The 57671-nt window shown below is 43.6% G+C and carries 47 protein-coding genes, 3 rRNA genes and 2 pseudogenes (2 of these 52 cut by a window edge); 42 read left to right on the top strand and 10 right to left on the bottom strand.

The window, feature by feature from the left end:
* The 3 genes from ACYQ3Q_RS19575 to ACYQ3Q_RS19565 all read left to right on the top strand — a co-directional run.
* Positions 1 to 1681, top strand: the 3' portion of a protein-coding gene (locus tag ACYQ3Q_RS19575; protein ID WP_459930185.1) for a heavy metal translocating P-type ATPase. It extends 1079 nt beyond the left edge of the window; the window shows 1681 of its 2760 coding nt (coding positions 1080–2760); the start codon falls outside the window, past its left edge; its stop codon occupies positions 1679 to 1681.
* Between the two features lie 221 nt (positions 1682 to 1902).
* Positions 1903 to 2103 (top strand): CopZ family metallochaperone, encoded by a 201-nt coding sequence (locus ACYQ3Q_RS19570; protein ID WP_034143565.1) that lies wholly within the window; start codon positions 1903 to 1905, stop codon positions 2101 to 2103.
* Positions 2104 to 2157: 54 nt separating this feature from the next.
* A complete protein-coding gene (locus ACYQ3Q_RS19565) occupies positions 2158 to 2355 on the top strand; it encodes a hypothetical protein (RefSeq protein ID WP_459930184.1) in 198 nt (65 codons plus the stop codon).
* 131 nt (positions 2356 to 2486) lie between these two features.
* Here the strand turns inward: ACYQ3Q_RS19565 and ACYQ3Q_RS19560 are convergent, their stop codons facing one another.
* On the bottom strand, positions 2487 to 2693 hold the full coding sequence (locus ACYQ3Q_RS19560; protein WP_459930183.1) for an alpha/beta-type small acid-soluble spore protein: 207 nt from the start codon (positions 2691 to 2693) through the stop codon (positions 2487 to 2489).
* A gap of 274 nt (positions 2694 to 2967) precedes the next feature.
* Here ACYQ3Q_RS19560 and trhA point away from each other — a divergent pair, with 274 nt between their 5' ends.
* On the top strand, positions 2968 to 3615 hold the full coding sequence (gene trhA, locus ACYQ3Q_RS19555) for a PAQR family membrane homeostasis protein TrhA (RefSeq protein ID WP_459930182.1): 648 nt from the start codon (positions 2968 to 2970) through the stop codon (positions 3613 to 3615).
* Between the two features lie 27 nt (positions 3616 to 3642).
* On the opposite strand, the gene ACYQ3Q_RS19550 is transcribed toward trhA, so the two are convergent.
* Complete coding sequence (locus ACYQ3Q_RS19550) at positions 3643 to 4098, bottom strand: YbjN domain-containing protein (RefSeq protein WP_459930181.1); 456 nt, start codon at positions 4096 to 4098, stop codon at positions 3643 to 3645.
* A gap of 218 nt (positions 4099 to 4316) precedes the next feature.
* Here ACYQ3Q_RS19550 and ACYQ3Q_RS19545 point away from each other — a divergent pair, with 218 nt between their 5' ends.
* From ACYQ3Q_RS19545 to ACYQ3Q_RS19520, 6 genes are all read left to right on the top strand, one after another.
* Positions 4317 to 5432: a cache domain-containing protein gene (locus ACYQ3Q_RS19545; RefSeq protein WP_459930243.1), complete on the top strand. Its 1116-nt coding sequence runs from the start codon at positions 4317 to 4319 to the stop codon at positions 5430 to 5432.
* Between the two features lie 270 nt (positions 5433 to 5702).
* Positions 5703 to 8738 (top strand): formate dehydrogenase-N subunit alpha, encoded by a 3036-nt coding sequence (gene fdnG, locus ACYQ3Q_RS19540; RefSeq protein WP_459930180.1) that lies wholly within the window; start codon positions 5703 to 5705, stop codon positions 8736 to 8738.
* Positions 8738 to 9556 (top strand): 4Fe-4S dicluster domain-containing protein, encoded by an 819-nt coding sequence (locus ACYQ3Q_RS19535; RefSeq protein WP_459930179.1) that lies wholly within the window; start codon positions 8738 to 8740, stop codon positions 9554 to 9556. Before fdnG ends, ACYQ3Q_RS19535 begins: the two co-directional genes overlap by 1 nt.
* A gap of 2 nt (positions 9557 to 9558) precedes the next feature.
* On the top strand, positions 9559 to 10275 hold the full coding sequence (locus tag ACYQ3Q_RS19530) for a formate dehydrogenase subunit gamma (protein ID WP_459930178.1): 717 nt from the start codon (positions 9559 to 9561) through the stop codon (positions 10273 to 10275).
* Positions 10276 to 10349: 74 nt separating this feature from the next.
* The gene (locus ACYQ3Q_RS19525; protein WP_459930177.1) at positions 10350 to 11132 is read left to right on the top strand and encodes a formate dehydrogenase accessory protein FdhE; all 783 of its coding nucleotides are present in this window, start codon (positions 10350 to 10352) and stop codon (positions 11130 to 11132) included.
* Between the two features lie 281 nt (positions 11133 to 11413).
* Complete coding sequence (locus ACYQ3Q_RS19520; protein WP_459930176.1) at positions 11414 to 13021, top strand: peptide chain release factor 3; 1608 nt, start codon at positions 11414 to 11416, stop codon at positions 13019 to 13021.
* A gap of 92 nt (positions 13022 to 13113) precedes the next feature.
* Here ACYQ3Q_RS19520 and ACYQ3Q_RS19515 read toward each other — a convergent pair whose 3' ends face one another.
* Complete coding sequence (locus tag ACYQ3Q_RS19515) at positions 13114 to 14298, bottom strand: N-acetylmuramoyl-L-alanine amidase (RefSeq protein ID WP_459930175.1); 1185 nt, start codon at positions 14296 to 14298, stop codon at positions 13114 to 13116.
* A 951-nt stretch (positions 14299 to 15249) separates the two neighbouring features.
* Here ACYQ3Q_RS19515 and ACYQ3Q_RS19510 point away from each other — a divergent pair.
* From ACYQ3Q_RS19510 to ACYQ3Q_RS19455, 12 genes are all read left to right on the top strand, one after another.
* Positions 15250 to 17011, top strand: a 16S ribosomal RNA gene (locus ACYQ3Q_RS19510).
* A gap of 497 nt (positions 17012 to 17508) precedes the next feature.
* Positions 17509 to 21063: ribosomal RNA gene (locus ACYQ3Q_RS19505) — 23S ribosomal RNA — on the top strand.
* A gap of 238 nt (positions 21064 to 21301) precedes the next feature.
* Positions 21302 to 21417, top strand: a 5S ribosomal RNA gene (gene rrf / locus ACYQ3Q_RS19500).
* The 16S, 23S and 5S rRNA genes sit together here, the layout of an rRNA operon.
* 182 nt (positions 21418 to 21599) lie before the next feature.
* Positions 21600 to 21911, top strand: coding sequence for a hypothetical protein (locus tag ACYQ3Q_RS19495; protein WP_459930174.1), 312 nt, complete (start codon positions 21600 to 21602; stop codon positions 21909 to 21911).
* A 659-nt stretch (positions 21912 to 22570) separates the two neighbouring features.
* On the top strand, positions 22571 to 24385 hold the full coding sequence (locus ACYQ3Q_RS19490) for an acyl-CoA dehydrogenase family protein (RefSeq protein ID WP_459930173.1): 1815 nt from the start codon (positions 22571 to 22573) through the stop codon (positions 24383 to 24385).
* Between the two features lie 115 nt (positions 24386 to 24500).
* A complete protein-coding gene (locus ACYQ3Q_RS19485; protein WP_459930172.1) occupies positions 24501 to 25463 on the top strand; it encodes a thiolase family protein in 963 nt (320 codons plus the stop codon).
* A gap of 95 nt (positions 25464 to 25558) precedes the next feature.
* A complete protein-coding gene (locus ACYQ3Q_RS19480; RefSeq protein WP_459930171.1) occupies positions 25559 to 25984 on the top strand; it encodes an FAS1-like dehydratase domain-containing protein in 426 nt (141 codons plus the stop codon).
* An 85-nt stretch (positions 25985 to 26069) separates the two neighbouring features.
* Positions 26070 to 26936: a 3-hydroxyacyl-CoA dehydrogenase family protein gene (locus ACYQ3Q_RS19475; protein ID WP_459930170.1), complete on the top strand. Its 867-nt coding sequence runs from the start codon at positions 26070 to 26072 to the stop codon at positions 26934 to 26936.
* A gap of 95 nt (positions 26937 to 27031) precedes the next feature.
* A complete protein-coding gene (locus ACYQ3Q_RS19470; protein WP_459930169.1) occupies positions 27032 to 27811 on the top strand; it encodes an enoyl-CoA hydratase/isomerase family protein in 780 nt (259 codons plus the stop codon).
* An 85-nt stretch (positions 27812 to 27896) separates the two neighbouring features.
* Positions 27897 to 28310: a MaoC family dehydratase gene (locus ACYQ3Q_RS19465; RefSeq protein ID WP_459930168.1), complete on the top strand. Its 414-nt coding sequence runs from the start codon at positions 27897 to 27899 to the stop codon at positions 28308 to 28310.
* A 28-nt stretch (positions 28311 to 28338) separates the two neighbouring features.
* The gene (locus tag ACYQ3Q_RS19460) at positions 28339 to 28575 is read left to right on the top strand and encodes a nitroreductase family protein (RefSeq protein ID WP_459930167.1); all 237 of its coding nucleotides are present in this window, start codon (positions 28339 to 28341) and stop codon (positions 28573 to 28575) included.
* Between the two features lie 9 nt (positions 28576 to 28584).
* A complete protein-coding gene (locus tag ACYQ3Q_RS19455) occupies positions 28585 to 28953 on the top strand; it encodes a nitroreductase family protein (RefSeq protein ID WP_459930166.1) in 369 nt (122 codons plus the stop codon).
* Positions 28954 to 29133: 180 nt separating this feature from the next.
* On the opposite strand, the gene ACYQ3Q_RS19450 is transcribed toward ACYQ3Q_RS19455, so the two are convergent.
* Positions 29134 to 30999 (bottom strand): sigma-54-dependent Fis family transcriptional regulator, encoded by a 1866-nt coding sequence (locus ACYQ3Q_RS19450; protein ID WP_459930165.1) that lies wholly within the window; start codon positions 30997 to 30999, stop codon positions 29134 to 29136.
* A gap of 363 nt (positions 31000 to 31362) precedes the next feature.
* On the opposite strand from ACYQ3Q_RS19450, the gene ACYQ3Q_RS19445 reads away from it, so the two are divergent.
* On the top strand, positions 31363 to 31578 hold the full coding sequence (locus tag ACYQ3Q_RS19445) for a hypothetical protein (protein WP_459930164.1): 216 nt from the start codon (positions 31363 to 31365) through the stop codon (positions 31576 to 31578).
* A gap of 415 nt (positions 31579 to 31993) precedes the next feature.
* Here the strand turns inward: ACYQ3Q_RS19445 and ACYQ3Q_RS19440 are convergent, their stop codons facing one another.
* Together ACYQ3Q_RS19440 and ACYQ3Q_RS19435 are read right to left on the bottom strand one after the other, a co-directional pair.
* Positions 31994 to 32179: a transposase domain-containing protein gene (locus tag ACYQ3Q_RS19440; RefSeq protein ID WP_459930242.1), complete on the bottom strand. Its 186-nt coding sequence runs from the start codon at positions 32177 to 32179 to the stop codon at positions 31994 to 31996.
* A 592-nt stretch (positions 32180 to 32771) separates the two neighbouring features.
* Positions 32772 to 34016 carry an IS110 family RNA-guided transposase gene (locus tag ACYQ3Q_RS19435; RefSeq protein ID WP_459928991.1) on the bottom strand — a complete coding sequence of 415 codons (1245 nt, stop codon included), beginning with the start codon at positions 34014 to 34016 and terminating at the stop codon, positions 32772 to 32774.
* A 797-nt stretch (positions 34017 to 34813) separates the two neighbouring features.
* Between ACYQ3Q_RS19435 and ACYQ3Q_RS19430 the strand changes: the two genes are divergently transcribed.
* Positions 34814 to 34939, top strand: coding sequence for a hypothetical protein (locus ACYQ3Q_RS19430; protein ID WP_459930163.1), 126 nt, complete (start codon positions 34814 to 34816; stop codon positions 34937 to 34939).
* Between the two features lie 117 nt (positions 34940 to 35056).
* A complete protein-coding gene (locus tag ACYQ3Q_RS19425) occupies positions 35057 to 36244 on the top strand; it encodes an MFS transporter (protein WP_459930162.1) in 1188 nt (395 codons plus the stop codon).
* 90 nt (positions 36245 to 36334) lie between these two features.
* Here the strand turns inward: ACYQ3Q_RS19425 and ACYQ3Q_RS19420 are convergent, their stop codons facing one another.
* The gene (locus ACYQ3Q_RS19420) at positions 36335 to 36631 is read right to left on the bottom strand and encodes a hypothetical protein (protein WP_459930161.1); all 297 of its coding nucleotides are present in this window, start codon (positions 36629 to 36631) and stop codon (positions 36335 to 36337) included.
* 312 nt (positions 36632 to 36943) lie between these two features.
* Between ACYQ3Q_RS19420 and ACYQ3Q_RS19415 the strand changes: the two are divergent.
* Positions 36944 to 37102: pseudogene (locus ACYQ3Q_RS19415) on the top strand (DUF362 domain-containing protein); the annotation flags it as partial.
* A gap of 94 nt (positions 37103 to 37196) precedes the next feature.
* Here the strand turns inward: ACYQ3Q_RS19415 and ACYQ3Q_RS19410 are convergent.
* Both ACYQ3Q_RS19410 and ACYQ3Q_RS19405 read right to left on the bottom strand, forming a co-directional pair.
* A complete protein-coding gene (locus ACYQ3Q_RS19410; RefSeq protein WP_459928991.1) occupies positions 37197 to 38441 on the bottom strand; it encodes an IS110 family RNA-guided transposase in 1245 nt (414 codons plus the stop codon).
* A 240-nt stretch (positions 38442 to 38681) separates the two neighbouring features.
* A pseudogene (locus tag ACYQ3Q_RS19405) lies at positions 38682 to 39256 on the bottom strand (spore germination protein).
* Between ACYQ3Q_RS19405 and ACYQ3Q_RS19400 the strand changes: the two are divergent.
* The 10 genes from ACYQ3Q_RS19400 to ACYQ3Q_RS19355 all read left to right on the top strand — a co-directional run bounded on the left by ACYQ3Q_RS19400 (position 39216) and on the right by ACYQ3Q_RS19355 (position 48329).
* Positions 39216 to 39353 (top strand): hypothetical protein, encoded by a 138-nt coding sequence (locus tag ACYQ3Q_RS19400; RefSeq protein ID WP_459930250.1) that lies wholly within the window; start codon positions 39216 to 39218, stop codon positions 39351 to 39353. The pseudogene ACYQ3Q_RS19405 and the gene ACYQ3Q_RS19400 sit on opposite strands and share 41 nt — an antisense overlap.
* A gap of 392 nt (positions 39354 to 39745) precedes the next feature.
* On the top strand, positions 39746 to 41320 hold the full coding sequence (locus ACYQ3Q_RS19395; RefSeq protein WP_459930160.1) for an AMP-binding protein: 1575 nt from the start codon (positions 39746 to 39748) through the stop codon (positions 41318 to 41320).
* A gap of 38 nt (positions 41321 to 41358) precedes the next feature.
* Positions 41359 to 42042 carry a nitroreductase family protein gene (locus tag ACYQ3Q_RS19390; protein WP_459930159.1) on the top strand — a complete coding sequence of 228 codons (684 nt, stop codon included), beginning with the start codon at positions 41359 to 41361 and terminating at the stop codon, positions 42040 to 42042.
* 15 nt (positions 42043 to 42057) lie between these two features.
* Complete coding sequence (locus ACYQ3Q_RS19385; RefSeq protein ID WP_459930158.1) at positions 42058 to 42363, top strand: 4Fe-4S dicluster domain-containing protein; 306 nt, start codon at positions 42058 to 42060, stop codon at positions 42361 to 42363.
* Between the two features lie 198 nt (positions 42364 to 42561).
* Entirely contained in the window at positions 42562 to 43617 is a 1056-nt protein-coding gene (locus tag ACYQ3Q_RS19380; RefSeq protein WP_459930157.1) for a zinc-dependent alcohol dehydrogenase, read from the top strand.
* A 352-nt stretch (positions 43618 to 43969) separates the two neighbouring features.
* Positions 43970 to 45214: a thiolase family protein gene (locus ACYQ3Q_RS19375; protein ID WP_459930156.1), complete on the top strand. Its 1245-nt coding sequence runs from the start codon at positions 43970 to 43972 to the stop codon at positions 45212 to 45214.
* 104 nt (positions 45215 to 45318) lie between these two features.
* Complete coding sequence (locus ACYQ3Q_RS19370; protein WP_459930155.1) at positions 45319 to 46566, top strand: acyl-CoA dehydrogenase family protein; 1248 nt, start codon at positions 45319 to 45321, stop codon at positions 46564 to 46566.
* Positions 46567 to 46902: 336 nt separating this feature from the next.
* The gene (locus ACYQ3Q_RS19365; protein WP_459930154.1) at positions 46903 to 47229 is read left to right on the top strand and encodes a molybdopterin-binding domain-containing protein; all 327 of its coding nucleotides are present in this window, start codon (positions 46903 to 46905) and stop codon (positions 47227 to 47229) included.
* A gap of 26 nt (positions 47230 to 47255) precedes the next feature.
* On the top strand, positions 47256 to 47714 hold the full coding sequence (locus ACYQ3Q_RS19360) for a molybdopterin-binding domain-containing protein (RefSeq protein WP_459930153.1): 459 nt from the start codon (positions 47256 to 47258) through the stop codon (positions 47712 to 47714).
* Positions 47715 to 48110: 396 nt separating this feature from the next.
* Positions 48111 to 48329 carry a hypothetical protein gene (locus tag ACYQ3Q_RS19355; RefSeq protein WP_045691452.1) on the top strand — a complete coding sequence of 73 codons (219 nt, stop codon included), beginning with the start codon at positions 48111 to 48113 and terminating at the stop codon, positions 48327 to 48329.
* A 301-nt stretch (positions 48330 to 48630) separates the two neighbouring features.
* Here the strand turns inward: ACYQ3Q_RS19355 and ACYQ3Q_RS19350 are convergent, their stop codons facing one another.
* On the bottom strand, positions 48631 to 50568 hold the full coding sequence (locus ACYQ3Q_RS19350; protein ID WP_459930152.1) for a XylR N-terminal domain-containing protein: 1938 nt from the start codon (positions 50566 to 50568) through the stop codon (positions 48631 to 48633).
* Between the two features lie 444 nt (positions 50569 to 51012).
* Between ACYQ3Q_RS19350 and ACYQ3Q_RS19345 the strand changes: the two genes are divergently transcribed.
* The 6 genes from ACYQ3Q_RS19345 to ACYQ3Q_RS19320 form a co-directional block, all read left to right on the top strand.
* Positions 51013 to 52116 (top strand): TRAP transporter substrate-binding protein, encoded by a 1104-nt coding sequence (locus tag ACYQ3Q_RS19345; protein ID WP_459930151.1) that lies wholly within the window; start codon positions 51013 to 51015, stop codon positions 52114 to 52116.
* 144 nt (positions 52117 to 52260) lie between these two features.
* Complete coding sequence (locus ACYQ3Q_RS19340) at positions 52261 to 52746, top strand: TRAP transporter small permease (RefSeq protein ID WP_459930150.1); 486 nt, start codon at positions 52261 to 52263, stop codon at positions 52744 to 52746.
* Positions 52743 to 54056, top strand: coding sequence for a TRAP transporter large permease (locus ACYQ3Q_RS19335; RefSeq protein ID WP_459930149.1), 1314 nt, complete (start codon positions 52743 to 52745; stop codon positions 54054 to 54056). The genes ACYQ3Q_RS19340 and ACYQ3Q_RS19335 overlap by 4 nt, the downstream gene beginning before the upstream one ends.
* A gap of 119 nt (positions 54057 to 54175) precedes the next feature.
* Positions 54176 to 55468, top strand: coding sequence for an acetyl-CoA hydrolase/transferase family protein (locus tag ACYQ3Q_RS19330; RefSeq protein ID WP_459930148.1), 1293 nt, complete (start codon positions 54176 to 54178; stop codon positions 55466 to 55468).
* A 169-nt stretch (positions 55469 to 55637) separates the two neighbouring features.
* The gene (locus ACYQ3Q_RS19325; protein WP_459930147.1) at positions 55638 to 56078 is read left to right on the top strand and encodes a TIGR03915 family putative DNA repair protein; all 441 of its coding nucleotides are present in this window, start codon (positions 55638 to 55640) and stop codon (positions 56076 to 56078) included.
* Positions 56079 to 56163: 85 nt separating this feature from the next.
* A protein-coding gene (locus ACYQ3Q_RS19320; protein ID WP_459930146.1) for a spore germination protein crosses the window boundary here: on the top strand, positions 56164 to 57671 show its 5' portion. It continues 130 nt past the right edge of the window; 1508 of the gene's 1638 nt are visible here — the first part of the coding sequence; it begins with the start codon at positions 56164 to 56166; the stop codon falls past the right edge of the window.

The raw sequence follows: 57671 nt of genomic DNA, 5'->3' as shown, positions 1-57671 counted from the left end.
CTTTGAAGGCCCCAATTTCTTTGATACCTCCGCTTTGTTGATTACCTTTGTGCGTTTTGGGAAATATCTAGAGGCTAAAGCTAAGGGACGGGCGGGTCAAGCCTTAAAAAAGCTCTTAGAGTTACAGGCAGATAAAGCGCATTTGTTAGTCGATGGTCAGGTCAAAGAAGTGTCAGCTTCGGACCTGAAAATCGGAGATATTACCCTCGTTAAGTCCGGAGAAAGAATTCCGGTTGATGGGGAGATTATTGAGGGACAAGCCAGTATTGATGAGGCGATGCTGACAGGGGAATCCATACCCGTTGACAAGAGTGTCGGGGACCCTGTGATCGGAGCTACGATTAATCGTTCAGGAAGTATTAAAGTTAAAACCACTAAAACAGGTAAGGACACTGTTTTGGCTGGAATTATTAAATTGGTGGAAGATGCTCAGGGGGTTAAACCGCCGATTCAGAGGCTGGCCGATATGATTTCTAATTACTTTGTCCCAGCAGTGGTTTTAATTTCGCTCCTTACGTTTGCAATTTGGTATTTTCTCTTGCATAGTACGTTTGTATTTGCCTTTACGGCGGCTATTGCTGTCTTGGTCATTGCTTGTCCCTGTGCCTTGGGGCTAGCTACCCCGACGGCGATTATGGTGGGTAGCGGGGTAGGCTTAAATCGGGGTATTTTATTCAAATCTGCGGCCGTACTTGAAGGGATTGCTCACTTGCAAGCGATTGGTTTTGATAAAACAGGGACATTGACTAAAGGAACTCCCGAAGTGACGGATATTGTTCCCTATGGAGATTTTACAAAACAGGATGTCCTTAAAATTGCAATTGCTGGAGAAAACCTCTCGATTCACCCACTTGCCCAAGCGGTTGTGGCTGAGGGCAAGAAAGAGCAGCTCAGAATTCAAGAGGTGGAGAATTATAAGGAAGAGGCTGGGTATGGAGTCACATGCACTTATGAAGGGCAAGTGTTACTGATTGGAAACATTAAGCTGATGCACTTGCACAACGTAGAAGTTGTTGAGCAGTCAGAACAGGATTTCCAACGCTTAGCCGAATCCGGTAGAACGACTAGTTTTATTGCCCTTGGGGGCCGAGTGATTGGGCTCATCGCTTTGGCGGATGTCGTTAAAGATAGTACCAAAGAGGCCATTCAACGCTTGCACAAATTAGGTTTAAAGACGTTTATGATTACTGGGGATAATAAAAAGGTCGCCAATGTTGTGGGCGAGCAAGTCGGTATCGATGAAGTTATCGCCGAAATTTTACCGCAAGATAAGATAAGTATTATCAAGAAGTATCAAGAGCAGGGGTATAAGGTGGCTATGGTGGGAGATGGGATTAATGACGCTCCTGCGCTAGCTCAAGCTGATATCGGGATCGCCATCGGTTCCGGAACTGACGTGGCTAAGGAAACCGGGGACGTTGTGTTAGTCCGCAATGACCTGCTAGATGTAGAGCGAGCAATTCGTTTAGGGCGGAAAACCTTGAGTAAGATCAAACAAAACCTTTTCTGGGCTTTGATATACAATGTCATCGGTATCCCGATAGCTGCTGGTGTCCTGTATCCGATCACCGGTGAACTTTTACCACCCGAATGGGCTGGACTGGCTATGGCTTTCTCTTCGGTTTCCGTAGTGACCAGTTCTATTCTGTTGAGAGGGTATGATAAACAGCTAGTGGGTTAGTCTTAAGGAGATCTGTAGGAGTATAAAAGTTTTCCTCTCTTGGTGATATATGAAGTTGCAGCTATCAAAACAAGCGAGTAGGCTCTGTTGGCAAAGTTTCCTCTGTCGGCAATTAATAGCCGCCCTGGAGAGGATATAGATATTCTTTAATATTTACTGAGGTTATCGTCATCTGGCCTTCGGCCTCTGACCTCTGACCTCCGAAAAGTGAGGTGAAAAAAATGAGCCAAACTATTCTTAAAGTTGAAGGTATGACTTGTAATCATTGTAAAATGAGGGCTGAAAAAGCCTTGCAAGCGGTAAGTGGTGTGGAAAGCGTCAAAGTTGATCTTGCAGCCAAAGAAGCGGTCGTAACCGGAGAGGCTGAGCGCGCGAGTCTTGTTAAAGCCGTTGTTGATGCCGGTTATTCGGTAGTAGAGTAAGCATGAATACATCATCTTTGGATAAACTAAATGAGTCTGGAGGTGATGATGATCATGCCAAGAAATGATGGCAATAAAGACAAGAATGAAGATCTGAAGAAAATAGAGTTAACACTCCGCAATATCCACAAAAATGAAGAGTTTTTAGTGGAGAATGCTGGAGAGCTTACTCCTCACCAAATCAAGGATGTCAAAGCGCATTTGTCTTCTAAGAAAAAGCACCTTGAAGAAACAGATGGTACGATTAAATAGGAGCGAGCGAATCGCTCCTATTATTTTATGATTTAACGAATACTACTATTATTTTTTTGCTTTGAACGAATACTAAGGGAGATATCTTTCGATATCCCCCTTAGTGTAATCCTTGTTACCCTTTTGGAATGTTAGATTTTGCTTCCACCTTTAAGGTGCTCTTCTGCAAATTGAATCATACGTTTGGTCATTTGACCACCAACGGAACCGTTCTCACGACTTGTGCGGTCTCCACCTAATTGAAGGCCCATTTCATTTGCTACTTCATACTTAAATTGATCTAATTGTTGTGAAGCTCCCTGTGCTGCTGGGGTATTACTGTTTCTTTCTCCTGCCATGATTAGGTACCCTCCTTTTATTTGTGTTTGTATAGTGGAACATTCTTATTATGGCTTCTGTAAGTTTTCTTACTCAGGTAATTATTGCTACAATATAAAGAGCTTTCCTTTTTTCTGATTAAAAGCAAGAGTACTAATTAAAGTGTTCAGGGCTTTTGTGAATTTGCGATTTACAGGTGAGTTAAAAAAAGGTATGGTTGAATTTACCTGAAATAAGGTTTAAAATGGGATTAAAGAATTTATCTTTGGTCAAGGGATTTGTGGAGGGTGAAAAATGACATTAAAAATGAAGGAACCGGTTAACACTTGGACTCATTTTATTTTGTTCATGGCGGCTATTGTTGGACTCGTCTTCTTAATTGTTTTGAGCAAAAATAATATTTCCAAACTTATTACGATGACTATTTATGGGCTGAGTATGATCGTGCTTTATGGGGCTAGTTCGCTCTATCATTGGGTAAAAACCACACCTCAGAAAGAGCTTATCCTAAAAAAGGTAGACCATATTGCTATTTACTTTTTAATTGCTGGTTCATATACCCCGGTTTTTTACTATGGACTGGATGGGGCATGGCGTTGGGCGATGCTCACAGCAGTTTGGGTCTTAGCAATAACTGGCATGGCACTGAAAATCTGGTTTATCCATGCACCTCGCTATGTATCGTCTGCTTTTTACGTCTCGCTAGGCTGGATCGCCTTGGTACCTTTTCTACAACTCATCAAGAATTTACCGATGGGTTCGATCATCCTCATGGCGGTAGGCGGAGTGGTATATACCATGGGTGCAATAATCTATGCGACCAAAATCTTTGACTTTTATCCTAAACGTTTTGGTTTTCATGAAGTTTTCCATTTGTTTATTGCAGCCGGAAGTATTGTTCATTATCTCATGGTTCTTATTTATATTGTACCAATGACATAGTAAAGGAGTGGCAACATACCACTCCTTTCAAATGTCTTCAGTACAATAGGCAGCTGCCTCTTCCGCACTTAAATCTCCGTAAACGAGTTTCATTAATCCAGGATAGTAAGTGTCAAACCCTAGCACTCCGTTCCAAACAATGTTTAGGACCTGATCTTGAGAAGGCTCGGCATCAGCCAAATCAAGGAACGTGCGATAGCGGATTTCGCCGTTATCCATATCCATTTCAAAATTTCCGTTGACGAGTTCGTAATTAACACGGCTCATGAAATCGCATACTTCAAGGCGTTTGGAGTAGGGGATTTTTTGATCGATATGCGTATTGCAAAGTAAGGATTCTTGCTCTTCGTCTACAAGCAGGAAAGCATGGAAACTCGTGTTAATACCACGAATCTCAAGCTTAATAATCCCATTCTTGTTGTCAAAATCAAATTCCCAACCGTTTTGGCTTAGAATCTCATAGAGCACCCGAAACAAGGACATTAGATCATCCTCCTTTATCTGCGCTTAATATATAGAAATTCCACATGAGTTGAACAATTCCTTCCCATTCTTGAATGTAAACCGAAAAAATACTTTTATAGAAATAAAGGTTTTATATTGGTAGATGACGAATTTGAATTTACTGAAGATTAAATAAATTTCTCCGAGGAGGAGTACAATTGAGTCCACGTTCACTTAAATATCAAATTCTCTTGCTGATGATTGGATCGCTTGTTTTTTTAGCAGCGATTTTTATGCTTGTATTCGGTTGGTATACGCGACAACAGGCGGTAGATGCTTCAATTGTTAAAGCCAAATCCGACTTGGCGACGTGTATGGAGATTATTGATCTAACTTACGCTGGCCCTTGGAATATACGGGAAGGAATGTTATATAAAGGAGAAAATCAGGTATCCCATAAAACAGAACTGGTAGATCATTTAGCCGAGCTAACGGGTAACACAGTTACTTTATTTCTCAATGATACTCGTATTGCTACAACTGTGCGCAGTGCTAATGGAGAAAGGGCTATTGGTACAAAAGTTTCTGATACTGTGGCTCAGAGCGTCTTGAAAAATGGTCAGATTTACCTTGGCGAAGCAAATGTCGTGGGGGAACTCTATCAAACGGCCTACCAGCCAATCCGAGATATTAATGAAGATATTATTGGGATTTTTTACGTCGGGATTTCCAAAAGCTATGCCCAGGTTTTCTTCGTGAATTCATTGATACGATTGACAGTTTTCGGTTTGGGATTGACCCTGGTCGTCGTAATAGCGACGTGGTTTTTTATTCAAAAAGTAATTATTCGACCCCTCCATGAAATTACGCTGGGAACTCGTGATGTCGCCACAGGTCATGCGACGGAAAAGATCCAGGTTACTGGACCTAAGGAAATTGGAGAGCTGGCGTTTGCTTTTAACCAAATGGTTGAACGTTTAGTGGGTATCGCTGACGAAATGAGCAAATCTTCCTGTCCTAGAGATACGAAAGTTCAAAACCAGTCTTTAGAAAACAGTAAAATCGAAGAGCTTGATCTAATTTCAATTAACATGACAAAACTACAACGGAACAATGAACAAATGGTCCTGCCAAAAGGGCTGAATCAGCTTACGTTGAAGCAAATCATCTCTTTCTTGCGCTCGACAAACGAACCGGTCTCAGCTGATAATGTGGCAGAGGGAGTCAACCTAACTCGTGTAACAGTGCGTAGATATCTAGAATTTTTAGAACAATGTGGAGTGTTAGCTGTGGAATTAAAATATGGAACCGTAGGAAGACCCGTTAAACTGTTTCAGCCAGTCATGGATTTAAATTCAATAGATATCGGATGATCCAGTTTTCAAAGCGTTATAACCAAACATCTCTTTATACCTCCTAATGGAGGTATTTTTTTATGTTTTTAATCATTCTTTTCTACTATATAGTTTCTTTATTTACTAAATGAACAGAATCGTGACTATGTGGGAAAAGAGAGTTAAGCTATAGAAGGTATATTTAGAATATTCATAACAATTAGACGGTGTATTCCAGACGCAAACGGTTTAACCAAGATTGGTCCAGGTCAAATGGTAGTTCAGAGAACATTAAAGGGAGGAAAAAAGATGGATGTTTCTCGTCGTGGTTTCCTTAAACTTTCAGGACTTTCCATCGCCGCTTTTGCTGCAGGCTTGGGATTTGATCCGGCCGTAGCGGAAGCCAAAGGGTATGCCTTGAAACTTGAAGGAACCAAAAAGATCCCGAGCATCTGCCACTTCTGTTCCGGTGGGTGTGGAATGCTATTGTATGTGAAAGAGGGCAAGCTGATTCACTTAGAAGGTGATCCAGACCATCCGACCAATGAGGGGACTCTTTGCCCCAAGGCAGCAAGCTTATTGAGTGTCGCTAACTCACCAGATCGTGTTACTAAGCCGAGACGGCGAGCTCCTGGGGCTAATACGTGGGAAGATATTTCTTGGGAAGAGGCACTGGACATCGTTGCTAAGAAAACTAAAGAAGTCAGGGATGCTAGTTGGAAAGCCGCCGACCAGATTGTCAATGCGAAAACCGGACTACCTGAAAGCTTGTCTGTGAACCGTGTAGAAGGAATCGCCTTCTTGGGTTCTGCTGAAGTTGACAATGAAGAGTCTTATCTTATTAAGAAGTTCTGTCAGCTCATTGGAACCCCTTACAATGAACACCAGGCTCGGATATGACACGCTCCCACGGTGGCAAGTTTGTCACCTTCATTTGGTCGTGGTGCGATGACGAATTCCTGGTCTGATTTAAAAAATGCCGAGGTTTTTCTAATTGCAGGAAGTAATTGTGCCGAGAACCATCCGATTGCCATGAAGTGGATTAATCGGGCTAAAGAAAAAGGTGCAAAAATTATCGTTGTCGATCCACGCTTTACGAGAACAGCTTCTAAAGCAGACATCTTCGCTCAAATCCGTCCCGGAACGGATATTGCCTATCTCGGTGCAATTATAAATTATATTCTTGAACAGAAATTGTACGATCAGAACTATGTTTTGAACTTCACCAATGCCCTCACTAAGGTCAGCAAAGATTATAAATTTGAAGATGGTCTCTTCTCTGGTTATGATCCCAAAACTAGGAAGTATGCCATGGCGAGCTGGGGTTACCAACTTGGGCCGGATAAAAAGCCCTTGAAAGCTGAAACTATTGAGGACCAAGATAGCGTATTCTCTAAGCTTAAAGCTCATTATGCTAGATATACGTTTGAAACAGCCGAAAAAATCTCAGGCATTCCTGCTGCGAAGATTAAAGAAATTGCGGACGTCTTCTGTAAAGGAAAACCGGGAAGCATACTCTATGCCCTAGGAATGACTCAACATACCACGGGAGTTCAAGGGATTCGTGCCTATGCCATCATTCAATTGTTGTTGGGCAACATTGGAAAAGCCGGAGGTGGCATCAATGCCCTGCGTGGAGAACCCAATGTTCAAGGTTCAACGGATATGGCGAACCTTGTTAGTAACCTACCGGGCTATTTACCACATCCGATTAATACTGATAAGACCATACGCGATTATTTAGTACGTAGTGGGTCATTTTTTGAGAAACATCTGGTTGCCCAACTAAAAGCATGGTTTGGCGAAAATGCCACCAAAGAAAATGACTATGGATTTAGCTACTTACCAAAGACCAATCCCGCAGTGAATGCGACAATTGTGAAACTGTTTGGAATGATGGAGTCGGGACAGATTAAGCTGCTCTTTAACGTTGGCTCTAACTCCTCGGTTTCCATTCCAGACCTGCAGCTTGTTCGTACTGCTTTAGCCAAACTTGATATGTTGGTCGTATCTGACCTTTTCGAGATTGAAACTGCTCAGTTCTGGCGTGCCCCAGGCGTAAAACCAGCTGATATTAAGACCGAGGTTATCATGTTCCCTGCAGCTTTCGTCTATGAGAAAGCTGGTAGTATGTCAAATTCTTCACGCTGGATTCAGTGGAAAGAGGCTGCGCTCAAGCCACTCGGAGAATCGTTACCGGACCTCGATATGTTGGACCGCCTCTTCAAGAAGGTCCGTAAGTTATATGCTGGGAGCACAGATGTTAAGGATGCCCCGATTCTGAAGGCTCGTTGGGACTATGGAGAACATACAAGCGCACTGAAAGTACTTCAGGAACTGAGTGGGTATGACGAAACGACTGGTAAGCTCTTTCCGACCATTGGGGATTATCTTAAAGCACCGATTGGTACGGCTTCGACAGGCTGTTGGATATATGCTGGCGTGACGGGAAATGGAAATCTTGCGGCTCGGCGTAACAATGCTGACCCCTCAGGACTGGGACTATTTAAAGAATGGAGCTTTGCTTGGCCGGGAAATACTCGTATTCTCTATAACCGTGCCTCCTGCGATGAAGCGGGTCAGCCAGTTGATGCTAAACGCAAACTTATTTGGTGGGATGCTGCTGCTAAGGTTTGGGCAGGAAATGACGGTGGAGACCTTGTCGATAAGACCAAGGGACCTGAGACGCCTGAAGGAAAGTTAAGTTTCCGTATGAATCCTGAGGGTGTGGGTCGGTTGTTTACAGCTCCATATATGAGCGGAATGCCTGCAGAACCACCTGCTGATGGTCTTCCAGCCGTCGGGATTCGTGCTGCAGGAACGTGTGTAGATGGACCGTTTCCGGAATTCTACGAACCGACGGAAAGCCCAACCACCAACATCTTGCATCCTAAGGTTTCAATCAGTCCATGTGCACTGGTTGTATCGACCAAGATCGGCAAGTCGGGAGAGTTCCCGCATGTTCTGACTACGTATGGAGTGGTCGAGCATTTCTGTGCCGGAGGAATTACGCGTAATATTCCATGGCTGAATGAAATTATGCCGGAACCCTTTGCGGAGATCAGTAAAAACTTAGCGGCAAAAATTCTGGTCAAAGAAGGGGATATGGTCGAAGTCTCTTCTGCTCGTGGCAAAATCACCGTACGAGCCTTAGTAACTGATCGTCTACAGACGTACAAAGTCAATGGAAAAGATACTGAAACCATCGGTATGCCTTGGAGCTGGGGCTTTGCTAGCTTAAGTCCTGGTCCGAGTACCAATGATTTAACCATTGCTGCACTGGATCCTGGAGCCGGTACTCCAGAGTATAAAGTTTGCCTAGTCAATATAAGGAGGGCAAATTGATGACAAGGAAAACGGTTTTAATTGATACTTCATTATGTACAGGATGTAAAGCGTGCTCTGTGGCATGCAAGGCTTGGAACGAGCTTTCAGCGGAGAAAACTCAGTTGATCACGAGTTATCAGACTCAGAATGCTTTTACCACGAAGACTTGGACCTATATGACCTTCATTGAAAAATATGAAGATCAAAAAATGAATTGGCTAATGCGCAAAGCACAATGCTTTCACTGTGCTGATCCTTCTTGCGCGAAGGCTTGCTCTTCGAATGCAATTACTCAGACGGAGTCTGGGTACGTCGTGATCGATCAGGATAAGTGCATTGGCTGCGGTTATTGTGTTGAAAACTGCCCGTTCGGGGTTCCGAAAGTCGATCAAGTCAAGAAGAAATCCTCCAAATGTACGGGGTGTATTGATCGGGTCGAGAATAACTTACTTCCAGCTTGTGTTCATACCTGTCAACCGGGTGCTTTAAGTTTTGGAGAACGTGACGCCATGCTGGCGAAAGCGAAGAAACGTCTTGCTGAGGTTCAGAAAACTCATCCTAAAGCGCAGCTCTATGGAGAAAAGGAAATGGGTGGCACGACGTATCTCTATTTGTTATTGGATAAACCAGAAGTCTATGGACTACCAGTTAATCCAACGATTCCGCTCTCTCTAACTTTATGGAAAGATGTAATTCGGCCTGTGGGTGGACTTGCGGTCGGTGGAGCAGCTGCAGCCGTGGTTGTAGGGGTTTTCGCCAATCTCTTAAGAGGAAATTACCGGTCTAGTGGGGATGACTCTACCAATCATGCAGATAGCAAGAAAGGGGGTAAATAGTAATGGCGGTCAAAATAAATACCAATAATCCAACCCAAAAGACGATTGGACCAAATAAGGTTTTGCGTTTTACTAAAGGAGAACGCATTAGTCACTGGGTTCATGCCATTGCCTTCTTTGTATTGCTCTTTACTGGACTGGGAGTGCTCAGCGCCTTTTTCCAACCTGCAATGGGTATCGTCGGTGGGATTCAAGCTGCTCGAGTGATTCACCGTGTTGTAGCAGTTGTGTTTGTGGTAGTTGTAGGTTTGATGTTCATTGTTGGAAATACCCGCCATCACTGGGAGTGGTTAAGGTCAGTCTTTAAGTTTACAAAATCAGATCTGCAACACGTCATGGCATTTCCTAAGGAGTTCTTCGGGGGACACGGTACTTATCCACCTCAAGATAAGTATAATGGGGGGGAAAAAATCAACTCGATGATTACCATCTTCGGTACTGTCTTCATCACGCTCAGTGGGATTGTGCTGTGGTTCGCTCCATCTTTCCCCCCTGGTTTAGTCCGTTGGGCATATCCAGTACACGATCTCTCTATGTTTATGATGACAGCAGCTGTCATTGGGCATATGTATTTAGGACTATTACACCCGGATTCAAACCCTTCCATTTCAGGCATGATCAATGGTTATGTACCCACAAAGTTCGCTCGTTCGCACCATGCCAAATGGTATGACAGAGTGAAAGATGAACAAGATTGTACCGAAACAGTAGCGAAATAATCGGAAATAGAGATAAGTCTAGTCCGGATTACTCACAGTTGGCTAAATAATGAATGTAAGGGGAGCTCCTACAAATGAACAAAAATATGCATAAAATGGATGTAGCTGAAGATATAACTATGGAGCAAGCTTATCAGACCTATAGCCTTCTTAAGAACGAAGTCAGAAGCTGGCAAGACGAGCGGGGTAACTTTTGGTGGGAGAGATTGATTCCTACGGAGACTCCCCCTTACTATCCCCTGGTGGATTTACCGGAAGAGGCGGTTTTAGAACTTTGGCAAAGGTTGAATCGGGTCGAGGGAGTAGTAGTTTCAGAGGCGGACTTAAGGGAACGGTGGAATGAATTTAAAGCGGTTCGACCCGCAACTGACACAAAAATGTTAAGTCGCTTGTATATCGCCTTAAGCGGCGTAGCACAACTTTCTCGCGAAACGATCGCGGAACCGAAAAAGGATACTGTAAATAATCAAGCTGAAGATCATTCCAAAAAAGTTTCGTGCAAAAGCAGGGCCTGCCCAGTCTGTGGTGAGGCAGCAGGGCTTTCAGTACTCACTCCGCCAAACGGTAATCGTTACTTGCACTGTATACTGTGCGGGCATGAATGGCCAGCGGAGCGTGTCGGATGTATTTGCTGTGGGAGTGAAGAAGCCTCTGAACAGACTTACCTTCATTCGGAGGATTTTCCAGGTGTTGATATAGTGGCTTGCCAGGCTTGTGGTCAGTATTTCAAAGAGGTGGACTTGCGCGTGTTGTCCGTCGAAGACTTTGTTTGGGAAGATTTGAGGACCCTGTCCTTAAATTACGCAGCGGAACAATGGTTTGCAGAACAAGCAAAACTAGCTGGAGACGTCCAGTAGGATTGATGTTCGATAAACCCTTAACCAACTACAAAAAGAAGCGCTCGAAATTTTGAGCGCTTCTTTATTATTTGTCTGAAGTTCAGCTTAATTAGATGGTTTATCAAAAAACGGTTATTCTGTGTGTTTTACGTTTTATACTACAAAATAATAGATTTGAGGAAATGGACCAGGGCGTGTTATAATTAATCTTTATAAATTTAAAAGTCAAGTGTTCATGGACTAAGAGATAAATTGTGAATAAGGTGTATTAACAAACGATAATTAAGGAGTTAAAGAAATTGAACCAAACGGATTTAGAATTAGAAATTAATGCTCGTAAAACCTTTGCCATCATTTCCCATCCAGATGCGGGAAAGACGACATTAACAGAAAAGCTGCTGCTTTTCGGAGGCGCGATTCACGAAGCCGGGTCAGTCAAAGCCAGAAAAGCAGAACGATATGCCACGTCAGATTGGATGGATCTCGAACGGCAACGGGGGATTTCTATTACATCAAGTGCCCTCCAATTTAAGTATCAAGGGTATGTTATCAATATTCTTGATACTCCAGGACATCAAGATTTCAGTGAAGACACCTACAGGACGTTGACAGCTGCGGATAGTGCGGTAATGCTAATTGACGCAGCCAAAGGGGTTGAGACTCAGACCAAGAAACTGTTTCAGGTCTGTCGTCAACGGGGAATTCCAATCTTTACCTTTATTAATAAATGTGATCGTAATGCGAAAGATCCTCTTGATCTAATGGATGAAGTAGAAAAGGTCTTAGGGGTCGAATCCTATGCGATGAATTGGCCTATTGGTATGGGCCCTGATTTTAAAGGAATTTATGATCGCCAAACAGAGCAGGTTGAGCGGTTTGTGGAAGGTAGTAGTAAATTCAGTGCTAAGCCACCGGTATCTGGTGCTCTCAGCGATCCAAAAGTACAGGAAGGGATCGGAGATATTCTACTCACTCAACTTTACGAGGAAATTGAACTTCTGGATATGGCAGGAAATGCTTTTTCCCAGGAACGAGTTGATCGGGGAGAAGTGACACCAGTGTTTTTTGGAAGTGCGCTCAATAACTTTGGTGTACCTAATTTCTTGAATAGTTTTTTAGAACTAGCCCCTGCCCCACAACCGCGCAGCACAAATCTAGGTCATTTAAACCCCGAAACTCCCAGTTTTTCAGGGTATATTTTTAAAATTCAAGCTAACATGAATGCACAACACCGCGACCGTATCGCCTTTATCCGGATTTGCACGGGCCGATATGAACGAGGTATGAATGTGATTCATACTCGTTCCCATCGCCGACTTCGTCTTGCTCAGCCTCAGCAGTTGTTTGCACAGGAACGAACAATTCTTGATGAAGCCTTTGCGGGGGATATAATAGGGGTTCATGATAGTGGACTTTTGCGAATCGGAGATGTTCTCACAGAAAAGGATGGACTTCAGTTTGAGGCAATGCCTTTCTTCAGCCCTGAAAATTTTGCGCGCATCAATATTGCAAATGCCTTAAAACGAAAACAATTCATTAAGGGGATTCAGGAATTACAGGAAGAAGGGGCCATTCACGTCTTTCGAGATCTTAACGTTGGAGTTGAGGCTCCGATTATCGGAGTGGTAGGGCAATTACAATTTGAAGTGTTAGAGTACCGCTTGCGTGAAGAATATGGAGTCCAGGTGGATATTCAACACCTACCCTTTGAAATCGTACGTTGGGTAAAAAGCGATCCTAAGACGGTTAAGTTGCTGACAGAATCGAGTATGAGTACCGTCGTGATAGATAAAGACGAAAACTATGCAGTTTTGTTATTGGATGAATGGAAGGCAAAATGGTTAAGTGATCGTTATGAGATCGAGTTTTTCATGCAACCGGAGGGTAAAGGTATAGATGTAAATTAAAAACCATGGTCTAGGATTAAGATTATCCTAGACCATTTGTCTTCGCTAGGATAACATTAACCTTTTTACTTGAGCGTGACATATTCTGGACTTCAAGGTTGTGCGGTAAACGTATGGTCTAGGAAGATATGCCCTCCTATGGATTCACCACGTTCACCATTAATAAGAATACAAACTCCGTTAATTCCGGGGATTTGCATCACAGACCAAACGATCGATCTTATAGTAATATCCTCCTCTAAGGCCCCACCGGGAAAATCATCCCGGATCTCTTTACTAAAGTTAATTGTAGCTAGGCCATTTTGAACAGTTAAGGAAAGTATCTTGGTTGTTGAGGCAAGTGTAGGTACGAGTTTGTCGGACTGAGGGCCTCGAATGAGTTGAATTAGGATAAGATTTGCTTTTTGCGCAAGATTTAGTGTTGACCATGATGATCTATCAATTAAACGATCTTCAGAAACAAGGGTTTCTAAGTTGTCGTTTGAAAAGTAGAGTTTATAGGCATCACCGCGAGTTAAGGGAGGACCTTCTTGGTGTGCTAATGTTGTTGAGCTTTCTCGAACACCTAGTGGAAAGGCATTAAAGTAATGCTCAACGCCAGTACCTATCGCGTGGGCGATTGAGTCACGGTAATTGTCCGACAGCAAGAGTTTTCTTTCTCGAGGATTAGACATAAATCCTACTTCTACAATGACTGAGGGCATTTCGGATTGATTAATAATATAATAATCTCCTGCCTTAGCTTTACGCTTGTTATCGGGTTGAAGCTGCGTAAGCTGTGCTTGGATTATTTCCGCCAATACTTTTCCTGACGGAGAATTTTGATGGTAATAGGTTTCCATCCCGTAGGAATTTCGTTGGGGGAAACTGTTGGCATGAATGCTAACAAATACGTCGGCATTACTTTCAGTAGCTATCTGAATTCTGTTGTTTAACTCTACTCGTTTAGCCATACGCCCTAGGACAAACCCTGGGAGAAAAAAATCTTTATCAACTTCGCGTGTTAGTATTACTATACAGCCCATTGAATCTAAAACCTTTCCTAAGCGTAAAGAAATATCTAAATTAATGTCTTTTTCTTTGAGCTCAGAATTTTGAGCCCCTGGGTCAGCACCTCCGTGTCCAGGGTCTATAACAATAACTTTATCTTTTAGACTGGAAGACACTGTAGAGGTCAATTGCAATGATTCAGCTCCGATAATTAAAATGATCACCGCAATCATGACACCTAAAACCGAGATCTTTCGAATAATAAATACGATCGACTTCTCAAACATACATTTGCACACTCCTCTCGAGAGAGTAATCTGTTTATGTATATTGCAAGAAGGTGTTTCGTAAACATTAATTTAGAAAAGATAATCGTTGAAAAGATTTCTGAGAAATTGGGGGATGGGACACTTGATTTGGGTAAGCGTTTCAATCGTAGTGTTGTTGTTAAATATCCCCTTTGGGTATTGGAGAGGGAATGTTAAGAAGTTTACATGGCAATGGTTTTTATCGGTCCATTTACCGGTTCCCGTGATTATGTTGCTTCGTATACGATTCGATCTTGGGTGGGAATGGACGACCTCTCCCATATTATTCGGGGCTTATTTTTTAGGGCAATTTTTAGGCGCAAAGTGGCATCATCATTGGAAGAAGAGAATGCGTGTCAGTAATTGTTTATTTTATGATATTGTACGGACTCGGTGGATTATTATTATAGTTCGCTAGGGAGTAGCGGTTAGCATTCAGGAATAATTGCTAGTGAACTGGATAAGTTCACTAATAATTCTAGAGAACCTGCATAAAAAAAGTATATTGTGAAATAATAATTGACATCATCTTGTCAAAGATGGTATTATAACCGAGCGTCACAAAAGGAGCATAGTGATCGAATAGTAAAGCTTAACAATTGATCTGTTCGATCATAACTGAGCGAAATTAGTTATTGACAACAAGACTTAGAAGTGCTAAAATACACATCCGGCCCAAATGACCAAAGACGCACGGTGATCGAAAATGCAAGGAGCCAAGGCTTCACGCAACTTGATCAGAACTGAGAAAAATAGTTATTGACAACGAGAGTTGGAAATGCTAAGATGTAAATCCGGCCGCAAAACGGCTAAAGAGTCATGGTCTTTGAAAACTAAACAACAAGGACAGCCAATGAGAGAAACTCGCAAGAGTTTCAAAATAAATCATGAGCGAATCATCTTCTTCAATAATAGAAGTTTGAATAACTTTTTTTGGAGAGTTTGATCCTGGCTCAGGACGAACGCTGGCGGCGTGCCTAACACATGCAAGTCGAACGCCGGAAGTCAGATGACAGAGGCCAGAAGCCAGAAGGGAAAAACCCTAATCTGGCATCCGGTTTCTGACATCTGACAACCGGAGTGGCGGACGGGTGAGTAACGCGTGGGTAACCTACCCATAAAGCCGGGACAACCCTTGGAAACGAGGGCTAATACCGGATAATCTTAGAAGCTGGCATCAGCGTTTAAGGAAAGGTGGCCTCTGAGTATGCTACCGATTATGGATGGACCCGCGTCTGATTAGCTAGTTGGTGGGGTAAAGGCCTACCAAGGCGACGATCAGTAGCCGGCCTGAGAGGGTGAACGGCCACACTGGGACTGAGACACGGCCCAGACTCCTACGGGAGGCAGCAGTGGGGAATCTTCCGCAATGGACGAAAGTCTGACGGAGCAACGCCGCGTGTATGATGAAGGTCTTCGGATTGTAAAGTACTGTCTTTGGGGAAGAATGACTGATTTGAAAATATTGAGTCAGTATGACGGTACCCAAGGAGGAAGCCCCGGCTAACTACGTGCCAGCAGCCGCGGTAATACGTAGGGGGCAAGCGTTGTCCGGAATTATTGGGCGTAAAGGGCGCGTAGGCGGATCGTTAAGTCTGGTGTGAAAGATCAGGGCTCAACCCTGAGAGTGCATCGGAAACTGGGGATCTTGAGGACAGGAGAGGAAAGTGGAATTCCACGTGTAGCGGTGAAATGCGTAGATATGTGGAGGAACACCAGTGGCGAAGGCGACTTTCTGGACTGTAACTGACGCTGAGGCGCGAAAGCGTGGGGAGCAAACAGGATTAGATACCCTGGTAGTCCACGCCGTAAACGATGAGTGCTAGGTGTAGAGGGTATCGACCCCTTCTGTGCCGCAGTTAACACAATAAGCACTCCGCCTGGGGAGTACGGCCGCAAGGTTGAAACTCAAAGGAATTGACGGGGGCCCGCACAAGCGGTGGAGCATGTGGTTTAATTCGACGCAACGCGAAGAACCTTACCAGGGCTTGACATCCTACGAATCTCTAGGAAACTAGGGAGTGCCCTTCGGGGAGCGTAGAGACAGGTGGTGCATGGTTGTCGTCAGCTCGTGTCGTGAGATGTTGGGTTAAGTCCCGCAACGAGCGCAACCCCTGTGTTTAGTTGCTAACGCGTGAAGGCGAGCACTCTAGACAGACTGCCGGTGATAAACCGGAGGAAGGTGGGGATGACGTCAAATCATCATGCCCCTTATGTCCTGGGCTACACACGTGCTACAATGGCCGGTACAGACGGAAGCAAAGCCGTGAGGTGGAGCAAATCCGAGAAAGCCGGTCTCAGTTCGGATTGCAGGCTGCAACTCGCCTGCATGAAGTCGGAATCGCTAGTAATCGCAGGTCAGCATACTGCGGTGAATACGTTCCCGGGCCTTGTACACACCGCCCGTCACACCACGAAAGTCTGCAACACCCGAAGCCGGTGAGGTAACCGGTCCAGAGGACAGAGGGCAGAAGCCAAGACGGAAGTCAGTGGTCAGAAGCCAGAGGTCAGAGTAGAGTTAGTCTAAATAGACTACATGCATCTGACATCTGGCCTCTGATAACCGATCTCTGAAAAGGCATCTGAGTTCTGACCTCTGGATTGGAGCTAGCCGTCGAAGGTGGGGCCGATGATTGGGGTGAAGTCGTAACAAGGTAGCCGTATCGGAAGGTGCGGCTGGATCACCTCCTTTCTAAGGAGAACTGTTTAGAGCTTAGGCTTTAAACGACAATCCTAAGGGTCGATTCTTTTAAAGGACGCGAGTCTGGCGAGAGATCATTAGAGTCGCAAGACTCATGCCGAGGGATCGGCAACTCATTGGTAAGAGCTGTTGTTTAGTTTTGAGAGACCAGATGATCGAGGTCCGAAGTCCGATGTCCGAGATCCGAAAGGATAACGGGAGTTGGACGAAGGGTTTTGTGAAATGGAAACTCAGTCAGACGGGATTGAAGTTAAAGCAGAAATGCTTGACTACCGATCCTATATTTTTCAGCGAACGTGAATATAGAAGTAAGATAACGATCTTGTTTTAGCCCAAAGGCTAAAACTTCGATTCGAACATCGCGCCTCGAACTTCGCGCATCGCGTAATGTTCTTTGAAAACTGCATAGAGGAAATAATCTAGTAAAAAGTCGAAAGAATTCACTTTGAAACGTAAGTTTCAAATAAACCTAGAAGTAGCGATCAATAGGTCAAGCTACTAAGGGCGTACGGTGGATGCCTAGGCGCTAAGAGTCGATGAAGGGCGCGGTTAACAGCGAAATGCCACGGGGAGTCGTAAGCAGGCTTTGATCCGTGGATACCCGAATGGGGCAACCCAACTGGAGTCATATCCGGTTATCGTTAACTGAATACATAGGTTAACGAAGGCAACCCGGGGAACTGAAACATCTAAGTACCCGGAGGAAGAGAAAGAATAATCGATTCCCTGAGTAGCGGCGAGCGAAACGGGAACAGCCCAAACCCTACTCGAGATCCGAGGTCCGAAGTCAGAAGTCCGAGCTTAAGCTGAATCTCAAGAGGAATGCTTATATCGGACATCGGACATCGGAATTCTGATCTCGGGTAGGGGGTTGTAGGACCCTCTATTAGGAATGATTCCCTAGCTGAACAGAACTGGAAAGTTCGGGCAGAGAAGGTAACACCCCTGTAAACGAAAGGGAATCAAACTGTGAGGGAATCCTGAGTACCGCGGGACACGTGAAACCCCGTGGGAAACAGGGAGGACCACCTCCCAAGGCTAAATACTTCTTAGCGACCGATAGCGAACAAGTACCGTGAGGGAAAGGTGAAAAGCACCTCGGAAGAGGAGTGAAAGAGAACCTGAAACCGTGCGCTTACAAGCAGTTGTAGGTCGAGGTCCGAGGTCCGAAATCCGAAGTCCGATCCAGGTATTCTTAAAAGGAGTACATGCATCGGACATCGGACATCTGACCTCGGACTTCGGCTGGCAGCGTGCCTTTTGTAGAATGAACCGGCGAGTTATGGTATGTAGCGAGGTTAAGGCGAGAAGCTGGAGCCGAAGCGAAAGCGAGTCTGAAAAGGGCGAATAGTTACATGCTGTAGACCCGAAACCGTGTGATCTACCCATGGCCAGGGTGAAGGTGGGGTAAAACCCACTGGAGGCCCGAACTCACTGTCGTTGAAAAGGCAGGGGATGAGCTGTGGGTAGGGGTGAAATGCCAATCGAACACGGAGATAGCTGGTTCTCCCCGAAATAGCTTTAGGGCTAGCCTCAATTGATGACGTATGGCGGTAGAGCACTGAATAGGCTAGGGGCCTTACCAGGTTACCGAACCTTATCAAACTCCGAATGCCATACGATTTAGATTGGGAGTCAGACTGTGGGGGATAAGCTTCATAGTCGAAAGGGAAACAGCCCAGACCATCAGCTAAGGTCCCTAAGTATACACTAAGTGGGAAAGGATGTGGAATTGCACAGACAACCAGGATGTTGGCTTAGAAGCAGCCACCATTTAAAGAGTGCGTAATAGCTCACTGGTCGAGTGGTTCTGCGCCGAAAATGTAACGGGGCTCAAGTGTATCACCGAAGCTATGGCTTCAGAGGTCAGTTGACAGAGGCCAGAAGTCGGAAAATGAGGGTAGTATGATAGAAAGTTATCGTGATCTAAGAGTGTATCAAATATCTTATGAATTGGCACTTGAAGTCCACAAACTAACCTTAAAATTCCCCGACTTTGAAAAGTACGAACTTGGAATTCCAGAATACAGAGGGCAGAAGCCAGAGGTCAGAACAAGTATCTGATATCTGGTATCCGACATCTGATTACTGAATTGCAATGGCACAAGGGTCGAAAGACGAAACCAAGGTGTTGTTAGAACTAGCAAAAGATCTAGGTTATATCCAAGAAGTTGTATTTGCAAAATTGTTTGAACGATATGATGAACTGGGCAAACAGTTATATACTCTTCACCAAAAATGGAAATAATCTGGCTTCTGGATTCTGACAACTGACCTCTGAGGGGTAGGGGAGCGTTCTATTATCAGCGAAGTTCAACCGTAAGGTTGGGTGGAGAGAATAGAAGTGAGAATGCCGGTATGAGTATGCGAAAAGACAAGTGAGAATCTTGTCCGCCGAAAATCTAAGGTTTCCTGGGGAAGGCTCGTCCGCCCAGGGTAAGTCGGGACCTAAGCCGAGGCGTGATAGCGTAGGTGATGGACAACTGGTTGACATTCCAGTACCACCGAGAAGCGTTTGAGCAATGGGGTGACACAGAAGGATAGGTTAAGCCAACCGTTGGTTGAGTTGGCCCAAGCGAGTAGGATGTAGGGTAGGCAAATCCGCCCTGCGAGAAGTCTGAGACGTGACGGGGAGCGAAAATGAGTAGCGAAGTAACCGACTCCAAGCTGTCAAGAAAAACCTCTAGTGAGCAACCCGGTGCCCGTACCGTAAACCGACACAGGTAGATGGGGTGAGAATCCTAAGGCGCGCGAGAAAACCCTCGTTAAGGAACTCGGCAAAATAGCCCCGTAACTTCGGGAGAAGGGGCGCTCTTCGCAAGAAGAGCCGCAGAGAAATGGTCCAGGCGACTGTTTAACAAAAACACAGGTCCCTGCTAATCCGAAAGGAGATGTATAGGGGCTGACACCTGCCCGGTGCTGGAAGGTTAAGAGGAGAGGTTAGTCTCGAGGTTCGAGGCTCGAAGTTCGAGGTTCGAAAAGAACCGAACGAAGAATCGGGTTTGGAACCTCGGGGCGAAGCTTTGAATTGAAGCCCCAGTAAACGGCGGCCGTAACTATAACGGTCCTAAGGTAGCGAAATTCCTTGTCAGGTAAGTTCTGACCCGCACGAAAGGTGTAACGATCTGGACACTGTCTCAACGAGGGACTCGGCGAAATTGTAATACCCGTGAAGATGCGGGTTACCTGCGACAGGACAGAAAGACCCCATGGAGCTTTACTGTAGCTTGACATTGGATTTTGGTATAAAATGTACAGGATAGGTGGGAGACAGAGAAGCTAGGGCGCCAGCCTTGGTGGAGTCAACGGTGGGATACCACTCTTTTTGTACTGAAGTTCTAACTAGGTCCCCTGAATCGGGGATTAGGACAGTATCAGGTGGGCAGTTTGACTGGGGCGGTCGCCTCCTAAAGAGTAACGGAGGCGCCCAAAGGTTCCCTCAGCGCGGTTGGAAATCGCGCGCAGAGTGTAAAGGCATAAGGGAGCTTGACTGCGAGACCAACAAGTCGAGCAGGGACGAAAGTCGGGCTTAGTGATCCGGTGGTACCGAGTGGAAGGGCCATCGCTCAACGGATAAAAGCTACCCTGGGGATAACAGGCTTATCTCCCCCAAGAGTCCATATCGACGGGGAGGTTTGGCACCTCGATGTCGGCTCATCGCATCCTGGGGCTGTAGTAGGTCCCAAGGGTTGGGCTGTTCGCCCATTAAAGCGGTACGTGAGCTGGGTTCAGAACGTCGTGAGACAGTTCGGTCCCTATCCGTCGCAGGCGCAGGAAATTTGAGAGGATCTGTCCCTAGTACGAGAGGACCGGGATGGACGAATCCCTGGTGTACCAGTTGTCTCGCCAGAGGCACAGCTGGGTAGCTATATTCGGAGCGGATAAGCGCTGAAAGCATCTAAGCGCGAAACCGACCTCAAGATGAGATTTCCCACAGCGTAAGCTGGTAAGACCCCTGAAAGATGATCAGGTTGATAGGCCAGGTGTGGAAGCGCGGTGACGTGTGGAGCTGACTGGTACTAATAGGTCGAGGGCTTGACCTAATAATCGAGGTCCGAGGTCAGAAGTCCGAGGTCCGAAAGGACGGACGGTTGAGGACGGAGGACTTCGAGATTGCTAACAAAACTAGGTAAGTGGCTCAAATTCTAACGACAATTACTAGATAATAGACTCTGTGCAGTTTTGAGAGAACAGCGGTTAAGGATAATTCCTTATCCTGTTTTCTTTAGAAAACATACAAATTCGGACTTCGGATTTCGGACATCGGACTTCGATTCCGCATCTGGTGATCATGCCGGAGGGGTTCCACCCGTTCCCATATCGAACACGGAAGTTAAGACCTCCAGGGCCGATGATACTTGGGGCATAGCCCCTGGGAAAGTAGGTCATCGCCAGGTAAACAAGCGAAAAGACTATCTCTAACGAGGTAGTCTTTTCTGTGTCAGTTATACTGTAGAACGAGGTACCGGGGTTCCACCCGTTCGGATCCACATTGCAGGAGTTTGCGTTACGAGTCGCAATGTGGCGAAAGTCTCATCCGTCTTTCGTCACACTGCAGGAGTCTGCGTTATGAGTCGCAGTGTGGCGAAAAGCTCGTTCCGTCGCCACGAAGTATTTCTTTGGGGTGGGTGGCTCGGCGATACTGTCCACCGGACACTATCGTGCTTTTCGTATATCGAACACGGAAGTTAAGAATCCACACTGCAGGAGCGTGCGTTACAAGTTGCAGTGTGGCGAAAGGCTCCCCTTCGCCACGAAGTATTCCTTTGGGGTGGGTGGCTCGGCGATACTCTCCACCGGAGACTATCGTGCCTTTCGTTCCAGGGCCGATGATACTTGGGGCATAGCCCCTGGGAAAGTAGGATCCACACTGCAGGAGCCTGCGTTATGAGTCGCAGTGTGGCGAAAAGCTTTCCTTCGCCACGAAGTGTTCATTTTGGGTGGGTGGCTCGGCGATACTCTATCCTACGCCGCTAAGTATTCTTTTGGGATCGCGGCTTCGGCGATACTCTCCACTGGAGACTATCGTGCCTATCGTATCTTCAGGTAAACAAGCAAGATGAGGACGTATCGAAACTAAGTTTCGCTACGTCCCCTTTTTTGTGTCTGTGTTATCCTTTAGGTTGTATTAAAACTTCCTTAACTGTTCATTCGCAGGAAGGCCAGGGCGAGGTGATTTCTTAGACTATTAGAATTGTCAAATGAGCGTAAAATCCTGAGACAGTGTAACATATATTTACAAAATGAATTTGTGGATTATATCAAACATACCGGAACATTTAGAAAAATTAATAACATTGTCTAACATTTCTTTTGTATTGAGGATATAAGAGCTTGTTTTTTGCATGTTTATTTACTGGTACGAAATTTGCATAAGTGTTTATACATATCTAAAAGGGGGGTGATGAAAATATTAATCGATCAATCTAAAATTATTTCATGCGATATTACTTATCGCTTCCTAGTTTAATATAAATAGGATATTGCTTGTGTAACAGCCACCGCCAAAGGGTCGATGTTGATAAATTTGGGGAAAAAGGGGAGTTATATTTGTCTAGTAACTTTATTTATCATAACCGGGATCACAAATTTATTATTAAGGAATGGCTGGAGGGAGAAAAGATCTTTGGCTGGGACCGATTCAAGGATTATTTAAGTGTGGACGATGTAGATCAGATTCTTGACCAGGCCTTGAAAGTCTGCAAGGATGTAGTTGCTCCGACGAATGATGATGGTGACCGAATAGGGGCGATATTTAGCGAAGGTAAAGTGATCGTACCGAGTTCCTTTCATCACGCTTATCAATTTATCCAGAAGAACGGCTGGGGTTCAACTAACAAAGATGTGGAAGGGGAAGGGATTCTGCCAAATATTTTATTCGGTGCTGTACACGAGTATTTACTAGCAGCTAATCCGAGTTTAGAAACCTACATAGGGCTGACTAGTGAGACAGCCACAGTCATTCAATCCTACGGCTCTCAAAAACAGGTTGAACTGTTTGCTCCGAAACTATTTGAGGGTGTCTGGACTGGTACCATGTGTTTAACCGAACCCGGAGGTGGCTCCGACGTGGGTGATATGCTTTCTAAAGCCTACCCGACGGAAGACCCTACAGTCTATAAAATTAAGGGGACAAAATGCTTTATTTCAGCGGGTGACCATGACCTAACTGAGAATATTATCCACTTAGTACTTGCTCGGATTGACGGATCGGCAGCAGGTACTAAAGGTCTATCCCTATTTATTGTACCAAAGATCTGGGTTAACGACGATGGAAGTTTTGGAGAAGCGAATGATGTAGCAACAGTTGGAATCGAAAAGAAAATGGGACTTAAGGGGTCTGCAACTGCTGTCCTAAGTTTCGGTGAAGAAAGCACCTGCAGGGGGTTTCTTCTTGGTGAACCTCCAGATACCAACGGCTTGGGGCAAGGGATGGCCCAGATGTTTAAGATGATCAATGAGTCCCGGATCAACACTGGGCACAGCGCTCTAGGAGTAGCCACAGTTGCTTACAACAATGCAGTCGCCTATGCTAAGGACCGTGTACAGGGGAAGCTGTTCTGCAATCCTAAGGCAGGCAGGGTTCCAATTATCCAGCATGAGGATGTCAGACGCATGCTGCTAACACAAAAGGCCGTGCTGGAAGGTATGCGGGCGATGGTTTTTAAAGGTTATTACTATATGGATCAGATTACCTTTGGTCAGGATGATGCTGACGTCAGGGAAGCCAATCGTAGGATTGAAATAATTACGCCCCTGATTAAGGCTTATTGTTCAGATCAGGCTTGGACTCTTATCGCTGAGGCCATCCAAGTGCACGGCGGGTACGGTTTTACTGAAGAGTATCCGGTAGCGCGCCAGGCTAGGGACAGTAAGATTTACTCCATTTGGGAAGGCACCAATTATATTCAGTCCTTGGATTTGGTAAGTCGTAAATGGAAACTTGAAAATGGCAGCATATTCAACGAGTGGCTCGCTGAGCTAGAGCAATTTATTAATATACACAAGAATAACATCGACTTCATTAAGGAATTTGAAATTCTCATTCAAGCTGTCCTAGCTTATCAGGAATTACTGGAAGTGATGCAAGGTTACTTAAAGAAGACTCCGGGCCTTGTTCCTCTGTATTTCACCAGAGTTCTTAGGGTTACTGCTGAACTGTATATCGGCTGTCTCTTAATGCAACAGGCTTTGGTGGCCCAGAACAAATTAACTGAAGCCAATTCTGAACAGTCTTTTTATAAAGGCAAGATTTTCAGCGCATGTTTTTATGTTAGAAATATTGTTCCAGACGTTATGGCTACGGTCCGGGTCATTAAAGAGGAGGACAGCTCCGCGCTAGACATTCCAGAAGAGGCTTTTTAGTATATTGTTTGTTTCTCTTTTCATGCGCCATTGATTACGAATATGAAGGTTTTGTAGTGTGTTGGTGGGAGAGGATGAGAATTGAAGAAAGCTAGTAGATTAAGGAGAGATTTGTATGCGTGAAGTAGTTATCGTAAGTGGGATGCGTACCCCAATTGGTGATTTCTTGGGTTCTTTGAAAGAACTTTCGGCCGTCGAATTAGGGATAATAGTTCTAAAGGCTGCGTTAAACAAAGCTGGGATTGAGCCAAGCCAAATCGAAGAGGTAGTAGCAGGACACGCCAATCAGGCGGGATGCAAACCCAATACAGCTCGGCAGGTCGCTTTAGGATCAGGTTGTTCAGTTGAGACAGTAGCGGTAACAGTTAATCAGCAATGCGTATCTTCTCTGAGAGCTACAGAAATATTAGCTCAGGAAATTATTTTGGGCAAGGTGGAAGTTGGTGCAGCTGTCGGACCAGAGAGTATGTCAAATATACCCTATCTGTTGCCTGGGGCACGAAATGGCTATCGCATGGGTTCTGCGCAGGTTGTTGATGCCATGTTTAATGACGGACTGATTGACGCCTTTAACAACTACCACATGGGGGTTACGGCAGAAAATCTAGCGAAAATGTATAAGATTAGCCGCGAGGAACAGGATGAATTAGCTCTACTCAGCCACCAACGGGCCTGTCAGGCCAACAAGGAACTTGGAATTAAGCCGCTCGCGCGTATTGTTGCTACTGCCTCAACGGCAGTTGATCCTAAAATTATGGGGATTGGAGTCGTCCCGGCCGTAAAACGTGCCTTACATTTTGCCAACCTAACGTTAAAGGATATCGGGTACTGGGAAATCAATGAAGCATTTGCAGCTCAGTTCTTAGCAGTAAATCGAGAACTAAACTTGGATATGGATCAAGTGAATGCTAATGGTTCAGGTATCTCTTTAGGGCATCCAGTCAGTTGCACGGGGGCCCGCATAGTAGTTACACTGCTTCATGAGATGCAACGTAGGGGTGTTCGGTTTGGCTGTGCATCTCTTTGCGGTGGTGGTGGTCCGGCTACAGCAATCATTTTAGAACAGTATCTTGATTAAGAATAACACCTTTTTTTGAGGGATTAACAGTGAACTTGTTTCAACAAAGGTTAACATCGAGTCTCACGATTGGAGCAAGTTGAAACGTTCAAACGGTGAGAATCTCAAAAGTGGAGGTGGTAAACATAATTGGCAAAGATTTAATTGGCCGGGAAAGTAAACCTGTTGGGGTAAGGATCGAAGCCGATGCAGTTCGCATGTTTGCTGAAGCTGTGGGTATTTCCTTTAAAAATCGGGTGCCTCCCACTTTTTTTGGAACCTTTATGAAGGGTAGTATTGAAGGGATCGATCTGTTTCAACCCGGAACAATTCATGGAGAACAAAAATTCACTTATTTTCAACTTGTATCTGTTGGGGACTATCTTGTCTATACTCGTCGGATCAAGGATGTATTTGAGCGGTCCGTAAAGCTTGGCAAGATGACTTTTGTCATAGTTGAGACCACGGGGCGTAATTATGCGGGGGAACCTGTTTTTTCAATGAGTTCAACAGTGATATTCTCTGATCGGAGGACTGAGTAGATTGCAGCCGGAGCAGAAATCGATCAAATGACCACATCGACTAATAAAGAGTGAGAGCTAATAATATTTGAAGAGGTGCTTGAAATTGAACATTAATGATATCAAGAAGATTTGTGTAATTGGAGCAGGTAATATGGGGCACCAGATTTCTTTATGTGCGGCGATGGCTGGGTATGATGTTATCTGTACAGATATCAGCCAAGAAATGCTTGATAAAGCAGAAAACTTTGCCCGGACCTACTTACCGGAGCGAATTGTCAAAGGAAAATTAACTCAGGAGCAAGCTGATCGAGCCTTGGTCAATCTTCATTTTACCTTAAGCCTTGAGGAAGCGGCTGGAGATGCTGACTATGTGATCGAGGCTGCGATTGAAAAAATTGACATTAAACGTAAGCTTTTTGAGAACCTAGATAGGATAGCACCTCCGCATGCAATTTTAGCTACGAATAGTTCTTTTATTGTAAGTTCCAAGGTCGCTGATGTTACAACACGTCCAGATAAAGTGTGCAACATACACTTCTTCAATCCTGCACTGGTTATGAAACTTGTTGAAGTTGTACAAGGACCGCATACTTCTATAGAAACCGCACAAGTAACTATGGATTTGTGCAAAAAGCTGGGCAAAGTCGCTGTCTTACTAAAGAAAGAAATCTACGGTTTCTTGGTTAATAGAATTTTGGGGGCCATCAATCAGGAGGCCATGTTCCTTGTTGACATCGGGATTGCTAGCCCAGAAGCTATTGATATAGCGGTTGTTAACGCTTTGGGTCATCCAATGGGTCCGTTCCAACTGATGGATTTGGCTGGTATCGATCTTACTTACCACATTGCTATGGAACGCTATCAAGAAACCCATGATCCGAAAGATAAGCCTTCACCACTGGTAGTAGAAAAGTTCGTTAAAAAAGAATGGGGCCGAAAGACGAAGAAGGGTTTTTACTCATACGATTGACACTCCCCGTAGATACAATGAGTATCTCCTCAGAAAAGGCAGGCGACAAACGTCAGAATCTGACATCAAATATCCGAAATAAGGAGACTGAGTAGATGCAATATGAGACGCTACTAGTGCAAATCGACGATGGAATTGGAACAATAACCCTTAACCGACCTAAGGTGTTAAATGCCTTAAACAATCAAGTTATTATGGAATTAGGCGAAGTCGCTATGGAACTGGGAATGAATGATTCTATACGGGTAGTCATTATCACCGGAGGCGACAAAGTGTTTGCAGCCGGAGCAGATATCGATCAAATGGCTACAGCAACTACGGTTGATTTTGCTACAGATAACCAATCTGCACACCGTGCTTTTAGCGCCATCGAAAATATGCCCAAACCGGTAATTGCAGCGGTTGCAGGTTATGCTCTGGGCGGTGGGTGTGAATTAGCCTTAGTGGCAGATGTACGTATTGCCGCTGACACGGCTAAATTTGGCTTGCCGGAAATTAAACTAGGTATTTTGCCCGGATGCGGAGGAACCCAGCGTTTGCCAAGACTCATCGGAGCAGGCAGAGCCAAAGAGTTACTTTTTAGCGGTGACTTTATCAGTGCTGAGGAGGCATGTCGTATTGGTCTGGTCAATAAAGTAGTTCCCGCTGAAGAACTTTTCGAGGAAGCCAGAAAAATGGCTAAACGCTTTGCGAGCCAAGGGGCTGTGGCTTTACGCATGGCCAAGTCTTGCGTAAATGAAGGGATGCGAATGGACCTGGAAGCAGGGCTTCAGTATGAGCAAAGATGCTTCAGTATTTTGTTCTCCACCGAAGATCAAAAAGAAGGTATGAAGGCTTTTATGGAAAAGCGTAAGCCGAACTTTCAGGGAAGGTAGGTAATTGTAGGAGAGTTCTTCTGGAGATAACTTCCAGAAAACGAGATGATCAAGTTCAAATAATACGAGGGTGAGGAGGGTAAAGGTGAAATACCTTTGGGATTATCAGGTTAACGACTCGCTCCCAAGTCGGGAATGGTGCCCAACTGATCTGCAATTAAGGCAGTATGCGGAGGCTGCGGGTGATTTCAATCCTATTCACTTAGATGATGATTTTGCCCGAAGAGCAGGATTTGACGGTATAATAGCTCACGGGATGTTGACTATGGCTCAACTGGGAGCCATGCTGACAGACTGGATGAGTGAAGAAGGAACCCTTAAGAGTTTTGAAGTTCGGTTTAAAAATATGGTTCGAGTTGGAGAACGGATAGCTTTTTCTGGTAGTATTAAGGAAATTCTATCTAATACAGTAAAATGTGACCTTATAGTGACTAAAGCTAACGGAGAAGAAGTATTGACGGGATCAGCAGTGGTGACGTTTAAGGCGCTAAATAAATAGGTTTGTGCAATGAAGCGGAGGGGAAAAGATGGATGTAGAAACAGCAATTATGAATAGGCGTAGTATACGGAAATATACGCAAAATCCAGTTTCCGATGAATTAGTCTATGAACTGTTGGAAGCTGCTCGTTTGGCTCCCTCAGGAACTAATCACCAACCCTGGAGGTTTATCGTGGTAAGGGATCAAGTTGCAAAACAACAGATTCAAGCAGCAGCGTACAACCAAAAGCATTTGAGTGAAGCCCCAGTTTTGCTTGTATGCTGAGCTGACTTAATGACTTATAGAGATACTAGGAAAAGAGTTCAGGAGTTGATAGAAACAGGAACTATGGAGCATGAAGCTCTTGAAAACTACCCCGGTTTGGATAAACCTAAAGATATGGAAGCATTAAATAGCTATATTCCCCATGCCATGCTCAATGTGGCTATTGCGATGGAGAACATGGCCTTGAGAGCAGTTTCTTTGGGATTAGGGACTTGCATTGTCCAATTAATGAAGGCCAAGAAAATCGCACAAATTCTTGCCCTTCCAGAAAACATCATTATTACCGCGTTAATGCCAGTCGGATTTCCGGACCAAAACCCCGCACCCAGACCTAGGATAGCTCTAGAGGAAATCATTTTAATGCATAATTCACTATAATCAACGTCATTCTAAATAGCATCGACTCAGAGCAAAGTCCTGGTGGTGTCTGAGAACAAGTAGTAAAAAGCCCGGCATCATATTAACATAGCCGGGCTAAGGACATGGTAAATTACCCTAAAAAAGCGGAGTCTTAAACGATCAGAAAGCCAGCGGACAAGGAATCGTTGAAATAAGCTCTTAGGAAAATTCTAATAATTTGTATTCTTTCAACTTTCTATAGAGCGTCGGTCTACTTAAGCCCAGCACTTGTGCGGCTTGGGTTTTATTGCCATTCTCTATGGCTAACGTGTTTACGATAGATTCTCTTTCCAATACCTTCAGCGAAGTTCCAGCTTCAGGTGCCTTTAACTTTTGGGCCATTTCAAAAGGCAAGTGCTCAGGCAAAATGGAGCCATTGACCAATACCGCAGTTCTCTCAGCCGTGTTTTGTAATTCCCGGATATTACCGGGCCAACTGTACTCGCAAAGAATTTTTTGCACTGCCATGGTGGTTTCCGGGACTTCTTTCTTAAACCGGTAACAAGAATCTGTCAGAAACCGCTTCCAAAAAGATAGAATATCTTCTGGACGCTGTCGAAGCGGCGGTAATGTAATCTTAACCACATTTAACCGGTAATACAGATCCATTCTAAAGCGACCTTGGCGTACCTCGGCGAGCAAATCCTGGTTAGTCGCGGCGATAACCCTTACGTCGATCGGAATTACTTTATGTCCGCCCAGCCTAACTATTTCCCTATTTTGCAAAACTCTTAGCAAGATGACTTGAACATCTGGGGGCAACTCCCCAATCTCGTCCAGAAATATCGTTCCTCCGTTGGCCAACTCAAACTTGCCGGCATTTCCGTGTTTCTTGGCACCGGTAAAAGTCCCTTCCTCATAACCAAAGAGCTCACTCACAACAAGTTCCCTGGGTATAGCTCCGCAATTGATGGCGATTAAAGGTTCGCTATTTCGAGTACTGGCATAATGAATTGCCTGTGAAAACATCTCTTTTCCGGTTCCCGTTTCGCCCTCCAGGAGAACATTAACGTCACTGGCAGCTACCTTCTCAGCAATGACCTTTGCATCTAGGAAGGATTTGCTTTCACCTATAAGATCGGCGAAATCATATCCGATGGCAGTTTTAAAGGGTTTCTCTGTAACTGGTCTTTTTTCAAACCATATGACTTTTTTTTCACCTAAAGCATTGGAGGCGATGATGATTTCTTCATCTTTCATCACTGGATACCGTAATGATTGGTTATCCCTGTTGAGCTTTATTTTTTGATGCCAATGATTTTCAAGTTCGCTGATTTTCACGGGGGTTGTCCCCAAACTAGCCTTGGCCATGGAATTGGCTGAAATGATCCGATCATCGGCATCAACAAGCAGTCCGGCCCGCGGAATTTCTGAAAACAGGTATTCGGAAAAGGATTTCTGCCAGGACAACTGGTTGCTTAAATCAGCTTCTTTCATTACCCTTTCCAGTAAACTTGCTATCAGCCAAGCGATAGTCACAATGGCCGGAACCTGTCCAGTTTCACAGGTAATTGTAACAACTCCAGCAAGCTCTTTTGTAGGAGAGAAGACTGGGTGAGAAGCGCCATCGAAAAGGTGAAATAACGAGCAGTAATGCTGATAACTTTGAGTGGCAACCGGTTTTTTGAGTTTTAGGCAAATTCCAGTACAAGTGGTCCCTACAGAAGATTCCGTCCAGATAGCTCCCGGCACATACCCGTTCTTAGTGGAATACTCAACCCCTTTTTTATCGCCGTCCATGTAGAGTATTAGACCATCACTATTAGTCAGGGAGATATTAGCTGATAATTGTTCTAAATAAGATCTTATCTGGGTCTTGATATCTTCCGAAAGGTTTGAGTACGCTGGGTTGCTCTTCTGATAATTACTTAGATCTTGAGGGCTCACGCTCAACTGTCCTCTTTTTAAAAAAGGGTTAACGTTCGATTCCTTAGACCTTTGCCAAGAAGTGCGAATAAGAGGTGGAATATCTGGTGTAAGACTTCCCCTTTCAATGAACTTCTCCCATTCAATATGAGTCAGCATTCAATCCCCCCCAGATACTTGGAGATAGACTAGTCCGTTTATCACGGTTAAGGATTTGTTTGAAAATTCAGTATTAATTATTTATTATATACCAGTTAACCAAGATAAGCTATTATTTTTGTGTTGAGCTTTTTGCTTTGTAGCTATTATTTCTTTGGTTTTCAATATGAAAAAATTCAACAAGATGGAATTGGACGTATTTGACTCATAAATACCATCAACCAACATTTTACGGAAGCAGATAAGCAAATAGAAATTCTCTTCTGGAAATATTCAACGTTAAAAAACCAAAAAGTTATTGATGATTCATTAGCAGTCATTGCGAAAGAAGTACAAGATAGTACAGCGCTTATAGAACAGTACATGATATATGCACTGACAGATAAGGAAAAAGCGCTGTTCCAAGCTTATGATAAGAACCTTGCTGTTTCCGAGGATATATTTATGAAACTTATGGATACTACTATAAAGGGAGATTATATTGCGGCTAATCAGCTAGGTATAGAATCAAGTGCTGTTAGAAAAGAATCCTCGCTGGACGCACCAAAACGTTGCTCGGCTGCCTGCAGGAGTGCCTGAGTCAATGCTTCTACGTTATGTTCAAAACAAGCAGTCACAAATCTCGTAAGCGTGGAACAAATAGCGTTGCACAAAAAATTTGCCTCGATATTCAGCTGTTGAAAATCGAGGCGAATTTCGCATTCTTAGAAAAATCCTTCACTTGCAACATCCTTGATGTATTTATACTGTGGAATTGTCACTGTTTCTTGATCAGCCTCTTGAACTGGGCATCGGACAGCTCATTAACTTATCGGTTCCTTCTTCTACTAGACATTCCAAAATTAGATCTGCATATTCTCTGTCTTCCCGAACCATCTTCCGATAGCGCGTTTCCACCTCATAGGGAAGTCCGGAAAATAGCAGTCGATTTCTCCAGCTAGAAACGATTTCGTCATATCCATTACGTAGTTAATATTCGTCATGCCCAACCTGCTTATTTTCCTTCCTCAGCTTCCTTACTTGTTTGCTTTGCACAAAATAATGCCGGCAGCGTATCCGCCCATGGCATGTGGCTGTCCAATGAGTCCGTCTTGTTACGATAATCTAGATTGGGCAGATTTCTGAATATGTGGACTAGATATTCATAAGGATCCAAACCATTGGCTGTCGCCGTTTCTATGATGCTGAATACGCAATAGAAAAAAGACCACGTTTAGTGGTCTCCGTTTGAAAGAGCGTAAAATTTTGAGACTGTGTAACATATATTGACAAAATGAATCTGGGGATTACATCAGTAAAATTCTGAACATTCAAAATAATATGTAACATTATCTAACGGTTTTTTTTAACGGGGGGCCTAAGAGCTTGTTTTTTGTTGCTTATTTGGCTGGCACGAAACTTGCGTTAGGTTTATTTAGTCTCGGAAAACCAACAAGACTCTGGGTATTATGGAGATGCCATCCATTTTAATGTTCTTTGATAACTTTTGTGAAGTTGGGAGAGGTAAGTGGGGGTGAACCAAATATATCTAGCCAGAGACCAGTTGGTGCGACTGGGCTGAGAGTTTCCGAGAATCTACATATTATACGAGGAGGTGAAAATATGTGACGCAAGTCGGGAGTTAATTGTTTTTGAATCGAGAGAGAGTTTCTCAGAGAACTGGAAACAAGGAGGTAATAAGTCTGAAACATTTGTAGGATAACGCACATTAGTTCGAGAGCATAGCAAACAAGCCATCAAGAGATGACTTAAAATTGAATTAATATACTGAGTCAGGCTGTAGTTTTTATTCGGTATCCTTGATTTTTAGCGATCAAAATTGCTTGTTCAACCGTGATTTCGCGGTCTACTGGAAGAACATCGGATTTTTTGTATAAGTCAGCATTATAGGGTTCTTTCTTTTTAAGAATCATATAAATCGCAGTTAGTAACATGCGCGCAATTGCGATGATTGCTCGTTTGTGCCCACGACGCTTTTTGAGTTTTAAGTAGCGGTTACGGATTTCAGGATGCTTTTCACTCTTTACCACAGCAGTGGCGCATTGGACTAAAAGTGGTTTGATGTAACAACCAGCTTTTGAAATCCTAACAGACTTTTTCTTTCCGGCACTTTCGTTATTCGTAGGTGTAAGCCCTGCCCAGGAGCATAAATGCTTAGCTGTCGGGAACACGTCCATATTGACACCTATTTCGGAAACCACAGTAATGGTAGAAAAGATGTTTTTAAAGGACGGAACAGTTAAGATCAAGTTTAGTTCTTCTGCGTAGGGCACGGAAAGAGAAAGGATAATTCCCTCAAGATCTGATTTGCGCTCAGTGAGATCTTCATAGTGTCGCTTGATGATTTTAAGTTTCCCCGCTTGTTCGAGTGTGATAAACCCATCAACGGCAAGCTCAAGTTCAGGAAGTTTTTTAAACAGAGAACAATGTACAAGGGATTCTAAGTCAAACGTGGTATCCAGGGGGTTCTCAAGGATCTTGTCAATAATCTTCATAGAACTCTTGCCAAAAGTGTCCGAAAGGACATTGCCAAGTTGAATGTTGGATACCGTCAAGCAATTTTGAAGTCTGTTTTTTTCGCTGGACATAAAGTTGGTCAGCTTAGCGCGATAGCGCATCAAGTCTCTAAGCTGTCTAATGGCAAGTGGTGGCATAAAGCTACCTGCGACAAGGTCATGCTTGAACAAGTCGGCAATCCACTGAGCATCTTTATTATCCGTTTTTTTACCGCGGATCGCTTTGACGTATTTCGGGTGAGCGAGGGTAATGTTGCAAGAATCTTCAAGAATGTTGAAGATTGGAATCCAGTATTTTCCTGTAGACTCCATACAAACTTCGCTGCAGTTGTTTTCACAAAGCCATTGTGACAGCTCTTTTAGGCCTTTTGTAAAGGTAGAAAAGCGATGGCGTTTGTAACTAGTAACCCCCTTGTTGTTTGTCGTAGCAATACAGGCAACCACAAAGGTTTTGTGGACGTCAATGCCACAACAAATTTGATGGACAATTTTTAAAGCCACAGTAGAATCTCCCTTCCTAGATTTGAAGGGATAGACAGCATTGACTGATTGCCTAGCTATAAACGAGTAATGTTTATACAAAGATAAGTCTGCGTGCTCAAAGTCACACTTATTTGTGCTTGGAAAGGCAATCTACACATATAAACATGCGGTCACTCCGTGTTTGGAGTAGCCCACTCACCTCCCCGTGGTTTGTAGTTAACTGCTATCCCTACGTTTATAGGATAAATAAAATAACGCTCAAAGCCAACACGTTTCATAACGTTTTGTGCCTTGAGCGCAGCGAAAGGAATGGATATAAACATGAATTCAGAGGGTCGCTTTGTTGTATGGACACACAGTCATATATGAAAAATTCACACGCCTGATCTTACTGATCCGAGAACCAAGGAAAACGTAGAGATAGAGTCTTTGGAGGGTGGCTGGGAAAGCTGGAGTATTTTGACAACTCGCCGCTTTGCCTCTTCGACATGGAGCGATACGGCATCGATGTGTGCATACTCTTACCAAGCCTGATTGGCACGAGAAATAAGGAGCACGCTACGCTGATAGAGAAATATCCAGACAAGTTCCGCGCATGTGGGTCAGCTGAGGTTCACTGGGGTTGTCCACAAACAAGCCTTAGCATTGGAATTGGCTAAAGGTACCCGGTCGTCGGCATTAACAAGCAGTCCTGTCTGCGGAATTTTTGGAAACTTGGGAAAATTGTTTCAGCTAGGACAATTGGTCGTTCAAATCAGCTTCTCTGAGGACCATTTCCAATAAACTTGATATCACCCTTTAAAGGCCACTTCTATATGGATCAAATTACCATTGGGCAGGACCATTTGGAAGTCCGGGAGGCTAACCGGAGGATTGAAATAATTTCCCCTCTGATCAAGGCCTATTGTTCAGATCTTGTCTGGGATCTCATCGCTCATTGAAGAACGGTTGCATCCATCTTGTGGCTTAAAATCAAAAGGATAACTTAAAACAGATGTCTATTTTATTTGAGTAGTCTCCGGTTTCTTATTCTATAATGAAAGAGAAGAGGTCATAAAATGAAAACAAACAGAACATTGATCAAACTGGCTATAATTTGCATTGCGCTAACTGATGTCGGTGTCGGAGCGACAACTCCAGCCTTAGCCACAATTGGCGCTGCTTTTCCAGGTTTTTCAGTGAGCTTGATCCAGATGATAGCTTCTATCCCTGCATTATTTGTTGGCTTAATACCTACGCTTTTATATGCTCCGTTGGTTAGATTCATCAGGAAGAGGTCCATATTATATATCGGTTGTGTTTTGTTTTTGGTCGGCGGTATAGCACCAGCATGGATAAATTCCAGTATTTATCATATTTTGATTTTCCGTGCATTTCTTGGAATCGGCATAGGTTTACTGACCCCTATGGGAATTGACTTAATTTATGACTTCTTTGAAGGACATGAACAGCGCACGATGCTTGGCTGGTCATCTGCATGTATCGGTTTCAGCGGGATACTCTTCCAGACATTGGGCGGATTCCTCTGCCAAATCAGCTGGCAATATACTTTCTACGCCTATTTTGTTGCCGCTGTTTTCTTCGCTATTGCCATTGCGTTTCTACCTGAACCTAATAAGAGGATTGAAACGGTTGCAGAGGGTGCTCCAAAATATAAACATAAGATTCCTAGTGCAACTTACCTATATGTCATTTTACTCTTTTTAAATGGAGTGTTCTTTTTTATCCCTATCACCAATGCTGCCTATGTCTTGATCGGCGAAGGCATGGCCCAACCTGGACAAATTGGCTTGATGTTCTCCGTGATGACTCTCGCGGCTGTCATTATAGGAATTGTTTTTGGTCAATTATTTAAGGTGTTTAAGTTCCACATCTTGACAATCTCATTTGTGTGTGGAGCCATTGGTTTGTTCTTAGCCAGCTATACCCAGTCCGTTACAGTTTACACAATCGCATTATTCTTAAACGGGTTTACTTTAGGCGGTACGACATCGGCAGTATGGGTGAAATTTGGTACTATAGTCCCTGCAGCGATGTTATCTCTGGCTATTGGTTTAGGTGTATCGGCATTTAATTTAGGCCAGTTCTTCCAGCCTATTATCTTTAATTTCTTTACCGTTCCCGGGAGGCAGCCTTTTATGATCGGTTGGATCGGTTTCGTTGTCTTGGCTGTAGTATCCATAATTCTCGAAAAAGCATTTCCCTCAAAAATTATTGCCGAGAGTACTGCTCAACTTCCGGCATAGGAGAGTCCTGAAATACGAGATAAAAAAACAAGCATAATATATAACCCTATAAGAGATAATAAACTGTCCAATTTAGCCGTTGATCCGTTGTCAGCGGCTTTCTTTCGGCTCTGTATTCATTTGACATCGATTATATTTATAAGAATTTTCGGTACCGTTTGACAGTGCACATTTCCATTTATGACGATTTTGTAGGTTGTCATAGCCATTCGATTTCATCTCTAAATTAGCTGAGCAAATGGGAATACCTTTCGGTGAAATTAGGATATCTCCTCCGGTTTTAGTATTCTTCTTACTTCGATTGTTAAGGTCAATAAATGGCTCGGCATTTTGGTGATCTAATATGAGATAAATGGCTTCGGCATCATGAGCAGCATCCAAGAGCATTTTGCCCACCGTGCCCAAGGTAAAACGTTGCTTGAATTCAACCGAACTGACGACGAGACTAACAGCATCATGCCTGGAAGCTGGCTAAAGTCTTGGATAAAGTGGCAAGTCGTAGTGACTATCCGCAGCAGAAATCATGTAGAGATGGTACCCATTAAAGTGCTTTTCTCTAGAGCTGTCCCAACCAGACCATAGATGATCCATCAACTTAATTATCTTAGTAATTTAAGGAGGTAAAAATAATGAAATATGAGGATTACAGTAGTTTGAAAATCAATGTCGACAGGAAAGTGGCCTTCGTTACAGTAGACCATCCGACTTCAAGGGTTAAAGACTTTTGATAAAATCCTCATCAAGCCAAATATTGTGGATTGGGATTTTGACCTGCCTTTTCCTCCATATGGTGTAGTCACCACCAGCGCGGTAATCGGTGCCCTTGTTAGGATTCTAGCTGAAAACGGATTAAAGAACAAGTCTGAAACATTTGTAGGATAACGCACATTAGTTCGAGAGCATAGCAAACAAGCCATCAAGAGATGACTTAAAATTGAATTAATATACTGAGTCAGGCTGTAGTTTTTATTCGGTATCCTTGATTTTTAGCGATCAAAATTGCTTGTTCAACCGTGATTTCGCGGTCTACTGGAAGAACATCGGATTTTTTGTATAAGTCAGCATTATAGGGTTCTTTCTTTTTAAGAATCATATAAATCGCAGTTAGTAACATGCGCGCAATTGCGATGATTGCTCGTTTGTGCCCACGACGCTTTTTGAGTTTTAAGTAGCGGTTACGGATTTCAGGATGCTTTTCACTCTTTACCACAGCAGTGGCGCATTGGACTAAAAGTGGTTTGATGTAACAACCAGCTTTTGAAATCCTAACAGACTTTTTCTTTCCGGCACTTTCGTTATTCGTAGGTGTAAGCCCTGCCCAGGAGCATAAATGCTTAGCTGTCGGGAACACGTCCATATTGACACCTATTTCGGAAACCACAGTAATGGTAGAAAAGATGTTTTTAAAGGACGGAACAGTTAAGATCAAGTTTAGTTCTTCTGCGTAGGGCACGGAAAGAGAAAGGATAATTCCCTCAAGATCTGATTTGCGCTCAGTGAGATCTTCATAGTGTCGCTTGATGATTTTAAGTTTCCCCGCTTGTTCGAGTGTGATAAACCCATCAACGGCAAGCTCAAGTTCAGGAAGTTTTTTAAACAGAGAACAATGTACAAGGGATTCTAAGTCAAACGTGGTATCCAGGGGGTTCTCAAGGATCTTGTCAATAATCTTCATAGAACTCTTGCCAAAAGTGTCCGAAAGGACATTGCCAAGTTGAATGTTGGATACCGTCAAGCAATTTTGAAGTCTGTTTTTTTCGCTGGACATAAAGTTGGTCAGCTTAGCGCGATAGCGCATCAAGTCTCTAAGCTGTCTAATGGCAAGTGGTGGCATAAAGCTACCTGCGACAAGGTCATGCTTGAACAAGTCGGCAATCCACTGAGCATCTTTATTATCCGTTTTTTTACCGCGGATCGCTTTGACGTATTTCGGGTGAGCGAGGGTAATGTTGCAAGAATCTTCAAGAATGTTGAAGATTGGAATCCAGTATTTTCCTGTAGACTCCATACAAACTTCGCTGCAGTTGTTTTCACAAAGCCATTGTGACAGCTCTTTTAGGCCTTTTGTAAAGGTAGAAAAGCGATGGCGTTTGTAACTAGTAACCCCCTTGTTGTTTGTCGTAGCAATACAGGCAACCACAAAGGTTTTGTGGACGTCAATGCCACAACAAATTTGATGGACAATTTTTAAAGCCACAGTAGAATCTCCCTTCCTAGATTTGAAGGGATAGACAGCATTGACTGATTGCCTAGCTATAAACGAGTAATGTTTATACAAAGATAAGTCTGCGTGCTCAAAGTCACACTTATTTGTGCTTGGAAAGGCAATCTACACATATAAACATGCGGTCACTCCGTGTTTGGAGTAGCCCACTCACCTCCCCGTGGTTTGTAGTTAACTGCTATCCCTACGTTTATAGGATAAATAAAATAACGCTCAAAGCCAACACGTTTCATAACGTTTTGTGCCTTGAGCGCAGCGAAAGGAATGGATATAAACATGAAACTGACACATACCTAACTTTCGATACGCTATAAATAGGTAAGACACTTTTTTTCTGCTAACAGTTATTTTTTGCGCAAAAATTGCGCTATTGTAGTAATCTTCGGAGGCTTGTAACATGGCTATAATAGTACAGGGAACGATCAATGTCGAAGGGGTATTATCTACAATAATTGCTATTTTCCACTCAAATAGCGCTGCCGCTGTTCGGTCGGGACGTTCAGTATATTGCACCAAGGGAAAAAGAGAAATGGCTCATCAGAAATAAACTCCTGGATGTAACCACTGTCCAAAATGCTGTCCGTCTTGATTTTTTGGAGGCGTCCTTTGACTTCCCCAACAATTTTGTCATTGACTATTCCTTCAATATAACAAACAGCGACTTTGGTCCTTGAGAGCTTTTCTATTACCAGCATTTCGGTTTTCAGGCGGCTAGTACGGACCCGCCGCTGCAGAAGACTAATATTTGTGGTTAAGTTTTCAATTAAGCCGGAACTCCCTGAAGGCAATATCCGTACAACGTTCAAAGACCTCTATGCCCATATACCCTATGAGCCGGAGCGGTGGCGCAAGGGTGAAAACCTGCTACTGTTTAACGAGTATTAATGTTTAATGAATTGATTTCGATATTAGGACTTTATTTAGATATAGGTATTAAGGCCTTTCCATAAACCTTCTTCCTTACTGGGAGAAGGTTTTTATATTCTTTGACTATTAGAAGCGTCGAATGAGCGTAAAATCTTGAGACAGTGTAACATAAATTTACAAATTGAATTTGTGGGTTATATCAAACATTTCCGGAAATTCAGAAAAATTTGTAACATTGTCTAACATGTTTTATGTAACTGGGGCATAAAAACATGTTATTTGCTGCGTATTTTTGCTGGTACGATATTTGCATAAGTATATATTCATAGCTACAAGGGGGGTGCGATGAAAATATTTATGCAGTTCAATAAAATTTTTTTATGCAATTTTAAAGGAAAGGAGGTGAGAATGTGGAGCAACAAGCGGTAAAAAAGGTGTATTTTTTAAGAGACTTAATTGTAGAACAAGCTCATAAATGGGGAGACAAGACTTTTCTCTATTTTGAAGATGAGCAATTTAGTTATAGAATTCTTGACCAACGAACTAACCAGCTGGCAAACGGCTTAATTAATTTAGGATTGGTGAAAGGTGAAAAGGTAGCCCTGATGCTTCCGAACCATCCTGACTTTATATTCTGTTGGTTCGCTCTGGCCAAAATGGGGTGCGTACTTGTTCCGGTTAATATCGATCTCAAGGGTGATGGTTTGGGTTATATATTAGACCATTCCGATTCGGAAACAGTAATTATCGATCACCAGTACTGGGAACGGTTTGAGAGGGTAATGCCGAAACTAACTAAGGTAAAACGAATCATTATTAGTACGGCGGACGCACCGTCCGGTTACCAGTTGCCGCCAAATACAACCCCTCTCCATAAGGTCTATAGCTCTAATGATACTTTGCCGGAGGTAACGCTCGTTGCCGATGATATGGCCAGAATAATGTATACTTCCGGTACCACCGGGATTCCTAAAGGAGTTGTGCAATTTCAGCCGATTATGATCGCACCTATGGGCTATAAACCTGAAGACATAGCTTACACTTGTTTACCCCTGTTCCATCAAAACGCCATGCTCCTTACGACCCAGTCTGCCTTGGCCGCGGGGGCAGCAATGGCAGTGTCCAGGAGGTTTAGCGCCAGCAAGTTCTGGGATGAGATACGGCGCTTTGGCGCTACTTGGACTTCCTTCATTGGTGTCATGGTTACGATTTTGTATAAGCAGCCCCCTCAAGAGAACGATGCCGAGAATCTGGTAAAATTTGCGTTCAGCGGGGCAGCACCCAGGGATATCTGGCAGGCCTTTGAAAATCGTTTTGGTCTTCAACTGGTAGAAGGCTACGGCGCCGTCGACGGGGCGGGAGTATTGCAAAACTCTGTCGGTGGTATTCCCGGTTCGATAGGAAAGCCGGTTGGATTATGCGAAGCGAAGGTGGTTGACGACGACGGTAACGAAGTCGGTCCGAATACGATTGGGGAACTGCTGACCAGGATTAAAGGAGCAACTGGCAACATGGTCGTCTATTATAAAAACGAGGAGGAAACCAAGAAAAAGAATGCCGGAGGATGGGTCTGGACCGGTGATTACGTTTATTACGACGATGATGGTAATTTCTTTTTTGTCGACCGTAAAAAGGATGCGCTACGCCGTCGGGGGGAAAATGTCTCATCCTGGGAAGTTGAAAGGATTATCAACCAACACCCGCACGTCCTGGAGTCGGCAGTATTTGGTGTTGTATCAGAACTTGGCGAAGACGATATTATGGCAATTATTGTGCCGCAACCGGAAAAAAACCCCGACCCTTTGTCAATCATCAAATGGTGCGACGAAAGAATGGCTTTCTTCATGGTTCCGCGGTATATCGAGTTCTGGGATAGTTTAGAAAAAACCGGTACCCATCGTGTTCAAAAAGTTGATTTAAAAAAACGGGGTGTTACTCAAGACACTTGGGATGTGGAAAAATCGGGATTTAAAATTGCTCGTTAATAAGATCCAACTCAAAAGATTGATAGGGGGCTTTTTATATGGTTGAAGTTTCAGACAAGGTGGATAACAGTCTGGATGAGGGGCCTAGCCAGAATTGGAATGAAATAGAAAAGGCCATCCTTACCCGACGAAGTGTGCGACTTTATCAAGACAAGCAAGTTCCGGAAGAGCTGATTAAAAGAATTTTGGAAGCAGGACGTTTTGCTCCTTCGGCAGGGAATTTCCAGCCATGGAAATTCATAGTAGTGAGAGACCCGAAGTTATTAACCCTTCTTGAAGAAGCTACCATCGGGGGCTGCCAGAAAATTGTTGAAATGTTTGGTGACTCCAAACCACCCCAACCGATCCACCCACTTCCGGCTTCCGCAACACGTGAAATTGCAAATCGAAATTTCGGTGTCCTTCATGGTGCTCCTACCGCTATCCTCATTTTCAAAGACGTTCGCGGGTTCCACAGTCCGGATCTCGATTGCGGTATTGCTGGACAAAACATGGTGATTGCAGCTTCAAGCCTGGGCCTGGGAACTTGCTGGGTAAACTTTGTCGATGTAGCGTTTAAGTTTGTGCCCCAAGTAAAAGAGTTCTTTGGTATTGAATACCCGTATGAGTTTCTCACTAGTATCGCTGTTGGTTATCCCAAGGTTAAGCAATTAAAGGATGTGGACAGGGAGACGCATGCTGTGGAATGGTATGAAAACGACAGTAAGCATGTGATTTATTAAGGAGGTTACGAGAAAATGGAGAAGACCGATTTTCTTGATTGGGCTAGTACTGATTTGCGCGAAAGCAAATATGGGGTAGTGGCTATCGACCAGGACAAGTGTAATGGCTGTAAGTTGTGTGTTCAAACCTGTCCAAGCACATCATTGGAGGTTATCGACAAGAAAGCAAAGACGAAAGTAGTTAATGAGTGCCAGGCTTGCGGTAATTGTCAGTCAATTTGTCCTAATGAAGCAATCATGGTGGTTGAAGGACCTCAGTGGCCCGGATATTACAAACTTGTCGAAAGGGGAAAAATTTCCAAACCCCGGCTCAAATGGTAAGAATTATTTGCACAAGAATAACTTTCTCAAGAGTTCTTTGCCTATGAGTATTCATTGAGTAAGTTTATCATCAAATAATTGCTGGATTTTTCTTTAAGGCAATGAGGATACCAAATAAGGAACCCGGGGGGGCTTCTAGTAAAATCCAGCTAATTATAATGGTGTTAAGTAACTAAATCGCAAGTAGGAGGTAAGTTTATGAAAGCTCTTGTTTACCACGGTGGAAGAACTATTTCAGTGGATGATATACCAAAGCCCGAACTTCAAGGTCCGGAGGACGCCATTGTGCGCGTCACCACGACCGCAATCTGCGGCAGCGACTTGCACATTCTGCACGGCTTTTTGCCAGTGGATCCGGGAACAGTTATTGGCCATGAATTCTGTGGTGTAGTGGAAGAAGTAGGTTCCGCCGTCACCAAGGTGAAACCCGGCGACAACGTGTTAAGTATGGCTGGGGTTAATTGCGGGAAATGTAGTGCTTGCCGTAACAGGCTAATCTTCGCTTGCGAAAACGGGGGGATTTTTGGCTGTGGGCCGATCTTTGGTAATCTTCAGGGGGTACAGGCGGAGTATGTCCGTGTAAAGTATGCCGATGAAGTTCTGGAAAAGATACCAGAAGGTCTAACGGATGAGCAGGTGCTCTTTGTCGGGGACATTTTGGCCACCGCCTACACGGGTATTGCGGGAGTAAATCCGGATGGCAAGGGAATCCAGCCAGGGAGTGTCGTAGCCATTTTCGGAGCAGGACCTGTGGGTCTGTGTACCGTAGCAGTAGCGCGTGTTTTCGGTGCTTCCCAAGTTATAGTCTTAGATATGGAGGACAACCGACTGGAAGTTGCCAGACGTATGGGGGCGGACAAGGTCATTAATATTACTCAGGCGGATCCGGTAGCTTCGATTATGGAAATTACCGGCGGTCGAGGGGCTGACCTTGTCGTTGAGGCTGCAGGCAGTCGAGAAGCTTTTGCCAGTTGCCTAGCCGCAGTGACTATCGGTGGAACAGTATCCGTCATCGGAATTATTAATCAACCGGTAGAATTGGACTTTCTTAAAATAATCCCCAAAAATATCACTATTCAAGCTGGACTGGCCAATGTCATCCATACGAAGAGACTACTCAGCCTTATTCAGGCTGGCAAACTGGACCTGAGCCCATTGATTACCCATAGACTGCCGCTGACAGAAGCTGTACAGGCTTATGAGATTTTTGAAAAGAAGTTAGAAGGGGCCATCAAGGTGCTACTTAAGCCTTAAGAGTCAGCCATTGGATTAATTCCCTAAGAGTTATTTCACGTCGAAGTCGACTACCTTCATTGGGCCACTTTCGGTGGGTCGAATACCGGAACAGGATGGGAAATGGAGGGGGCATAATTAGTGTATGATGAAAATTCTAATCAATAATTTCAGAATTTTCACTATAATAAGAAAAAAACCATAATTAAGAGGCAGAGCAAGATGACTATGAGGATTATAGTTGTCTCAAAATCAATGTTGACAGGAGAGTTGCCTTCGTAACCAATATAATCATCAATTACAGCGAGTATGGGCTTATTATTTTACAGGAGGGCTACATGAATCAGATCGGCCCTAAAGGGAGGAAAGCAACGTGGATGTTTATATTATAGGTGTGGGAATGACGCGTTTTGGAAAATATCTTGATCGCTCGATTAAAGATCTTACCAAGGAGGCAATCGGAGAAGCCTTGCTCGATGCAGGTCTGCAACAGGAGGACTTACAGGCAGCTTGGTTTGCCAATTCGACTTGGGGCTTTTTCGAGGGCCAACATCAGTTGCGGGGTCAAGTGGCATTGGGCGCTATGGGTATTCATGAAATCCCTGTCTTTAATGTAGAGAGTGCCTGCGGGGGTGGAGCCCAGGGACTTCATTCAGCCTGGCTTGGTGTTGCCTCAGGGGCCTACGACTGTACGTTAGCTGTTGGTACTGAAAAGCTCTACAACCAGGATAAGGTAAAGTCGTTCCAGGCCATAGGGACCGGGACAGATGTGGAAAATGTAGAAACCATGTTTGCTGGCTGGATAGAGAGGCTGAATAAGTTGGGCATCCCGACAGAGGCTCTAGAGGGTAGTGGAGTAAACCGCAGTGGGATGATGGACATCTATGCCTATATGATTAGCTGGCACATGAAGAAGTACGGTACAACTCAACGTCAGTTGGCGGTTATTACCGCCAAGAATCACTGGCATGGTTCAATGAACCCCAAGGCACAGTATCAGGAAGCGATGAGCATCGAAGAGGTACTGGCAGGAAGACAAGTTGCCTATCCACTAACGGTACCTATGTGTGCTCCTTTAGGCGACGGGAGTGCGGCTGCTATCCTGTGTTCTGGCGATTTTCTTAAGGGATTGAAATCATCGCGTCCAGTGAAGGTGCGGGCATCCGTCTACGGATCGAGCACGACGAGAACATTTGACGAGGAGGACAAAGCAATTGAGGTAAGACTTGCCAAGAAGGCCTATAATATATCTGGATTAGGACCTGAAGATATTAACCTACTGGAGGTCCATGATGCCGCTGCCTTCTCTGAGATTAAAATGACCGAACAATTGGGTTTCTGTAAGCACGGAGAAGGAGGAGCACTTGCGGAGTCCGGGGCGACGACGTTAGGCGGCCGTATCCCCGTGAATGTCTCCGGAGGCCTGATTTCACGTGGCCATCCCCTTGCTGCTACGGGTGTAGCTCAAATTATTGAGTTGGTAACACAACTTCGGGGAGAAGCAGGAAAAAGGCAGGTTGAAGGGGCTAGACTTGGTATGGCGGAAAACGGAGGGGGTCAGCTTTATTTCGAGGAGGCGTCGATGGGAATTCATATCCTCGAGAAGGTGTCAAAGTAGCAAGTGGTTACGTAAGCTCTTTGGTATTTAAATAAAATTCTGAAGCTTATTATTAGATAGAATTTGGGACCTTTACAAAAAAAGATTAAGAGGAGTGAACAAAAATGAGTTACTTCGATTTAAACAAAGGTTTGTCCACGGAGGACATCGCTCTGAGAGATGCGGCCCATAAATTTGCGACCGAAGTTATGCGGCCTGTCAGTAAGGAACTGGATCAGATGTCAGCAGAAGATGCCATCGGGCCGAATTCGCCTGTATGGGGCTTATTGAAAAAGGCCTACGCACTCGGTTACCATAGAATACTGCTGCCGGGGGACGCCGGACTCGGATTGACACCACTGCAGATACACCTGGTGCAGGAGGAACTGAGTTGGGGCAGTTTTGGACTTGCTGCTCTGCTTAATGGGGTAGGGTTACCATTTAATTTTGCCGCAATATCGGGTGACCAGGAACTTATTGAGAAGTTTACGCTGCCGTTTTTGGGCAATAAGGATGCCAGCTTGATTGGCTGCTGGGCTGTCACGGAACCGGACCGTGGTTCCGATACATCCGCTTTCAAGGAAGACTTCTTCAGTTCTTCAGGTCTTCTTGGCAATGTTCGGGCAAAACTGGAAGGCAACGAGTGGGTAATTAGCGGGCAGAAGGCCGCGTGGGTGTCCGGTGCGCCCATTGCTACCCATGCTATTATTCATGTACAGGTGGATTCGTCGAAAGGTTTGAATGGCATGGGTTTATGTGTCCTACCGCTGAACCTAAAGGGAGTTTCTAAAGGGAATCCACTTCGGAAGATGGGTCAGAGGGACTTGTGTCAAGGTGAGCTTTTCTTCGAAGAAGTAAGAGTACCTAAGAATTATATGATTCTTGGTCCGGATCAGTATCATTTTTTCAAGGAAATAATCCTTGCCACTGTAAATGCCGATATGTCCATTTGGTCAACGGGTCTGGCGAGAGCTGCTTTTGAAGAGGCATTAAAATACGCTAAAGAAAGAGTCCAAGGGACCAAGACCTTAATCGAGCACTTCTCGGTGAGACAGAAGCTGTTTGAGATGTTCTCTAAGGTAGAGAGCTGCCGGGCCCTCTCGCGTGCCGTTTGTGAACTCAACTATCATAATCCCACACCGTTCTTAGAGTACTCTATTGCCGCGAAAGTAACGTGTACCAGGCTGTGTTTCGAGGTTGCCAGTGACGCGGTTCAGCTGCTTGGTGGCAACGGTCTGGCCCAAGAGTACCTCACGGAGAAACTCTTCCGGGATGCCAGGACCACTCTGATCATGGACGGGTGCAATGACGTTCTAAGTGCGACAGGTGGAGCGATGCTGGGGGAATTTTACCCGAGATGCCAGCAAGGTTGAGCACTGATTGATACTTCTACCAAATCCGAAACAGTTCATCAAAAACCACTGCAATTTTGCAGTGGTGTTTATCAGTTCAAGAATTACTGTAACTTTATAATATTGCTGAACTTCTTGGGTTTTTTACCGTTGAACATATATTTCGACATACGTAGAGGGGATGAAAAATGAGGTGCGCAGAAACAGGGTATAATTTAGAAATTGATTTAGCAACTGGAACATTGAGAGAGTAGAAACTGATCCGAAATTAACCGAACTTCATCTAGGGGGACTTGGTTACAGCGTCAAACTATTTTGGGATAGGGTTCCTCCTGAAACAATGTTCGTATGGTTCGTATGGCAGGTTCAGACCTTGCCAAAGGTTCAATTGTTATAAATAGTGGAGCTATCATCAGTCCATTAGAAATTGGAGTATTAGCAAGTTTGGGAAGAAGCAGCGTCAAAGTAATAAGGAGACCTATAGTGTCAGTTGCTGCTACGGGTGATGAAGTGATACCTGTGGGTGGGAAAAAAGATAGAGGGCAAGTATTTAACAGTAATGCTTATTGTATTGCCAGTCTGGTAGCTAGCTATGGGGGAACTCCTCGTTTATTAGATGTTATTCTGATGACAAGAACAAATTACGGGATAGTATTACTAGGGGCTTTGGATCAGACCTATTAATAACCATAGGGGGTACCTCAAGTGGCTTGAAGGACATAGTTTCCGAGCATGGTTTTGAAGAAATATCGTATGGAGATAACCTTTATCACAACGGATTGCCGTTAAAAATATTAAAAGGTACAGATAACCGGATACTTCCACATTTGGCTTTGCCGGGAAAACCAGTAGGGAGTATTATAGTTTTTGAACTTTATGGTCGGTCTGTTCTTGAAAAAATGTCTGGAAGGGGAAGTAGTACTTTCAAAGTTTGCTGCGCTACCATGCAAAACGAAATTATCAATGCCGGCAAAGCAAACATTTATGCTCGTGTGAAGTTGCAAAAGAAGCAAGAATTTTATATGGCGTGGTCTACTGGTAAACCCGATCATGATTTAATTTGTCCCAATGTAGAAGCCAATGGCTTCGTATTTTTACCGAAAACTACTGAAAAGGTTTGTATCGGAGATCAAGTGAGTGTGTTGGTTCCAGGTTGGAGTGACTTTTAATTAAAGCGGGTTTATCTTCAAACAAAAAAAACTATCTCTAATGTCGTGCTCACTAAAGCAATGAACTAAATTTTTATTGATAGATAGGGTGTAATATGTTAAAATTAATCATAACATAAATTGAAACAGAGTTTCATTATATGAAACAAATCGGGGGCGAAGATCATTTTTAAGGAGATGAATTTTGCAGTTTTTTGGTACTAAATAGGAATAGTGGAATAGTGGAATAGTGGAATAGTGGATAGGAAAAGGTTATGCTAAACAATTTTTGAGTGAAATTCGCAAAGGCAATGGATATAATGTAATTTACGCAATACCGAGTTTCACTCTATGAATATATGGTTCAGGATTAAGGCTACAGACTTTCGATCGAAAATTTTAAAGGAGGTAATTTAAATGGCTCTTTGTGAAGTAAAAAAGGAAAATGATCAGGAACAGGTTTGTGCAGGACCCAAGCGCTTATCACTAGGCGAAGATGAAAATTTAATCAATGAGTCGAGAGAAATTGCCATTAAACCACATTGCATGAGCGAATTTCGAAAGAAAGTAGCACAAGCGATTGAAGCAAATAATTTATGTTATAACTGTGAAACGGGGTTTCATTATATGAAATAAGCAAATAAATGTATTATCCAATTTTAAAATTGAATATCGAAAGCCGGTTTTTCCTTAACTCTGGGGAAAATCGGCTTTTTGTGTGCATCCATGGTAATTGGCTGTTGGAGCTAGCTCAGACAGAAGGGATTTCCAGTTTTCATTAAGTAAAAAGGAATGATTCATCAGACCCTGATTTACCCCCTTGAGTTTCTTTACTCGGACCCTAAAATACATACCCCATAGGTCCTTGGGCAATGACCTTACCAAAAACTACCTGAAATTAACCAACTGTAAAATTGCGTGAGGCCGGACACTTAAGCTATGACTTTATTTTGTCCCGTCCCGCTAGCTGGAGGATGTTTAGGGATAATTGGAAGTTAAGGCAAGACTGGAAATCTCTTGGATCCTGTCCGGTAATCTCTTCAATACGATGTAAGCGATATTTTAGTCCACTTAACGACATATTCATAGCTCTAGAGGTCTCCTCAACGCTACCACGGTGGCTTAGAAATTCCTGCAACGTAGGAATGAGCTGAGTTTGATAGGTCTCATCGTATTCAATTAGAGAACCTATTTGACTGGTAGCAAAGTGTAATAATTCTGACGGATTTAAGGCGCTAAAAAGCAGAGCATGTGTACCAAATTGTTCAAGAGAGATCACTTGGCCTTGATTTTTCAGGGCTTTTCCAATTTCTATGGCCTTTTGAGCGGATAAATAGGAATGGTGAAAATCAGATAACTCTTTACAGCTACTCCCAATCCCTATGGTCAGCGATACTTTGGGAAAATGACGAGAGATTTGTCTAATAAGATTTTCAGCAAGTTGTCTAGTGACCTTTTCAGGGCTATCAGGTTTATCTAGCTGGATTAACATGATTAAATTATCGCCTTTGTTTACGACCATACCCTTGCCTAAGTGTTCCAGGCAGGATTGAACGGTGTTAACAAGGTCTGTTTTTAATTGTACGATCCTTTTTTCATTTTGCGGAAAGGAGTTTACCAATTGGGTAATGTTATCTATGTCTAAGATCAGAACCCGATGAGGAAGAGTAATATCATAATTCAGTCCGAGTGCCCGTTTGATGATTGAACGGGGCTCGGGGAAATTTCCCGTTAGCAATTCATCAATGAAATCACCCATTAACCGCCTTTCGACTGCGGTGATTTTCTTTTCCTCTAATAGTTTAAGGACAAAGATACTGGCGGCGTGTTCTAAAGAGACACTCTCCAATTCTGAAAAGGGTAGCTCCGTGCGAAGCAAAGAAACAAAACCTAGCAATTCGCTCCCAACTAAGATCGGTGATACCAAACGGTATACTTGGATATCTGAATACTGACCTGTTATTTGAAACGGGCGCTTTTGCTGTAGGTAAAAGGCGGAAGCTTTTTTAAAAGAAGGGTTGGTCCAAATCGAATGATAAGGGGTCAGGAGATCTTTTGTGACAGATTGCGCCGGAAAACAAGTAGTTTGGGGGATAAGGTGACGATCTTCCAAAATCACAGTGCATTTCATAAACTCTGCAAGACTGGCTGCGATTGCTTCTACACCTTTACCTTTCAAAATACATTGAGTCAGCTGTTCATGAATGCTGACTATTCGTTCCAGAATACCGTTCTGAACTGTGATCCTGCGATTAGCTTCTTCCAGTTCTTCACTGATCTTACTCACTTCATAATAGGCTAGTTCTGGGACTATTTCTTCGCCCCATTCTTCAATAGTCTTACCGATAAAAGTACAATGCTCATCGCCCTTGCCAGTACATTTTACCTCTTTATAAATGACTTTCTTTCCTAGACAGGCAGAACGATAGCCACCTGCGTATCCTACTAACATCCAACACACAGGGTCATTGTGGTAACCATAATGTAGTATGTGTTGTTCGGCCTCAAAGGAGTTTGTCCAGATCCCTTTAAGTGACCAGGTACCCTTTGGTCGATTTATATCAATAATGTCGGTATTAACGTGGACGAAGCCTTCCAGAGTGTGTATGGTAGGACCGGCATAATTCCATTCTGACTCATTGTCTAATTGAAATTGCTCTTTGATATTTATGGCTGCTTGAAAACCACAAGACCAACCATAACGGATGAGAAAACCTTTAGCTCTATCCATACCCAAAGTATCAATTAAATCTTTGCGCAGCTTTCCAAGGGCAGATGCAGCGAAGATTATTACACGTGAGCCCTTTAAAAGGATTTTCCCTTGTTCTGGCTGAAATTGGAGCAGTTCGTCCATACGCAATTCTGAAGCCCGCATATAGCTCTTCACATCCTAACACTATTCAGTCTATTTTAAATATTCCAAATACTAATTCGTGAAAAGTTGTTTATAACCTCTTTTTACATTGGTTTCTATTAGTCAATTCGGGCTGAATAATTTGGAAATTTGGAACTGTTTTAAGATAGAGAAAGATAACTAAATGTGCTACATTTACGGAAGATTCAGAATATAATGTGAGTTAGGAATCAAGGAATATGAATCGGAGAAGGCTTAAACCAGTAAAAATTGGCCAAAGGGGGGGAGTAGATCTTCTAATTTGGGTCATTATGGCTTTCTATTAATTCGTTACCGAACCGGGGACGTGGTAATAAACTAAGGAAGCATGTTCTTGCGGTAGTGCCTTTAAAACTCCTTACCCCGTTTTGAATGAAAGCCCTTCGAAAATTGATCAGCGCAAACTAGAAAAAAGGGAGATGTAGTATGATCGTTAAAAAAAGAACTGTTTCTTCTAATTTGAGATCAGGCCTTTTCTTATTAGCAATAAGTTTAGTCTTAAGCGTAGCGGGATGCGGAGCAAATACTGCAAGTTCTAATAGTTCTGCTAATCCCTCTACAGAAGCACCGAAGCCGATAGAATTAAAGCTGGCCCACTTTTGGCCTGCTACCCACACGGCCGAAAAGGACATTGCTCAAGGTTGGATAAAAGCAGTGGAAAAGGCTACGAGTGGGAAGGTTAAAATAACCAGTTATCCTGCTGAAACCCTTTTAAAATCTGCAGAAACCTATGAGGGTGTTGTAAAGGGTGTTGGTGATATCGGAATATCCGCCTATGCCTATACTAGAGGACGTTTTCCAGTCGTTGAAACCTTTTTGTTACCAGGTATTAGTAATAAAAATTCCAAAACAGCAAGTCTTGCGCTTATGGAAGGTATCAAAACTATGAAGCCAAACGAGTTGCAAGATAGTCATCATCTCTTTAGTTGGGCCACTGGTCCGGGTAATTTGATGTCAAAGACACCGTTTCGAGAATTAAAGGATATAAAAGGCCTTGAGATTGGAGCAACTGCAGGCCCCAGAGGGGATGCGATTAAATTATTAGGAGCTACACCGATCACGATGCCGATGCCTGAATGGTATGAGGCATTGCAAAAAGGCATGATGAAAGGCGGAGTTGGTCCGTTAGAAACCATGCAGGGCTTTAGATTAGGTGAAGTCACTGGTAATTATATTACCATGACGCCGTTCCTTTACAATCAGGCCTTCTTCTGTACTATGAATCTGGCAAAGTGGAATTCTATCCCCGCTGATGTTCAGAAACAAATTACTGACGCAACCGAAAAGTTTTACGTCGAAAATGTCCCCAGTATGTTTGATAGAATTAATGAGGCAGGCTTAAAATGGACCCAAGACAAAAAGAAGGTAGAAATTATAAACCTCTCTGAAGCTGAAACAGCAAAATGGCTAGAGCTTATTAAGCCGCTTCAAACTGATTATGTCACCTTTTTAAACAGTAAAGGCTTAGATGGAGAAAAGATTTTAGGTACAGTCAAAGAAGTAACTGATAAAAATAATAAGTTAAATTAATGTACTAAGACGAGGGCCTTAAGTCTCTGAGGAGTTTAATATAACCTTAGGTACTTTGGCCCTCGATTAATTTCATCAAAGCAAGTAGGCTTGCCCATAGACTCGGCAAGCTATGCTTTCTTAAATACTCAAGGAGGAGATAATATGAGCATCGTAAGCAGATTTGCTGAAAAGTTAAGTTCTATCCTTGACCGTATAGCAGGGTGGTTTGTTGTTGCTTTAATGGTCCTAGTCGTTGGCAATGTCATCTTACGCCTGTTTGGAAGTCCGATACAGGGTACAATTGAGTGGGCAGAATTTCTGACAGCGATGGCCATAGGTCTTTCTCTTGCCTATTGTGCAGTACAAGATGGCCATATTACTTTAGAATTTTTAGTTAGAAAGTTTAATATAAAGATGCAAGCTGTACTTAAAATCGTGATCGATTTCCTGGTTGTGGTTTTTTTGAGCCTTGCCTTTTGGAGAATTATTCTTTACGCCAACGATATGAAGCTTAGCGGACAGGTTTCCATGACGACTAAAACGCCCTTTTACTGGTTTATCTATGTAGTTGCTTTTGGGTTCTTGGCCTACGGTCTCGTAGTTTTGGGCTCGATCATAGATAACCTGAAAAAGGGGGTGCAGAGATGAGCTCAACCATAGCAGGATTTGTCGGCCTTATCGCCTTCTTAGTATTAATGGTCTTAAGGATGCCGATCGCAATCTCCATGGGGATCGTAGGTTTAGCCGGTTTTAGTTATTTGGTGACTCCTGCTGCCGCATTCCGGATGTTGGCTTCTGAAATTTATACCTCGTTTGCCTCATACTCACTGAGCGTGATTCCCATGTTTGTTTTAATGGGGTATTTAGCCTTCCAATCTGGAATTGGCACCCGACTTTATACGTTTGCCTATAAGGCAGTCGGGCACTTTGGTGGTGGGTTAGCTATGGCAAGCCAGGTAGCCTGTGCTATTTTCGGAGCAGTATGCGGTTCCAGTACAGCGACCACTGCGACGATCGGTTCTATCGCTCTTCCAGAAATGAAGAAGTACCATTACAATGATTCACTGGCAACTGCCAGTGTCGCTGCAGGAGGGGCACTGGGCATTCTAATTCCTCCCAGTACTATCTTTGTAATCTACGGAGTATCTACCGAACAATCAATTGCCAAGTTGTTCGTAGCTGGCATTATTCCGGGTATTCTCCTGATGATTTCTTATATGCTGGCGATCTATGTCGTGACTAAACTAAATCCTGCGTTGTGTCCACCCTCGCTGGAGCCAAGAGCCAGTGCGAGAGAGGTAATCCATTCATTGCGCGATGGTTTGATAGAGGTTATTGCTATCTTTATCCTTTCTATCGGGGGTCTTTTTATGGGCTTGTTTACGCCAACAGAAGCTGGTGCTGTCGGAGCGGCAGGTGTGTTACTGGTTACATTAATTGGCCGGACGATGACTTGGGAAAGATTTAACAAGGCTTTAGCTGATACCACCAAGACAACAGCCATGATCTTATTTATGGTAGCCGGAGCCATTATCTTTACCCGTTTTTTGGGGATTAGTCGAATTCCTTCTGAAATAGCAGAATGGGTTGGTGGCTTAGCTCTTCCGCGTTATGTAATCGTGCTCATTGTCTTAGCGATCTATTTGTTTTTGGGTTGTATTATCGAGATGATACCGCTTATTTTACTGACAATACCAATTTTTTACCCAATCGTCGTGGATTCTTTGGGTTACGACCCCATCTGGTTTGGGGTCATCATCTGTATGGTCGTGGCAATGGGCGTAATAACCCCGCCGGTAGGCATCAACGTCTATGTTATTAAAGGGGTAGCAAAAAATGTCCCTTTAGAAACCGTTTTCCGGGGTGTCTGGCCATTTCTGGTTGCCGCCATACTTTGTACGGGCCTTTTGATTGTTTTTCCTGAAATTGTAACATTTTTACCTAACTTATTGGATTAGAGGTTCCCTCCTCTGCATAGATGTAGTTTATGCGGGAGGCTGTCTTCAGTTAAAATAGTTGCCAGCTAACTGGCAAGTTAGAAGCGTTGAAAATCTAGATTTAAAAGAGGAGGTATAGGATGTTAAGCGCACACGAAATATATCGTCAGAAACTAGTTTCTCCGGGAGAAGCGGTTAAGTTAGTCAAGTCGGGCGACGTAATTTGGGCTCCACCGGCTTCTAATGAGCCTAATATTCTCTTTGATGCTTTAGCCGATCGGAAGGATGAGTTGGAAGGTGTGGTTCTCCGGCAATTCTTGTCAAGGCGCAAGCGCCGTTACATGGATCCTTCCTATGCCCCTCATATTTCCATAGAATCCTTTTTTGTCACAAATGTTGTGAGAAATCTTATTCGGGATGGATTTGCAACCTATGTGCCGTCAAATTTCGGCGACATACCTAGTTTAATCAGACAATGCGGCTGTGATGTACTGATGCTCACTGTTGCTCCAATGGACGAACATGGATATTTAAATTTTGGCTTAGGCTGTGACTATACTCTCGCTGCAATGGAAGTTGCCCGGAATATAATTGTAGAGGTTAATCCCAACATGCCCAGGACCAGAGGTTATAACAACATTCATATATCCAAGGTGGATTTGGTCGTAGAATATGATGTGCCGATGATAGAACTACCTGTTCCTCTGGTAACAAAGATGGATGAAACGATCGGTTCCTATATAGCTGATCTTATTGAAGACGGTTCCACTCTTCAAGTAGGCATTGGAGGTATTCCCACTGCGGTATGCAAGTTCCTGGAACATAAAAAGGACCTAGGTATACATACTGAACTTATCACTGACTATCTTATAGATCTTGTAGAAAGTGGGGCTTTAAACGGGAGCAAGAAATCCATTCATAAGGGCAAGATTGTGGCTACCATCGTCGAGGGCACCAGAAAATTGTTTGATTATGTTAATAATAATTCCTCTATTGAATTACATCCGGTGGATTATACTAATAATCCTAACATTATTGCACGAAACCATAAAATGGTCAGTATCAACGCTACTATTGAGGTTGATTTATTTGGACAATGTTGCTCTGAAAGTATTGGAACTACAGTCTGGGGAGGAAGTGGAGGCCAGTCGGATTTTGCCAGGGGTGTGACTATGTGCCCAGATGGTAAAGGCTTTATCGTCCTGAAGTCTACGGCAAAAAGTGGTACAATCTCCAAGATTGTTCCCACTTTGAGTCTTGGAGCGAGCGTGACTACAGGTAGAAACTATGTTGATCATGTGGTAACTGAGTATGGAGTTGTCAAACTTCGTGGTAAATCCACAAGGGAAAGGGCTCTCGCTCTGATCAGTATTGCCCATCCTGATTTTCGGGATCAACTGCGCCACGCAGCAAGACAAATAAAAATTATCTAGCAAAAATTACGGGGGTAATATGGAAGTGGCTATCTCAACGTTGATATGCTCCCCCCATGGTAGACAGGTTAGAACTTGAAAGGGGTAAGCTAACTCAGAATGAATAAATGGATGTAAGATACTTTCTGGAAGGTCGTGTGTTTGGTATCGTTCTCTTTGACAAGAACATATGTTTCATATTATAGTATTGCTCACGGGCTTTTTGCGATTTTCCGTCTATGGAGAAGTACTCGTGGCGGTGATAGAACCCAAAAACTTGGTGCTACCCCTATTATCTGCGCATTTTTGTGACCGTTTCCGCAACGAAACGTTTATGATTTATGATAAAACCCACAGTATGGCCTTAATTTATCGCGAGCAAAAGGCAGAACTGATGTTCATCGCTGAGTTAACCTTGCCAGAAGTCGAGGGCACTGAGATTGAGTACCGTCTTTTATGGAGACAATTCTATAAAACGATTGCCATTGAAGGTAGGAATAACCCACGGTGTCGTATGACTCTGATGCCGAAACGGTATTGGGGTCAAATGACCGAATTTAACGAAAAGGATGAACTTAAAGCTCAAGGGCCAGAGCAATGGCGTGTGGCAGTCGTAAATGAGACGATCTGATGAAATAAGCCTCCAACAAGTTTTTTGACGTGTTGGAGGCTTATATTTATTCATAAATCTGCAAGGACGTGGAAATAATAGACAGATGGTCAGGGGAGGGATAGGGGTAGTGAGAAATTACTTCACTAATAAATTGCGGTATTTGAAATTGCTCAATGCCAACTATGTAGACCAAAAGAAACAAGGAACTTCTCAATATAGTCAAGACCAAAATACCCCTGGTAAGGTTTCCCAAAGTCTTGAGAAAAACTTAGATGTCCTAAGAAATTTAATTGGGAATAACTATGATGTTATTATTCGGAAATTTGCCTATGGTAATCAGATCGATGTAGCAATAATTTATCTTAGTGGGATGACTGATCTAACGATGATCAATGATTCAATCATTAAGCCTTTAATGATTGAATCACGCTTATCTAAAAACGAAACGTTAAAACTTAATGATATCACTGAAATAGGTAGAACAATTATTTCAGTGGGTCAAATTAAGAAATTGAGTTCATTTGATGAAATAATTGATGGATGTCTAACCGGAGATTCAATTCTACTAGTCAATGGATTCGAGGAAGCTTTAGCGATCATGACCGCAGACTGGAAGTCACGAGGTGTAGATGAACCAAAAACAGAATCCGTCGTGCGTGGACCGCGTGAAGGCTTTACTGAAAGTTTACTGACGAATACTACCATGATCAGGCGTAAAATTAAAAGTCCTGATCTAAAATTCGAAACCATGAAACTCGGTGAGAAAACTAAAACTAATGTTTGTATAGTCTATCTACAAGGGGTAGCAAATCCTTTACTTATTAAGGAGATTAAGCGTAGGCTAAATCGGATTAAAACCGATTCCATCCTGGAATCAGGTTATGTTGAACAATTTATTGAAGATGCCCCCTTCTCCATTTTCTCAACAATCTCTAATAGCGAAAAGCCTGATTCTACTGCCGCCAAGATGCTTGAGGGGCGGGCGGCAATTCTGGTTGATGGTACTCCTTTTATACTCACAGTTCCGATGGTGCTTATCGAAAGCTTTCAAAGTTCGGAGGATTATTATTCTCGACCTTATTTTGCAAGCTTGATTCGAATGATTCGATTTTTAGCCTTTTTTATTAGCTTCCTAGCTCCCGCAACCTATGTAGCGTTAACAACATATCATCAAGAGCTGCTTCCTACAGCATTGTTGTTTACAATGGCGGCTGCTCAAGAAGGGGTTCCATTTCCTGCAGTGATGGAAGCAAGCGTGATGGGGATAATATTTGAGATTCTCAGAGAGGCGGGAGTTCGTCTACCCAGACCTGTAGGACAAGCTGTGAGCATTGTAGGAGCCTTAGTTATCGGAGAGTCCGCTGTTACAGCAGGACTGATCGGAGCACCAATGGTCATCGTTGTAGCCTTAACTGCTGTCTCAAGCTTCGTGGTCCCTGCACAGACGGATTCGGGAGGGGTTCTACGTGTTATTTTCGTGATTTTGGCAGGGGTCATGGGGCTTTTTGGCATAGTAGTCGGATTGTTAGGAGTTTTTATTCATTTAGCTTCACTACGATCGTTCGGAACTCCTTATCTGTCCCCGCTAGCCCCTCTGAGTATTCGTGATTT

The organism is Desulfosporosinus burensis (assembly GCF_054657535.1).
This window is presented reverse-complemented; position numbering and strand designations above follow the sequence as displayed.

Excerpts from the sequence above, each read along its gene's own strand:
- ACYQ3Q_RS19455 (WP_459930166.1), top strand. The coding sequence starts at position 28,585 with ATGACTTATAGAGATACTAGGAAAAGAGTTCAGGAGTTGATAGAAACA.
- ACYQ3Q_RS19380 (WP_459930157.1), top strand. The coding sequence starts at position 42,562 with ATGAAAGCTCTTGTTTACCACGGTGGAAGAACTATTTCAGTGGATGAT.
- ACYQ3Q_RS19330 (WP_459930148.1), top strand. The coding sequence starts at position 54,176 with ATGTTAAGCGCACACGAAATATATCGTCAGAAACTAGTTTCTCCGGGA.
- ACYQ3Q_RS19355 (WP_045691452.1), top strand. The coding sequence starts at position 48,111 with ATGGCTCTTTGTGAAGTAAAAAAGGAAAATGATCAGGAACAGGTTTGT.
- ACYQ3Q_RS19370 (WP_459930155.1), top strand. The coding sequence starts at position 45,319 with ATGAGTTACTTCGATTTAAACAAAGGTTTGTCCACGGAGGACATCGCT.
- ACYQ3Q_RS19470 (WP_459930169.1), top strand. The coding sequence starts at position 27,032 with ATGCAATATGAGACGCTACTAGTGCAAATCGACGATGGAATTGGAACA.
- ACYQ3Q_RS19325 (WP_459930147.1), top strand. The coding sequence starts at position 55,638 with ATGTTTCATATTATAGTATTGCTCACGGGCTTTTTGCGATTTTCCGTC.
- ACYQ3Q_RS19445 (WP_459930164.1), top strand. The coding sequence starts at position 31,363 with ATGATATATGCACTGACAGATAAGGAAAAAGCGCTGTTCCAAGCTTAT.
- ACYQ3Q_RS19530 (WP_459930178.1), top strand. The coding sequence starts at position 9,559 with ATGGCGGTCAAAATAAATACCAATAATCCAACCCAAAAGACGATTGGA.
- ACYQ3Q_RS19365 (WP_459930154.1), top strand. The coding sequence starts at position 46,903 with ATGGCAGGTTCAGACCTTGCCAAAGGTTCAATTGTTATAAATAGTGGA.
- ACYQ3Q_RS19425 (WP_459930162.1), top strand. The coding sequence starts at position 35,057 with ATGAAAACAAACAGAACATTGATCAAACTGGCTATAATTTGCATTGCG.
- trhA (WP_459930182.1), top strand. The coding sequence starts at position 2,968 with ATGACATTAAAAATGAAGGAACCGGTTAACACTTGGACTCATTTTATT.
- ACYQ3Q_RS19535 (WP_459930179.1), top strand. The coding sequence starts at position 8,738 with ATGACAAGGAAAACGGTTTTAATTGATACTTCATTATGTACAGGATGT.
- ACYQ3Q_RS19570 (WP_034143565.1), top strand. The coding sequence starts at position 1,903 with ATGAGCCAAACTATTCTTAAAGTTGAAGGTATGACTTGTAATCATTGT.
- ACYQ3Q_RS19550 (WP_459930181.1), bottom strand. The coding sequence starts at position 4,098 with ATGTCCTTGTTTCGGGTGCTCTATGAGATTCTAAGCCAAAACGGTTGG.
- ACYQ3Q_RS19335 (WP_459930149.1), top strand. The coding sequence starts at position 52,743 with ATGAGCTCAACCATAGCAGGATTTGTCGGCCTTATCGCCTTCTTAGTA.
- ACYQ3Q_RS19390 (WP_459930159.1), top strand. The coding sequence starts at position 41,359 with ATGGTTGAAGTTTCAGACAAGGTGGATAACAGTCTGGATGAGGGGCCT.
- ACYQ3Q_RS19545 (WP_459930243.1), top strand. The coding sequence starts at position 4,317 with ATGATTGGATCGCTTGTTTTTTTAGCAGCGATTTTTATGCTTGTATTC.
- ACYQ3Q_RS19525 (WP_459930177.1), top strand. The coding sequence starts at position 10,350 with ATGAACAAAAATATGCATAAAATGGATGTAGCTGAAGATATAACTATG.
- ACYQ3Q_RS19350 (WP_459930152.1), bottom strand. The coding sequence starts at position 50,568 with ATGCGGGCTTCAGAATTGCGTATGGACGAACTGCTCCAATTTCAGCCA.
- ACYQ3Q_RS19430 (WP_459930163.1), top strand. The coding sequence starts at position 34,814 with ATGGATCAAATTACCATTGGGCAGGACCATTTGGAAGTCCGGGAGGCT.
- ACYQ3Q_RS19565 (WP_459930184.1), top strand. The coding sequence starts at position 2,158 with ATGCCAAGAAATGATGGCAATAAAGACAAGAATGAAGATCTGAAGAAA.
- ACYQ3Q_RS19385 (WP_459930158.1), top strand. The coding sequence starts at position 42,058 with ATGGAGAAGACCGATTTTCTTGATTGGGCTAGTACTGATTTGCGCGAA.
- ACYQ3Q_RS19450 (WP_459930165.1), bottom strand. The coding sequence starts at position 30,999 with ATGCTGACTCATATTGAATGGGAGAAGTTCATTGAAAGGGGAAGTCTT.
- ACYQ3Q_RS19515 (WP_459930175.1), bottom strand. The coding sequence starts at position 14,298 with ATGTTTGAGAAGTCGATCGTATTTATTATTCGAAAGATCTCGGTTTTA.
- ACYQ3Q_RS19485 (WP_459930172.1), top strand. The coding sequence starts at position 24,501 with ATGCGTGAAGTAGTTATCGTAAGTGGGATGCGTACCCCAATTGGTGAT.
- ACYQ3Q_RS19345 (WP_459930151.1), top strand. The coding sequence starts at position 51,013 with ATGATCGTTAAAAAAAGAACTGTTTCTTCTAATTTGAGATCAGGCCTT.
- ACYQ3Q_RS19460 (WP_459930167.1), top strand. The coding sequence starts at position 28,339 with ATGGATGTAGAAACAGCAATTATGAATAGGCGTAGTATACGGAAATAT.
- ACYQ3Q_RS19420 (WP_459930161.1), bottom strand. The coding sequence starts at position 36,631 with ATGCTCTTGGATGCTGCTCATGATGCCGAAGCCATTTATCTCATATTA.
- ACYQ3Q_RS19340 (WP_459930150.1), top strand. The coding sequence starts at position 52,261 with ATGAGCATCGTAAGCAGATTTGCTGAAAAGTTAAGTTCTATCCTTGAC.
- ACYQ3Q_RS19560 (WP_459930183.1), bottom strand. The coding sequence starts at position 2,693 with ATGGCAGGAGAAAGAAACAGTAATACCCCAGCAGCACAGGGAGCTTCA.